Origin of the sequence: Nonomuraea sp. NPDC005692, assembly GCF_040631115.1 — a bacterium.
Taxonomy (GTDB): Bacteria; Actinomycetota; Actinomycetes; order Streptosporangiales; family Streptosporangiaceae; genus Nonomuraea.
Genome location: NZ_JBEXYU010000013.1, coordinates 1 through 57,063 on the forward strand (window position 1 = coordinate 1; position 57,063 = coordinate 57,063).

General features: G+C 73.3%; 47 protein-coding genes and 2 pseudogenes (1 of these 49 only partly in view). 35 read left to right on the forward strand and 14 right to left on the reverse strand.

Translation table 11 applies throughout. The annotated features are described in order from the left end of the window. Positions 1 to 325 (reverse strand): annotated as a pseudogene (locus ABZ459_RS25775) (hypothetical protein); the annotation flags it as partial. Between the two features lie 295 nt (positions 326 to 620). Here ABZ459_RS25775 and ABZ459_RS25780 point away from each other — a divergent pair. Continuing rightward, positions 621 to 3,710 carry a BTAD domain-containing putative transcriptional regulator gene (locus ABZ459_RS25780; RefSeq protein ID WP_357974934.1) on the forward strand — a complete coding sequence of 1,030 codons (3,090 nt, stop codon included), beginning with the start codon at positions 621 to 623 and terminating at the stop codon, positions 3,708 to 3,710. 77 nt (positions 3,711 to 3,787) lie between these two features. Then, positions 3,788 to 4,945 (forward strand): FAD-dependent monooxygenase, encoded by a 1,158-nt coding sequence (locus ABZ459_RS25785; RefSeq protein ID WP_357974938.1) that lies wholly within the window; start codon positions 3,788 to 3,790, stop codon positions 4,943 to 4,945. Here the strand turns inward: ABZ459_RS25785 and ABZ459_RS25790 are convergent. The 3 genes from ABZ459_RS25790 to ABZ459_RS25800 all read right to left on the reverse strand — a co-directional run bounded on the left by ABZ459_RS25790 (position 4,939) and on the right by ABZ459_RS25800 (position 7,702). Continuing rightward, complete coding sequence (locus tag ABZ459_RS25790) at positions 4,939 to 5,757, reverse strand: SAM-dependent methyltransferase (protein WP_357974941.1); 819 nt, start codon at positions 5,755 to 5,757, stop codon at positions 4,939 to 4,941. The two genes, ABZ459_RS25785 and ABZ459_RS25790, sit on opposite strands and share 7 nt — an antisense overlap. A 67-nt stretch (positions 5,758 to 5,824) precedes the next feature. After that, a complete protein-coding gene (locus ABZ459_RS25795; RefSeq protein WP_357974944.1) occupies positions 5,825 to 6,709 on the reverse strand; it encodes a hypothetical protein in 885 nt (294 codons plus the stop codon). A gap of 33 nt (positions 6,710 to 6,742) precedes the next feature. Further along, positions 6,743 to 7,702, reverse strand: a complete 960-nt coding sequence (locus tag ABZ459_RS25800) for a nitronate monooxygenase (protein ID WP_357974947.1) — start codon at positions 7,700 to 7,702, stop codon at positions 6,743 to 6,745. Positions 7,703 to 7,898: 196 nt separating this feature from the next. On the opposite strand from ABZ459_RS25800, the gene ABZ459_RS25805 reads away from it, so the two are divergent. Further along, the gene (locus ABZ459_RS25805; protein ID WP_352320620.1) at positions 7,899 to 8,084 is read left to right on the forward strand and encodes a hypothetical protein; all 186 of its coding nucleotides are present in this window, start codon (positions 7,899 to 7,901) and stop codon (positions 8,082 to 8,084) included. 39 nt (positions 8,085 to 8,123) lie between these two features. Here the strand turns inward: ABZ459_RS25805 and ABZ459_RS25810 are convergent, their stop codons facing one another. Next, a complete protein-coding gene (locus ABZ459_RS25810; RefSeq protein ID WP_357974950.1) occupies positions 8,124 to 9,224 on the reverse strand; it encodes a serine hydrolase domain-containing protein in 1,101 nt (366 codons plus the stop codon). 106 nt (positions 9,225 to 9,330) lie between these two features. Between ABZ459_RS25810 and ABZ459_RS25815 the strand changes: the two genes are divergently transcribed. Next, a complete protein-coding gene (locus tag ABZ459_RS25815; RefSeq protein ID WP_357974953.1) occupies positions 9,331 to 9,954 on the forward strand; it encodes a TetR/AcrR family transcriptional regulator in 624 nt (207 codons plus the stop codon). On the opposite strand, the gene ABZ459_RS25820 is transcribed toward ABZ459_RS25815, so the two are convergent. After that, complete coding sequence (locus ABZ459_RS25820) at positions 9,951 to 10,745, reverse strand: N-acetylmuramoyl-L-alanine amidase (protein WP_357974956.1); 795 nt, start codon at positions 10,743 to 10,745, stop codon at positions 9,951 to 9,953. The two genes, ABZ459_RS25815 and ABZ459_RS25820, sit on opposite strands and share 4 nt — an antisense overlap. 111 nt (positions 10,746 to 10,856) lie before the next feature. Continuing rightward, positions 10,857 to 12,476 (reverse strand): carbamoyltransferase C-terminal domain-containing protein, encoded by a 1,620-nt coding sequence (locus ABZ459_RS25825; RefSeq protein ID WP_357974959.1) that lies wholly within the window; start codon positions 12,474 to 12,476, stop codon positions 10,857 to 10,859. Positions 12,477 to 12,699: 223 nt separating this feature from the next. On the opposite strand from ABZ459_RS25825, the gene ABZ459_RS25830 reads away from it, so the two are divergent. The 4 genes from ABZ459_RS25830 to ABZ459_RS25845 all read left to right on the forward strand — a co-directional run bounded on the left by ABZ459_RS25830 (position 12,700) and on the right by ABZ459_RS25845 (position 16,151). Further along, entirely contained in the window at positions 12,700 to 13,197 is a 498-nt protein-coding gene (locus ABZ459_RS25830; RefSeq protein ID WP_357974962.1) for a hypothetical protein, read from the forward strand. A 176-nt stretch (positions 13,198 to 13,373) separates the two neighbouring features. Continuing rightward, positions 13,374 to 14,006, forward strand: a complete 633-nt coding sequence (locus tag ABZ459_RS25835) for a GPP34 family phosphoprotein (protein WP_357974965.1) — start codon at positions 13,374 to 13,376, stop codon at positions 14,004 to 14,006. Positions 14,007 to 14,061: 55 nt separating this feature from the next. Next, positions 14,062 to 15,546, forward strand: coding sequence for an APC family permease (locus tag ABZ459_RS25840; RefSeq protein WP_357974968.1), 1,485 nt, complete (start codon positions 14,062 to 14,064; stop codon positions 15,544 to 15,546). Beyond that, a complete protein-coding gene (locus ABZ459_RS25845) occupies positions 15,543 to 16,151 on the forward strand; it encodes a GNAT family N-acetyltransferase (protein ID WP_357974971.1) in 609 nt (202 codons plus the stop codon). Before ABZ459_RS25840 ends, ABZ459_RS25845 begins: the two co-directional genes overlap by 4 nt. Here the strand turns inward: ABZ459_RS25845 and ABZ459_RS25850 are convergent. Then, positions 16,141 to 18,111 carry a hypothetical protein gene (locus tag ABZ459_RS25850; RefSeq protein WP_357974974.1) on the reverse strand — a complete coding sequence of 657 codons (1,971 nt, stop codon included), beginning with the start codon at positions 18,109 to 18,111 and terminating at the stop codon, positions 16,141 to 16,143. The two genes, ABZ459_RS25845 and ABZ459_RS25850, sit on opposite strands and share 11 nt — an antisense overlap. 229 nt (positions 18,112 to 18,340) lie before the next feature. Between ABZ459_RS25850 and ABZ459_RS25855 the strand changes: the two genes are divergently transcribed. Then, positions 18,341 to 19,471: an alkaline phosphatase PhoX gene (locus ABZ459_RS25855; protein WP_357975451.1), complete on the forward strand. Its 1,131-nt coding sequence runs from the start codon at positions 18,341 to 18,343 to the stop codon at positions 19,469 to 19,471. A 77-nt stretch (positions 19,472 to 19,548) separates the two neighbouring features. After that, positions 19,549 to 20,403 carry an SGNH/GDSL hydrolase family protein gene (locus tag ABZ459_RS25860; protein WP_357974977.1) on the forward strand — a complete coding sequence of 285 codons (855 nt, stop codon included), beginning with the start codon at positions 19,549 to 19,551 and terminating at the stop codon, positions 20,401 to 20,403. 50 nt (positions 20,404 to 20,453) lie between these two features. Here ABZ459_RS25860 and ABZ459_RS25865 read toward each other — a convergent pair whose 3' ends face one another. Both ABZ459_RS25865 and ABZ459_RS25870 read right to left on the reverse strand, forming a co-directional pair. After that, positions 20,454 to 21,659 (reverse strand): helix-turn-helix domain-containing protein, encoded by a 1,206-nt coding sequence (locus tag ABZ459_RS25865; protein ID WP_357974980.1) that lies wholly within the window; start codon positions 21,657 to 21,659, stop codon positions 20,454 to 20,456. Positions 21,660 to 21,744: 85 nt separating this feature from the next. After that, complete coding sequence (locus tag ABZ459_RS25870) at positions 21,745 to 22,239, reverse strand: hypothetical protein (RefSeq protein WP_357974983.1); 495 nt, start codon at positions 22,237 to 22,239, stop codon at positions 21,745 to 21,747. Positions 22,240 to 22,406: 167 nt separating this feature from the next. Between ABZ459_RS25870 and ABZ459_RS25875 the strand changes: the two genes are divergently transcribed. From ABZ459_RS25875 to ABZ459_RS25920, 10 genes are all read left to right on the forward strand, one after another. After that, the gene (locus ABZ459_RS25875) at positions 22,407 to 26,042 is read left to right on the forward strand and encodes a BTAD domain-containing putative transcriptional regulator (protein WP_357974985.1); all 3,636 of its coding nucleotides are present in this window, start codon (positions 22,407 to 22,409) and stop codon (positions 26,040 to 26,042) included. Positions 26,043 to 26,236: 194 nt separating this feature from the next. Beyond that, positions 26,237 to 28,765, forward strand: a complete 2,529-nt coding sequence (locus tag ABZ459_RS25880; RefSeq protein ID WP_357974988.1) for a glycoside hydrolase family 9 protein — start codon at positions 26,237 to 26,239, stop codon at positions 28,763 to 28,765. 111 nt (positions 28,766 to 28,876) lie between these two features. Next, positions 28,877 to 29,200 (forward strand): PadR family transcriptional regulator, encoded by a 324-nt coding sequence (locus ABZ459_RS25885; RefSeq protein WP_352320643.1) that lies wholly within the window; start codon positions 28,877 to 28,879, stop codon positions 29,198 to 29,200. A gap of 14 nt (positions 29,201 to 29,214) precedes the next feature. Beyond that, positions 29,215 to 30,099: a hypothetical protein gene (locus ABZ459_RS25890; protein WP_357974991.1), complete on the forward strand. Its 885-nt coding sequence runs from the start codon at positions 29,215 to 29,217 to the stop codon at positions 30,097 to 30,099. 33 nt (positions 30,100 to 30,132) lie between these two features. Further along, positions 30,133 to 31,026, forward strand: coding sequence for a hypothetical protein (locus ABZ459_RS25895; RefSeq protein WP_357974994.1), 894 nt, complete (start codon positions 30,133 to 30,135; stop codon positions 31,024 to 31,026). Between the two features lie 7 nt (positions 31,027 to 31,033). Then, on the forward strand, positions 31,034 to 32,794 hold the full coding sequence (locus ABZ459_RS25900; protein ID WP_357974997.1) for a peptidoglycan-binding protein: 1,761 nt from the start codon (positions 31,034 to 31,036) through the stop codon (positions 32,792 to 32,794). Continuing rightward, a complete protein-coding gene (locus tag ABZ459_RS25905; RefSeq protein WP_357975001.1) occupies positions 32,787 to 33,461 on the forward strand; it encodes an ABC transporter ATP-binding protein in 675 nt (224 codons plus the stop codon). Before ABZ459_RS25900 ends, ABZ459_RS25905 begins: the two co-directional genes overlap by 8 nt. Beyond that, positions 33,461 to 34,639 carry an ABC transporter permease gene (locus ABZ459_RS25910; RefSeq protein ID WP_357975005.1) on the forward strand — a complete coding sequence of 393 codons (1,179 nt, stop codon included), beginning with the start codon at positions 33,461 to 33,463 and terminating at the stop codon, positions 34,637 to 34,639. Before ABZ459_RS25905 ends, ABZ459_RS25910 begins: the two co-directional genes overlap by 1 nt. 30 nt (positions 34,640 to 34,669) lie before the next feature. Next, on the forward strand, positions 34,670 to 35,923 hold the full coding sequence (locus ABZ459_RS25915) for a histidine kinase (RefSeq protein ID WP_357975008.1): 1,254 nt from the start codon (positions 34,670 to 34,672) through the stop codon (positions 35,921 to 35,923). After that, on the forward strand, positions 35,920 to 37,965 hold the full coding sequence (locus tag ABZ459_RS25920; protein ID WP_357975011.1) for a sensor histidine kinase: 2,046 nt from the start codon (positions 35,920 to 35,922) through the stop codon (positions 37,963 to 37,965). The genes ABZ459_RS25915 and ABZ459_RS25920 overlap by 4 nt, the downstream gene beginning before the upstream one ends. On the opposite strand, the gene ABZ459_RS25925 is transcribed toward ABZ459_RS25920, so the two are convergent. Beyond that, a complete protein-coding gene (locus tag ABZ459_RS25925; protein WP_357975014.1) occupies positions 37,962 to 38,606 on the reverse strand; it encodes a hypothetical protein in 645 nt (214 codons plus the stop codon). The two genes, ABZ459_RS25920 and ABZ459_RS25925, sit on opposite strands and share 4 nt — an antisense overlap. A gap of 222 nt (positions 38,607 to 38,828) precedes the next feature. On the opposite strand from ABZ459_RS25925, the gene ABZ459_RS25930 reads away from it, so the two are divergent. From ABZ459_RS25930 to ABZ459_RS25955, 6 genes are all read left to right on the forward strand, one after another. After that, complete coding sequence (locus ABZ459_RS25930) at positions 38,829 to 40,835, forward strand: histidine kinase (protein ID WP_357975017.1); 2,007 nt, start codon at positions 38,829 to 38,831, stop codon at positions 40,833 to 40,835. Then, positions 40,828 to 41,484, forward strand: a complete 657-nt coding sequence (locus tag ABZ459_RS25935) for a response regulator transcription factor (protein WP_357975020.1) — start codon at positions 40,828 to 40,830, stop codon at positions 41,482 to 41,484. Before ABZ459_RS25930 ends, ABZ459_RS25935 begins: the two co-directional genes overlap by 8 nt. Positions 41,485 to 41,515: 31 nt before the next feature. Further along, positions 41,516 to 41,935, forward strand: coding sequence for a hypothetical protein (locus ABZ459_RS25940; RefSeq protein WP_357975023.1), 420 nt, complete (start codon positions 41,516 to 41,518; stop codon positions 41,933 to 41,935). A gap of 61 nt (positions 41,936 to 41,996) precedes the next feature. Then, complete coding sequence (locus tag ABZ459_RS25945; protein ID WP_357975026.1) at positions 41,997 to 42,626, forward strand: TetR/AcrR family transcriptional regulator; 630 nt, start codon at positions 41,997 to 41,999, stop codon at positions 42,624 to 42,626. Then, a complete protein-coding gene (locus ABZ459_RS25950) occupies positions 42,623 to 43,993 on the forward strand; it encodes an MFS transporter (protein WP_357975029.1) in 1,371 nt (456 codons plus the stop codon). The genes ABZ459_RS25945 and ABZ459_RS25950 overlap by 4 nt, the downstream gene beginning before the upstream one ends. Beyond that, positions 43,990 to 45,411 carry an aspartate aminotransferase family protein gene (locus ABZ459_RS25955; RefSeq protein ID WP_357975032.1) on the forward strand — a complete coding sequence of 474 codons (1,422 nt, stop codon included), beginning with the start codon at positions 43,990 to 43,992 and terminating at the stop codon, positions 45,409 to 45,411. Before ABZ459_RS25950 ends, ABZ459_RS25955 begins: the two co-directional genes overlap by 4 nt. Before the next feature lie 5 nt (positions 45,412 to 45,416). Here the strand turns inward: ABZ459_RS25955 and ABZ459_RS25960 are convergent, their stop codons facing one another. Both ABZ459_RS25960 and ABZ459_RS25965 read right to left on the reverse strand, forming a co-directional pair. Then, positions 45,417 to 45,551 carry a DUF397 domain-containing protein gene (locus ABZ459_RS25960; protein ID WP_357975034.1) on the reverse strand — a complete coding sequence of 45 codons (135 nt, stop codon included), beginning with the start codon at positions 45,549 to 45,551 and terminating at the stop codon, positions 45,417 to 45,419. Between the two features lie 66 nt (positions 45,552 to 45,617). Then, positions 45,618 to 45,839 (reverse strand): annotated as a pseudogene (locus ABZ459_RS25965) (hypothetical protein); the annotation flags it as partial. Between the two features lie 125 nt (positions 45,840 to 45,964). On the opposite strand from ABZ459_RS25965, the gene ABZ459_RS25970 reads away from it, so the two are divergent. Then, positions 45,965 to 46,570 carry a TetR/AcrR family transcriptional regulator gene (locus ABZ459_RS25970; RefSeq protein WP_357975037.1) on the forward strand — a complete coding sequence of 202 codons (606 nt, stop codon included), beginning with the start codon at positions 45,965 to 45,967 and terminating at the stop codon, positions 46,568 to 46,570. A gap of 5 nt (positions 46,571 to 46,575) precedes the next feature. Further along, positions 46,576 to 47,064, forward strand: a complete 489-nt coding sequence (locus ABZ459_RS25975; RefSeq protein ID WP_357975040.1) for a cupin domain-containing protein — start codon at positions 46,576 to 46,578, stop codon at positions 47,062 to 47,064. A gap of 4 nt (positions 47,065 to 47,068) precedes the next feature. Here the strand turns inward: ABZ459_RS25975 and ABZ459_RS25980 are convergent, their stop codons facing one another. Then, the gene (locus tag ABZ459_RS25980; RefSeq protein ID WP_357975043.1) at positions 47,069 to 49,042 is read right to left on the reverse strand and encodes a family 10 glycosylhydrolase; all 1,974 of its coding nucleotides are present in this window, start codon (positions 49,040 to 49,042) and stop codon (positions 47,069 to 47,071) included. A 227-nt stretch (positions 49,043 to 49,269) separates the two neighbouring features. On the opposite strand from ABZ459_RS25980, the gene ABZ459_RS25985 reads away from it, so the two are divergent. From ABZ459_RS25985 to ABZ459_RS26015, 7 genes are all read left to right on the forward strand, one after another. Continuing rightward, positions 49,270 to 50,790 (forward strand): N-acetylmuramoyl-L-alanine amidase, encoded by a 1,521-nt coding sequence (locus tag ABZ459_RS25985; protein WP_357975046.1) that lies wholly within the window; start codon positions 49,270 to 49,272, stop codon positions 50,788 to 50,790. 186 nt (positions 50,791 to 50,976) lie between these two features. Continuing rightward, positions 50,977 to 51,984 (forward strand): LacI family DNA-binding transcriptional regulator, encoded by a 1,008-nt coding sequence (locus ABZ459_RS25990; RefSeq protein WP_357975049.1) that lies wholly within the window; start codon positions 50,977 to 50,979, stop codon positions 51,982 to 51,984. Continuing rightward, a complete protein-coding gene (locus ABZ459_RS25995) occupies positions 51,981 to 53,483 on the forward strand; it encodes a sugar ABC transporter ATP-binding protein (protein ID WP_352320686.1) in 1,503 nt (500 codons plus the stop codon). The genes ABZ459_RS25990 and ABZ459_RS25995 overlap by 4 nt, the downstream gene beginning before the upstream one ends. Further along, positions 53,473 to 54,450 carry an ABC transporter permease gene (locus ABZ459_RS26000; protein WP_352358766.1) on the forward strand — a complete coding sequence of 326 codons (978 nt, stop codon included), beginning with the start codon at positions 53,473 to 53,475 and terminating at the stop codon, positions 54,448 to 54,450. Before ABZ459_RS25995 ends, ABZ459_RS26000 begins: the two co-directional genes overlap by 11 nt. A gap of 18 nt (positions 54,451 to 54,468) precedes the next feature. Beyond that, positions 54,469 to 55,413 carry a substrate-binding domain-containing protein gene (locus ABZ459_RS26005; protein WP_352358764.1) on the forward strand — a complete coding sequence of 315 codons (945 nt, stop codon included), beginning with the start codon at positions 54,469 to 54,471 and terminating at the stop codon, positions 55,411 to 55,413. After that, positions 55,410 to 55,799: a D-ribose pyranase gene (rbsD, locus tag ABZ459_RS26010; protein ID WP_357975052.1), complete on the forward strand. Its 390-nt coding sequence runs from the start codon at positions 55,410 to 55,412 to the stop codon at positions 55,797 to 55,799. The genes ABZ459_RS26005 and rbsD overlap by 4 nt, the downstream gene beginning before the upstream one ends. Before the next feature lie 68 nt (positions 55,800 to 55,867). After that, positions 55,868 to 57,063: the 5' portion of an MFS transporter gene (locus ABZ459_RS26015; protein ID WP_357975055.1), read on the forward strand. It continues 100 nt past the right edge of the window; only the first 1,196 of its 1,296 coding nucleotides appear in the window; it begins with the start codon at positions 55,868 to 55,870; its stop codon lies beyond the right edge, outside the window.

The following is a 57,063-nucleotide window of genomic DNA, read 5'->3' on the forward strand; positions in this document are numbered from 1 at the left end:
CGACGGCGTCGCCGCCGACCATGGGCAGGCCCTTGTAGGTGCGCTCGTAGGCGACGTAGAACATGTCGCCGGCGCCGGGGGTGACCGCTCGGCGGCTGTAGGCCTCGTCGGGGCCTCTGCTGAGGTTGTCGAGCTGGCTGGACACCGCCTTGTCGGCGACCGCCGCGGCGAGCGAGGCGGGGTCTGCCGCCGCTCGGCTGCTGCTGGAGCCTTGTTGGGCGGGGGTGGCTCCAGGAGGGGCGGCGCTCGCGGGTGACGCGGGGAGCGTCATGGTCGCGGCCGTGGCCAGGCCGGCGACCGCCGCGAGTAAGGCTTTGCGTTTCACGCTGTGGTGCTCCTTTCGGCGGGCTCCCTCCGGCCGTTGCCGTCTTGTGGGCGTGCGCGGGCCGCCGCGCGGTCAGGGGTCTCCTGGGTCGCGGGGCGTGAGGGGGATGTGGGGGGTGATAAAGGGTGACGGATACAGCAAGCGGACCGTTTCGCCTTGTTGCCGCCAGACGCTAAGCGTTGGTTGACTGCTCGAAAATACGTATGTTCATCGGTAGGCATACCGACATTTCTGTTACCGCTGGTCACACCCCTCCACGTGCGGATAACAGCCACGATGCTGGACAATCGGGCACGTGCAGTTCGGCATCCTGGGCCCGTTGGAGGTGCGATCGGCCGGCGGCGACCCGATCGCCGTGGGCGGCCCCCGGCCGCGTGCCCTGCTGGTCCTGCTGCTGCTGGAGGCCGGTCGTACGGTCGGCGTCGACCGGCTCATCGACGCCCAGTACGGCCAGAGCCCGCCGGCGGGCGCGGCCAACGCCGTACAGGCGCAGATCTCCCGGCTGCGGCGCAACCTGCCCGCCGACCTGATCGAGTTCCACGGCGCCGGCTACCGGCTGGCGGTCCCGCCCGAGGACGTCGACGCCCACCGCTTCGAGCGGCTGGCCCGCGACGGCCGGCGGCTGCTCGCGGCCGGCCGGCACACCGCGGCGGCGGCCGTCCTCAGGGAGTGCCTGGACCTGTGGCGCGGCCCGGCGCTGGCGGACGTGCGCGAGGCCGCGTACGCGGCGGGCCAGGCCGACCGGCTGGAGGAGCTGCGCCTCGCGGCCAGGGAGGACCTGTACGAGGCCGACCTCCACCTGCCCGAGGCCGAGCCCGCGGCGGGGCTGCGCGAACTGGTCGCCGCCCACCCGCTGCGGGAACGCCCGCGCGCCCTGCTGATGCGCGCCCTGCACGCGGCCGGACGGCAGGCCGAGGCGCTGGCCGTCTACGACGAGGCACGGCGGCTGCTCGCCGACGAGCTGGGCGCAGACCCCTCGCCCGAGCTGGCGGCGCTGCACCTGGCGATCCTGCGGGGCGAGCAGCGGCGCGCGCACGCCACGCGGTCGGCGCCGCCGCCACAGCTCACCACGTTCGTGGGCCGCGAGGAGGAGCTGGCCCGCCTGGCCGCGCTGCGCGGGGCGCGGCTGGTCACGATCACCGGCCCTGGCGGCACCGGCAAGACCCGCCTGGCCGTCGAGGCCGCCACCCGCGACAAGGAACGGCAGGCGTGCTTCGCCGACCTGTCGCCCGCGGCCGGGGAGGGACAGGTGCCGCTGCTGGTGCTGAACGCGCTCGGGTTGCGCGAGTCGGCGCTCAACCCGGGCGTCACCGGCCTGGCCGATCCCGCCGAGCGCCTGGTCGCCGCGCTCACCGAGCAGGACCTGCTGCTCATCCTGGACAACTGCGAGCACGTCGTCGCCGAGGCCGCCACGCTGGCCCGCCGCCTCCTGGCCGGCTGTCCCGGCGTGCGCGTCCTGGCCACCAGCAGGGAGCCGCTGGGCATCACCGGCGAGCACCTGGTGCCGCTCCCGCCGCTGGGCACCCCGCCCCCGGGCACTCCCGCCGCGGACGCGCTCGCCTACCCGGCGGTCAGGCTGTTCGCCGACCGGGCCGCCGCCGTACGGCCTGGGCTGGAGCTGGACCTCGACGCGACGCTGAGCATCTGCGCGGCGCTGGACGGGCTGCCGCTGGCCATCGAGCTGGCCGCGGCCCGGGTGCGCACGTTCCCCGTGGCGGAGATCGCCGCGCGGCTGGCCGAGCACGGCCGGTTCCGGCTGCTCTCGCGCGGCGACCGCACAGCCGCTGCCCGGCACCGGACGCTGCACGCGGTGGTGGAGTGGAGCTGGGACCTGCTGGACGCCGAGGAGCAGGTGCTGGCCAGGCGGTTCTCGGTGTTCTCCGGCGGGGCCCGGCTGGAGACGGTCGAGCGGGTGTGCGGCGCGGACAGCGCGGTGCTCCTGGCCGACCTGGTGGACAAGTCGCTGGTGGAGACCGCCGGCGATCACTACCGCATGCTCGACACCATCCGGCTGTTCTGCGCCGAGCGGCTGGCCGAGGCAGGCGAGGAGCAGCGGATGCGCGCCGCGCACGCCGCCTGGTACCTGGAGCACGCCCGGCGCGCCGAACCCCACCTCTACCGTGCCGAGCAGCTCGAATGGCTGGCCCGTCTGGGGGCCGACGACGCCGATCTCCAGGCCGCGCTGCGCTGGAGCGTCGAGCACGACCCGCCGGCCGCGCTGCGGCTGATCGCCGCCCTGGCCATGTACTGGTATCTGAGCGGGCGGCGCGGCCAGGCCGTCCAGCCCGCCCGGCGGCTGCTCGACGTGATCGGCCCCGAGCCGCCCGCGGGCCTGACCGACGAGTACCTGCTCGCCGTCCTGCACGCCGCCCCCGGCACCGGGTCGCCGCACTGGAGGCGGGCCGCCGAGATCACGACGGAACCGGACCGGCCGGTACGGCATCCGTTCGCCGCCGCGCTGTGGGGCATGACGGCGGGCCCGCCCGAGCGCGGCGTGGAACGGCCGCGACAGCGCGAGCTCGGCGGCGACCCGTGGAGCCAGGCGCTCGGCCGGCTCGGCGAGGCGCTGCTCATGCTGCTGAACGGCGGGATCGTGGCGGCCGAGCGGGAGCTGGAGATCGTGCTGGCGGAGTTCGGCGCGCTGGGCGAGCGCTGGGGGAAGGCGCAGGGGCTCGACTGGCTGGCGGTGATCGCGGGCTGGCGCGGCGAGTGGGCGCGGGCGACGGAGCTGTGGGCGCAGGCGCTCGAACTGCTCGACGAGCTGGGAGCACTGGACGAGCTGGTGGACGTGTTGTGCCGGCGAGCCGACGCCCGGCTGCGCGCGGGCGACCTGGCCGCGGCCAGGGCCGACTGCCTGCGCGCCCGTGAGCTGGCCCGTGAGCTGGGCCGGCCCGAGCTGACGGCGGCCGTGCACGTCCGGCTGGGCGACCTGGCCAGGATCGAGGGGGATCTCGGCGAGGCCGCCGAACGGCTGCGGGACGCGCTGGCCGCCACCGCTCCGGGCTCTCCGCTGGCCGGCACCACGGATCCGCAGGTGCTCACGGCGCTGGCCCGGCTGGCCCAGGCCAGGGGCGAGGCGGGCGAGGCCGCGGCCCGGCACCGGGAGGCGGTGGCCGTCGCGCTGCGCTCGCCGGTCGACAGCGACCTGGCCGACGCCGTCGAGGGCCTGGCCGGGGCCGCCCTGCTCGACGACCCGCCGGAACGGGCGGCGCTGCTGCTCGGCGTGGGGGTGGCGCTGCGCGGGACGGCGGTGACCGGCGACCACGACGTCGCCGCGACGGCCGCCGCCGCCACGGCCGCGCTCGGCCCGGAGCGCTTCGCCGCCCTGTACGCCCGCGGCGCCGCGATGACCAGGGACGAGGCCCGGTCCACGATCCTCGCCTGACAGTCCGGGACGCCCGCGCCGGTGACTGTCAGCCGGTCGTCGCCGGGCTGTCAGCGCTCCCGGCGAGGCTTGCCGACATGAGAGACAACCTGCACAACACCCGCGTACTCATCTCCGGCGCCAGCATCGGCGGCCCCGCGCTGGCCCACTGCCTGGCCCGCCGCGGCTGCAACGTCACCGTCGTCGAGAAGGCGCCGGCCCTGCGCGAGGGCGGCCAGGCGGTGGACTTCAAGGGCGAGACCCACCACACCGTCCTGACCCGCATGGACATCCTGGACGACGTGCGCCGCCTCCAGACCGGCGGCACCGACCAGCACTTCGTGGACGCGTCCGGCCGCACGCTCGCGGTCATGCCCGGCGAGTTCACCGGCGGCGACGTCGAGATCCGCCGCGGCGACCTGGCCCGCCTGCTGTACGAGCGCACCGCCGCCACCTGCGAGTACGTCTTCGGCGACTCCATCACCTCGCTCACCGAGACCCCGGGCGGCGTGCACGTCACCTTCGAACGCTCGGCCCCCCGCACGTTCGACCTGGTCGTGGGCGCGGACGGCATCCACTCCAACGTCCGCAGGCTGGCCTTCGGCCCCGAGTCCGACTGCGTGGACTTCCTCGGCCACTACTACGCGCTGGTGGAGCTGGACAGCGACTTCGGCCCCCACGGCCAGATGTACAACGAGCCCGGCAGGATGGTCGCGGTCGGCGGGCCGAAGGCGCCGGCGTTCTTCGTCTTCGCCTCCGAGCGGCTCGACTACGACCGTTACGACGTCGAGCAGCAGAAGGAGATCCTGGCGCGGGCCTACGCCGGCATGGGCTGGCGCACCCCGCAGGTCCTCGACGCGGTGCGCGGCGCCAAGGACGTCTACCTCGACTCGATCAGCAGGGTGAACATCGACCGGTACGTCGACGGCCGGGTGGCGCTGCTGGGCGACGCGGCGTACGGCAACACGCTGGGCGGGTTCGGCAGCGGGCTGGCGCTGGTGGGCGCGTACGTGCTGGCCGAGGAGCTGGCCGCGGCGGGCGGCGACCACCGCGTGGCCTTCGCCGAGTACGAACGCCAGATGCGCCGCTACTCCAAGGTGACGAGGAGCGGCAACAACGCGGGCACGTTCCTGGCGCCCGGCAGCCCCGCCGGGATCCGCATGCGGAACTGGACCTTCAAGTTCGGCTTCCTGCTCGGCCTGATGATGAAGGTGACCGACAAGTTCGCCACCAACATCGCGCTGAAGGACTACTGAACGGGCACCCGGCCCACGCCCGCGTCGAGCCGGAGCCGGGGTGTGCCGTCCACCAGCGGGAGACGCTCGTCGTCCGTGAGCCGCCAGTCCTGGACGGGCACCAGGCCGGGCCCGATCAGCTCGAACCCGTCGAACAGCCGCAGCACCTCGCCGTGGCTGCGGAACGCGCCCTGGGCGGGCGAGCCGGCCGTGGCCAGGTCGAGCTGGGCGATGGCCTCGGGAGAGCTCTCGGCCATCGCGTGGGAGAGCACCAGATGGCTGCCGGGCACCATGGGCTTCCTGAAGGCGGCCACGATGCCGGGCGGGTCCTCGGCGTCCGTGACGAAGTGCAGCACGCCGACCATCAGCACGCAGACCGGCTGGTCGAAGTCGATGAGGCCGGTGACGTGCGGGTCGGCGAGTACGTCGGCGGGCCTGCGCAGGTCGCCCTGGATGCCGGCGACGCCGGGCTGGTCGGCGAGCATCACCTGGGCGTGCAGGCGGACCATCGGGTCGTGGTCCACGTAGACCACCCGGCAGGCCGGGCTCACCTCGCGGACGGTCTCGTGGATGCTGGGCGCGGTGGGGATGCCGGTGCCGAGGTCGATGAACTGGCGCACGCCCTGACGGGCGACGTGGCGCACGGCCTCGATCTGGAAGCGGCGGTTGGCCCTGGCGACGGCTCGGGCATCGGGCGCGACGGCCAGCAGCTTCTCGGCGACCGCGCGGTCGACGGCGACGTTGTCCTTGCCGCCGAGCAGGTAGTCGTACACCCGGGCAGAGCTTGGCACATTCGGATCCACTCCGGGCGGAACACGTTCTAGCTCAGACATGGTGGCCCATTTCCTCGCCTACCACTGTTCGGTGGTCATACTAATCGGTAACTTACCGGAACGTGTTCTATTTGGCCGCGTGGCCGCAGGGGCGGGGGTCCTCGAACTCGGGGTCGAGCTCGATCCTGCTCAGCACCGTCGCGTCGATCGGACGGCGGATCGTGCCGGCCGTGGCGCAGTCGTAGAACACGTACGCGCCGGAGTCCTGGCCGAGCACCAGCCAGCGCTGCCCCTTCGACAGGAGCTTGCCGGAGTCGTCGCGCACCTCGGCCCACTGGTTGGAGAACCCGGTGAGCTGGAGCACGAGGTTGGCCTCGCCGCGGTCGTGCACCGCCTCGGCCCCCTGCGTCATCCAGCCGACGAGCACGAACCCCAGGCCCACCCCCACCAGCGCGCCCGTCAGCACCCGCATCGCGGCCCGCCCGGTGGGCCGCGCCCGCAGCAACCGGTACGGCACCAGCAGGCAGAACAGCCCGACCACCACGACCGTGATCAGCACCGGCGTGCCGGTGACGTCGAGGATGCCGAGCAGCCCCCAGTACGCGACGCCCGACAGCGCCGCGCCCACCGCGGCGGCCAGCCACGGCTGTTCCCGCGCCCGGTCGAGGGCGCGTCCGGCGGCGCCGCGGGTGACCCGGTCGAGCAGCCACCAGGCGCCCACGACCAGGCCGAGCAGCGGCAGCAGGGTCAGGAAGAGCAGCACCAGCGTCGCCACCAGGTGGCCGAAGATGCTCGCCTGGGTGAGCCCGGCCTGCTCAGGGGTGATGCCGAAGGTGTCGTAGACGCTCTCGAAGCCCAGGTAGAGCAGGGCGTACACGGCGACGGCGATCGGCACGACGACCGTGCCGATCTTCTCCATCACCTCCAGCACGCTGCCCCTGGCGGGCGCGGTCTCCGGTGCCGGGGCGACGGAGGGCGCGGCGGGCGCTGGGGGCAACGTCTGATTTGTCATGGCACAAGAGGATGCATCAGGCCAGGATCGGCGTCATCCACCGGGCGGGGCGAAGCGGCGCAGCAGCGCGTCCGCCTCGGCGAAACCGGCCACCACGTCGGCGGCCGTGCGCCGTTCGCGCACCATCCCGACGGCCTGGCCCGCGTAGATGCAGGCTGTGTCGAAGTCGCCGTCGCGGCGGGCGGCGGCGATCCGCGCCGCGGCCTCCTCGTCGGCCGCCAGCTCCTCCTCGTGACCGGCCCAGCGGTCGAAGAACGCGTTGCGCAGGGCCCGGCCGCCGTACTCGGCCGGCCAGTCGAGGCGCTGGGCCACGTCGAAGACGCGGCCGTAGGCGGTGTCGGTCTCGGCCGCGGCCAGCACGCGGGCCGCCGCCGCTTCCGACAGGACCGTCTCCGCGCAGCCCATGAACGCCGTGCCGGCCCACGCGCCCTCGGCCCCCGCCGCCAGCACGGCGGCCAGCCCGCGCGCGGTGGCGATGCCGCCCGCCGCCAGCACCGGGACGCGGACGGCCGCCAGCACGCTCTGGAGCAGCGGCAGCGTGCCGACGTCGGCGCGGCCGTGGCCGCCCGCCTCGGCCCCGCGCGCCACGACCGCATCGACGCCGGCCTGCTCGGCGGCGCGGGCCTCGTCGGTGGTGCCCGCCTGCGTGACGACCGTGATGCCGGCCTGCCGCAGCTCCTCCACGTACCGCCGGTACGGCCCGAAGCTCACGGAGACGAGCCGCGGCCGGGCCGCGAGCACGGCGTCGAACTGGGCCGGGTTGCCGGGCAGCGCCCAGGCCATGAGCCCGATCCCGTACGGCCGCCCGCTCTCGGCGGCGACGGCGGCCTCGGCCTCGATCCAGGAGGCCGGGGCGGCGGAGGACACCCCGATCACGCCGAGCGCGCCGGCCGCGGAGACGGCGGCGGCCAGCCGGCCCCCGCCCACTCCGGCCATGGGCGCGCCCACCAGGGGCACCGTCAGCCCGAACCGCTCGGTCAACCACGTCCGCACGCCGGCCTCCTTGCACGTCGCCTGCCATTGCCAGTCTCGCACCACGCCCGCTGCGGGCATGGCGGGAGGGCGACAACGCAGGATCCGTACGAAAGTAGAGCCGGATGACCGATGCGCCGGAGGCGGAGGCTGTGCATCCTGGTGGGGACGGGTCCGGCGCGTGGCCTGTTGTGAACCCGAGAGGAGTCGCCAGGACATGGACAGCGCTGCGAGCCGCCCGACCGTGGTCTTGGACAACGGTGTCGTCGGCCGGATCATGCTGGCCCACCGGTCGAGGAGCGATCTCGTGCTCGTGCTCGGCATGGACGGCACCCTGCTGAGCTGTGACCTCGACGGCATCGCCTGCGTGGTCGGCGGCCGGCCCCTGTGCCGCGACGGCTGAGCCCCGCGGGAGCGCTCGGCGGGGCCCCGCGCCCGGCGGTCAGGACCGGGCGACCAGGGCGGCCAGCTCGCCGACGGCGGCGAAGTCGTTGGTGAGGCGGTTCTTGGTGAGGGCGACGGCGGTGCCGGTCGCGGTGTCGGCCCACGCGTAGCTGCCGCCCGCCCCGCCGATGCCGAACGCCGTCGCGCTCTCCTGCGGCGAGCCGCCGGGAAGCCCGATGGTGAAGCCCAGCCCCCACGTCGAGGGCATGCCGAACACCTCGTCAGGGCCGCTGTAGGCCACCGCGGTCGCCTCGCGCAGCCGCTCCGGCGAGATCAGCCGCACGCCGTCCACCTCGCCCAGCAGGGCGGCGTACATGCGCGCTATCGCCCTGGCCGAGGTCTTGCCGCCGGCCGGGATGTCGGCGGTCAGGTAGTCGGGCCGGCTGCCGAGGGCGGCGTTGGGCATCAGCTCCATCGGCCCGGCCTTGAACATCGGCAGGTCGGCCGGCATGTCGCCGAACGCCGACGGGTCCATCGGCTCGTCCTCCAGCCGGGCCAGGCGGTGCTGCTCCTGCGGCGGCATCCCGAAGTACAGCTCGCGGGCCACGCCCAGCGGGCCGGAGACCTCCTCCAGCAGCACCTGCGAGATGCGCTTGCCGGTGGCCCTGCGGACGATCTCGCCGACGAGGAAGCCGAAGGTGTAGGCGTGGTAGCCCATTTTCGTGCCCGGCTCCCACCACAGCTCGGCGTTCTCCAGGGCGGCGACCATCTTGTCCCAGTCGCAGACGTCCTCGGGCGTCGTGTCGAGCGGCACGCCGGGCACGCCGGCCGTGTGGGTCAGCACGTGGCGGACGGTCACACCGCCCTTGCCGTTCCCGGCGAACTCCGGCCACAGGTCGGCGACCGGGGTGTCGTAGTCGTACAGGCCGCGCTCGGCCAGCATGTGGGCGACCGTCGAGGTCGCGCCCTTGCCGATGGAGAAGTTGTAGAACGGCGTGTCGGAGGTGACCGGCCGGCCGGTCTCCGGATCGGCCACGCCCGTCACCACGTCCACGATCTGCACGCCGTCGCGGTAGACGGCCACCTGCAACCCGCGCTCGGCGCCTGACTCGACCAGCTTGTCGGCGGTCTCCTGCACCTGCTGCTGAAGGTCGCTCATGAGATCGTCACTCCTGTTCGTTTCGGGAACTGGACGGTACAGTACTCAGATGAGTACGGAACTGTCCAGTACTATGCGAACTCATGATCGAAAAGGTGGCGTGACAGTGACCGACGAGGATGGCCGGACGGCCCGCAAGCGCAGGCAGATCCTGGACGCGGCGCGCGCGGTGTTCCTGCGCAACGGCTACGTGGGCGCGAGCATGGACGAGGTCGCCTCGATCGCCGCGGTCTCGAAACAGACCGTCTACAAGCACTTCAGCGACAAGGAACAGCTCTTCACCACGATCATCCTCGACACCACGGCGCAGATCGAGGGCCTGGCCAAGCTGATCACCGAGTCGCTGGCGGGCAACGACGACCTGGAGAAGGGGCTGCGCAAGCTGGCCCACGAGTTCCTGGCCTCGATCATGCAGCCCGACGTGCTGCGGCTGCGGCGGCTGATCATCGCCGAGGCCGACCGGTTCCCCGACCTCGGCCGCACCTGGTACGAGCAGGGCTTCGAACGTTCGCTGGAGAGCATGTCCACGGCCTTCGGCCGCCTGGCCGGGCACGGCCTGCGTCCCATGGACGACCCGCGGCTGGCCGCCGACCACTTCGTCGGCCTGCTGCTGTGGATCCCGGTGAACAAGGTCATGTTCTCCGGCGGCGGCGACCACTACACCGAGGCCGAGCTCGACCGGCTCGCCGACGCCGCGGTCGAGGTCTTCCTGCGCGCCTACGGGGCCTAACCGGTCAGGAACTGCTTGAGCCCGGCGGCCAGCGAGCCGGCCATCTCCCCGCGGAACTCCCCGTCGGACATCTTGGCGGCGTCGCCCGGGTTGGCCATGTTGCCGCACTCGATGAACACCGCCGGGCGGGTGGACAGGTTGAGCCCGCCCAGGTCGGTGCGGGTCTGCAGGCCCTGCTCGCCGGTGTAGGTGGCGTACGGCATGCCGGTGCCGTCGCGGAAGGCGTTCCGTACGGCCACGCCGAGCTTCCTGGACGGCTGGATGATCGCGTCGTTGTGCCCGGCCACCAGGCCCGGCAGGATCACGTGGAAGCCGTGACCGGCCGGCGGCGCGCCGTCGGCGTGGATGGACAGGACGGCGTCCGCCCGCGCCTTGTTGCCGATGGCCGCCCGCTCGTTGATGCAGGGGCCGACCCCGGTGTCGTCCGGCCTGGTCAGCACCACCTTGGCGCCCATGTCTTCGAGCAGCGGCTTCAGGCGGCGGGCGACGTCCCAGGTGAAGGCGTGCTCGGTGTAGCCGGCGGCGGTCTGGGTGCCGGTGGTGTTGCAGGGTTTGCGTCCGGTGATGATGTCGACCGGGCGGCTGATCTCCTTGGGGTGGGAGGCGTTGCCGCCGTTGTGCCCCGGGTCGAGCACGACCACCTTCCCGGCCAGCGCGTTCCGCGTGCTCTGCGACGGCGAGGCGGAGGTCACGACCACCCCCTGGGTGGTGCGCACGGGGCCGCCGCCGCAGGCCGCCGACAGCGTGGCCAGGGCGGTCAGCACCACGGGGACGGCTGGGTGAACGCGCATGCGACCGACGGTAGCCCGGACCGGCCCACCGGCTCCGCCACCCACTCTGACCACCGGGAACAATGACCTGGATTTGGTTTCCACCGGCTCTCCCGACGACGGGCGGCGGGGCTAGTCGCGGTCCCAGCTCAGGCCGGGCACCGGCGGCTCCTCGCGCTTGCGGATCAGGTACGGCGGCATGACCAGGGCGTGCAGGTTCGTCGAGAGCAGGGTGTCGATCGACTGCTCGGGCGTCTCGGTCAGCGGCTCGCCGGAGCCGTTGAGCGAGGCGTTGGCCAGCACCGGGGAGCCCGTGGCCGCGTGCCACCCGGTCAGCAGGGCGTGCAGGAACGGCGTGGCCGGCTCCTCCACGGTCTGGATCCGCGCCGTGCCGTCCACGTGGGTCACGCCCGGCAGGCTCGCGCGGTGCTCGGGGCGCACGTCCACGACGCACTGCAGGAACGGGGCCGGGCGGTCGACGCCGAAGAGGCGCTCGGCGTGCTCGGCCAGCACCAGCGCGGCCAGCGGGCGGAACCACTCGCGGCCCTTGACCTCGAAGTTGACGTAGTCCTGCATGTCCGGCCTGGCCGGGTCGGCGAGCACGCTGCGGTTGCCGAGCGCGCTCGGGCCCGACTCGCTGCGGCCCTGGTGCAGGCCCACGACCCGGCCGCTCTCCAGCAGCGACACCGTCGCGCCGACGAGGTCCGCCGGCTGCTCGGCCACCAGGCCGTCCGGCAGGCTCCGCACCGCGGCGGTGATCTCGGTCTCGTCCGGGTCGGGGCCGAGGAAGTCGTCGGTCCAGCGGAAGCGGCTCTCGACGCCGAGGCATTCGATGAGCCCGTACAGGGCGCAGCCCACGGCGGTGCCGCCGTCGTGCGGGCTCGGCGGGATGAAGACCTCGCGGAACGGCGACTCGCGGACGATCCGGCCGTTGGCCGTGGCGTTGAGCGCGGCGCCGCCGGCGTAGACCAGCCGGTCCAGGCCGGTCTGCCCGTGCAGCCAGGCGACCACCTGGGCGAGGGCGTTCTCGAAGACCCGCTGGCCGGCCGCGGCCAGGTCCGCCGCGCGGGAGAAGCGCTCGCCGCCGGGCTCGTAAACGTAGGCGTCCCGCTGGGCGAACGTCTCGATCCACTCCTCGGGGATGAACACCTCGTGGCCGCGTACGTCGAGGTCGGGCAGGCCGTACACGTACGCGTCGCCGAAGGGGGCCAGGCCCATGACCTTGGCCTCGTTGCCCTCGCCCTCGGGCCACAGCAGCTTGGTCAGCAGGGTGTAGAAGCAGCCGAGGCCGGTCGGCCGGGCCCAGTCGCCGTCCCAGAGCTGTTTGGCCAGGCACTCGATCGGGCCGCCGCGCTCGCAGCGGTAGAACGAGGCGACCTCCAGCATGTCGTCGCGGGTGCCCTTCGGCAGCGGGACGCGCTCGGTGAGGTCCCTGACCCGGCTGCCCTGCGCGCCGATCACCAGGCCCGCCGCCCGGTCGAACGGCGAGGGCGGGAACGCGCTGTAGAGGTGGCTGAGATGATGGGAGACCTGGACGACCCGGGCGTCCTCCTTGAGGCTCAGCGTCTCGCGCAGCTCCTCCTCGTAGGCGTCCTTGTGCTCGATCTCGGTGTCGGCGGCGTATCCCTCGACCACGAGGTCCACGGGCTCCTTGAGCAGCGGCATCTCGGGCAGGTACAGGTCCGGCAGGTCGCCCAGGCGGCCCCAGTGGTGCCTGCGCCGGGTGATGCGCTCCTTCTGCAGGCTGTACATGCCCGACTCGCCCACAGCGACAGCAACAGAACCATCCTGAGTACGATTTATGCCGACAACGATAGGAACATCCGTCATCTCTGGTGCCTCCTGGGCTGTGATCACCGGCACCAGTACCCGGGCCTGGGACAAGACCATCCCTCAACCGCGTAACGGACACGTCAGCCCGGACCTGCCCGCGAACCGGGCGAACTTGTGCGCCGGGCGCGCAGTCAAACCCTGCATGACGACGAAGCACATCATCGCGGCGGCGACCCTCGCGGCGGGCGTCGCGCTGGCCGGGATCGCCTCCCCCGCGCTCGCCGCCCCCGCCTTCGGCCCCAACGGGTACGGCGGGGTCACGCTGGGCATGAGCGCCAAGGCCGCCCAGGCCACCGGGAAGATCGTCCACAAGCCCGGCCTCGACTCCGCCACCTGCTCCGGCTGGGACCTCAAGGCCCAGCGGACCGGCCGCGACGCGGTCGGCCTCTTCATCTCCAAGAAGCGGGGCGTGGCGATCATCTTCGCCCCGAAGGGCGCCAGGACGCCGCAGGGCATCGGCATCGGCTCGACGAACACCCAGCTCAAGCGCGCGTACGCGAACAAGCTGCGGACGGCCGCGAGTGGCTTTCCGTACGTCGCCGTGCCGGGCAACGCCAAGGCGCACTACTACTTCCTGCTGCGCAACGGCAAGATCTACGAGATGGGCCTGGCCCTCGACAAGCAGGACTGCGCGAACTGACGATCCGGGACCCCGGCAGGGCGGCACCGGCTTCTCCATGAAGCCGGTGTTTTTTATTTCCCGATAAATAGGGTCTAGCCCGGAGATGCGGGTTTTTGGTAGAAATTGCCGCTGGCGGCTACACGCTGCTTCCTGAACCGGTCATCCACCAATTCCTATAGTGAGCGGGCCGATTTTTGCTTGCCGATGATTTCTTCTTCGTCTGCTGGGACGCGACGGGCTCGGGCAAGCCTCGGCTGCACGTCCCGGGCGTGGCGCTCGGCCTGGCCGGGGCGCTGCTCGCAGAGCTGGTGCTGGAGCAGCGGATCACCGTCGAGGGGGCCCGGCTGCGGGTGGTCGACCGGCGCCGGGTCCCGGACGAGCTGGCCGGAAAGGTGCTGACCGAAATAGGCAATTCCCCGCAGCACACCGACGTGCGGACCTGGCTGGCCTACCTCGCACAACGCTCGGTCACCGAAGTCACCTCCCGGTTGATGGGTAATGGTCTGCTCGAACGCGAATCCCCGAGGCTGCTCAAGCGTAAACAATTCCGCTATTTCTCCAACGACTTCAACCGGGCCATGTGGCCCTCCGCGCGGCTGCGGCTCGCGCTGGTGAAGTGGCAGCCGCTGACCCCGCACGACATGGCGCTGGCGGCGCTGGCCGAGGCCTGCGACCTGACCGACGTCGTCGTCGAGGACCCGGCCGACCGGCGCGGCGCCCACCAGTACCTGACCACGGTGCTGGCCGCGATGCCCCAGCCGCTCAGCGACCTCGGCCGCCAGGTGGGCGCGGCCGTCGGCGACGCCGTCCTGACCTACCGGACGTGAGCCCCGGACCGCCGCCCAGACCACACCGCACCTGAACCCCCCAGAAAGGAACGCGATGCCTTCCGCGAGATCCGGCGCCGCGCCCGATCCGATCGCCGGCGCCCTGGCCGCCGACCGGCTCGGCGCACCCTCGGTCGTCTACTTCGTCCTGTCGGCCGCCGCGCCGCTCACCGTCGTCGCCGGCGTGATCACCACCGGCTACGCCGTCACCGGCATCACCGGGCTGCCGATCGCGTTCCTGGTCGTGGGCGTGGTGCTGGCGGTGTTCGCGGTCGGGTACGTGGCCATGGCCCGCCACATGGCCAACGCCGGCGCGTTCTACACCTACATCAGCCGGGGCCTCGGCCGTCCGGCGGGCATCGCGGCGGCCTGGGTGGCGCTGATCGCCTACAACGCGCTCCAGGTCGGCCTGTACGGCGCCTTCGGCGCGGCGGCCACCCCGCTGCTCGAACGCTGCTTCGGCGGCGCGCCGCCCTGGTGGGCCATCTCGCTGGTCGCCTGGGCGCTGGTGGGCGTACTCGGGCTGATGCGGGTGGACGTCAACGGGCGGCTGCTGGCCGTCCTGCTCACCGCCGAGGTGGCGGTCATCCTGCTGTTCGACCTGGCGGACCTGGTCAACCCGGCGCCGTCGGGGTTCTCGGCCGAGACGTTGTCGCCCGCGGCGCTGTTCGTGCCGGGGGTGGGGGCGCTGCTGGTCATCGCGACGCTCGGGTTCGTCGGGTTCGAGTCGTCGGTGGTGTTCTCGGAGGAGAGCCGGGATCCGCGGCGTACCGTGCCGCTGGCCACGTACGCGTCGGTGGCGATCATCGCCGGGCTGTACGCGCTGTCGTCGTGGGCGATGACGGTGGCCACGGGGCCGGCGGACATCGTGGCCGCCGCGCGCCGCGACCAGGCCGAGACGATCTTCATCATCGCGAACCAGCACCTCGGCGGCGCGGTCGTGGACATCGCCCGGGTGCTCTTCGTCACCAGCGTGTTCGCCGCCATGATCTCCTTCCACAACACCACCGCCCGGTACTTCTTCGCGCTCGGCCGCGAACGGGTGCTGCCCGCCTTCTTCGGCCGCACCCGGCCGCGCAGCGGCGCGCCCCGGTCGGGCTCGATCGCGCAGACCGTGCTCGGGCTGGTCGTCATCGTGGTCTACGCGGTCCTGGGGCTCGACCCGCTGGTGCAGCTCTTCTTCTACGGCGGCTCCTTCGGCGGGTTCGGGGTGCTGCTGCTGGTGTTCGTGACCTCGATCGCGATCGTCGCCTTCTTCGCCCGGCAGCCGAGCGGCGAGAGCCTCGTGCGGCGCTTCGTGGCCCCCGTGCCCGCCGCGCTGGCGCTGGCGGTGATGGTGTGGCTGGCGCTGGACAACTTCTCGACGCTGCTCGGGGTGCCCGAGGGCGATCCGCTCGCCTGGATCCTGCCGGTCGTGTACGCGCTGGCCGCCCTGCTCGGCGTGGGCTGGGCGCTGGTCCTGCGCGCGGGACAGCCGAGCGTGTACTCGCTGGTGGGCATGGGCGCCAAGGCCGCCGCCACGCCGGAGGTCGTCCGTTGACGCGCGCACAGGACGTTGCGGCGCACGGCGTCCGCCGGGCGGCGGCCGGTGACGCCGGCGCGGTCGCCGAGCTGATCGCGACCGCGTTCGCGCGGCTGCCCGCGGCGTCGTACCTGGTGCCCGAGCCGGCCGGGCGGCACGAGATCATGGTGGCCGACTTCCTGATCCTCGTCTCGCACGCCATCGAGCACGGCGAGGTGGACCTGCTCGACGAGGGCCGCGCGGTCGCGGTGTGGCTGACGCACACCGCCGACGCGCCGCTGCCCGAGCCGCCCGACTACGACCGCCGCCTGGCCGCCGCCACCGGCAGGTGGGCCGACCGCTTCCGGCTGCTGGACGAGCTGTTCGAACGGCACCACCCGGAGCCGCCGTACCACCACCTGGCGTTCCTGGCCGTGCACCCGGACCACCAGGGCCGGGGGCTCGGCTCGGCGCTGCTGCGCCGCCACCACGCCCTGCTGGACGGCGCGCCCGCCTACCTGGAGGCCAGCAGCGCCCGCAGCCGCGACCTGTACGCCAGGCACGGCTACCAGGCCGAGGAGCCGTTCGCGCTGCCCGACGGCACCCTGTTCTGGCCCATGTGGCGGCCCGGCGTCACTGGGTGACGCAGGGCCCCTCGCAGACGTCGGCGACCACGCCGGTCCTGAGGAACACCGACTTCTGGAGCTGGGCGGCCGGGGTCCTGCGCGGTTTCTCGTGCGGGTCCTCGCCCTGCGTGGGCGGGGTGTTGGTGAGCGGCGGCGCGGGGGCGCCGCTGTCCCACATCACCAGGGCCGAGCCGGGATGGGCCCGGCCGCGGATGGCGGGGATGCCCCAGAACGGCACGGCGTCCGGGCTGCGTCCCGGGGCGAGGGCCGGGGTCAGCAGCCGGGCGCCCACGGTGCGGGCCTCGACCTCGGCCGTGACCGTGGCCACCTGGTGGTCGCCGAAGGCCACGTGCATGAGCACCCGGTGCCGCGGCGTCCCCGGGTAGGGGCGGTCGGTCAGGTGGGCGGCGTAGCCGTCGGCCTCGCCGCGGTCCCACAACATCTGCATGAGCGCCAGGATGAGCTGCTGGTCCAGCTTGTCGGGGTAGGCCCGGTCGAAGGCGGCCTGGAAGGGGGCCGCGTCGGCGCTGCGGTTGAACAGGGTGCTGTAGTTCATGCCGGTCACGCCGAGCACGCCGCGCTCGATGTCCTTCGACAGCGCGACCAGCGCGCCGCCCAGGATGCCGCCCTGGCTGTTGCCGTCGTACACCAGGCCGTGCCGCAGGTCGATCAGCGGGCGGCCGCGGTCGGTGCGGAAGGCGGGGTGCGCGGCGAAGCCGTCGGGCTCGGTCATGGCACGGCCCAGGAACATGAAGTCGAGGAACCCCTGCAATGTGCGGTCAGGGATCGTGCCGAACCGGGAGATGTCGGTGAAGACGGAGGCGACGTGCGGGATGTCCTCGTCGGCCATGCCGATCCACTTGGTGGCGCAGAAGAGGAAGCCGTGCTCCTGCGCCATGGTCTTCACGTTCGACGCGCCCACCTCGGAGTGCCTGCCGAGCAGGCCGTGGCCGTACAGGGAGGGGCGGGCGGGGCGGTCGAAGGCGACGCGGGGGATCTCGCAGCGGAAGGGCGCCACCTGCTCGTTGCCGGGCAGGCGGGCCGGCAGGCCGTCGGGGCCGCGGTTGAGCGCCGACCCGGGCGGGCCGCCGGGCCGGTCGAGGTAGCTCGGCACCCGGAAGGTGCCCTCGACCCGGCGAGCGATCTGGGCGTCCTGCTCGGGGGTGAGGTCGGTGACCGAGGTGACCTCGAAGGCGGGCGCGCGGCCGCGCAGCGTGCGCAGGGCGTCGTCGCGCATGGCCAGCGCGGGACCGGCCAGGCCGCGCGCACTGGCGACGGTGAAGTCCCAGGCCAGGTAGAGGCCGCGGGTGCCGACGCCGGCGCGGCGCAGCGCGGACAGCGCGGGCTGCAGGCGGCGCTGACGGTCGTGCAGCTCGTGGTCCGGCGGCAGGGGCGGCCCGGCGACCGCGGCGAAGGCGGGGTTCGGCGGGATCGGGGCGCCGGCGGCGTCGCGGAGGTCGCGCAGGGCGACGGCGTACCGGTGGCCCTCGCTCAGGTTGCGGGCCGGGCGGACGATCAGGGCCTGGCGGCCGGCGGGCGCGTTCGCGTCGAGCTCGGCCCAGTACGGCCACCGCTCCCCCGTCACGGTGTCCAGCAGCACGACGGGCGCGTCCCGGTCCAGCGACCGGCCGATGTCGGTGATCGGCGCGGCGCCCGTCCTGGCCAGGTCGAGCCCCGGCACCCTGGCCAGCACCATCGAGCCCGGCGAGAAGCCGTCGTTCCTGTTCCACTCGGCGGGCGCGATCGGCACGCCGGCGACCGAGACCGGCATGGACGCGGCCGCGAAGGCCACCCGGCGGCCCGTGTCGGTGCGCCGGTCGGCGACGGTGAACCAGTCGTTCGGGAACGGCAGCAGGCAGGCCGCCGGGTCGATCGGATCGCAGCCGGACGGTTCGGGGACCGCCGAAGCCGGTGACGCCGGCTGGGCCGCGAGCGTCGCGCAGGCCAGGGCGAGGGCGGTGAGGAGACGGGGAAGCACGCGCACGGGCACCTCGGGAGCTGATCGAGGCCGGGGGTTCGGGCCATGGTGGATCGCGCCGGGGCCGCCGTCAATCGGCTTCGCGGAATGCCGCCCAGATTTGTGAGGCGTCACAGATTTGACCGTCCGGATTTACTGCCCTGTCCAGTTCACAGAAGGACGAGCAGGGCTCATCGTCATGTCTGCGAATTCAAACGACATCGAACGACGCGAGCCACGTGGAGTGATGATGCGCCGTCGTACCTTTCTCAGGACCGTCTCCGCGGCGGTCGCCTTCTCCGGGGCGATGTGGCACGACGCCGTCGCCTCAGCGGCGGGCGCGGGCGTGAGCCCGTACGGGCCGCTCGGCGCCCCGGACGCCAACGGCATGGCGCTGCCCGCCGGTTTCACCAGCCGGGTGGTGGCCAGGTCGGGCCGGGTCGTCGGCGGCACGCTGTGGCACCCCGCTCCTGACGGCGGCGCGTGCTTCGCCGACGGCTCCGGCTGGATCTACGTGTCCAACTCCGAGGTGCCGCTCGTGGGCGGGACCTCGGCGATCAAGTTCAGGGCCGACGGCTCGATCGACCGGGCGTACCGGATCCTGAGCGGCACGAACCTCAACTGCGCGGGCGGCGCGACCCCGTGGGGCACCTGGCTGTCCTGCGAGGAGATCTTCCGCGGCAAGGTCTACGAGACCGACCCGTACGGCAACCGCTCCGCCCAGCAGCGCCCCGCGATGGGCAAGTTCAAGCACGAGGCCGCGGCCTGCGACCCCGACCACAAGGTCGTCTACCTGACCGAGGACGAGGGCGACGGCTGCTTCTACCGCTTCACCCCCACCACCTGGGGCGACCTGTCCAGCGGCCGGCTCGACGTGCTCTGCGGGCTCGGCGGCGACAACGTCGAGTGGCGGCCCGTGCCCGACGCGACGCCCGGCGTCTTCGACACCCAGACCAGGCACCAGGTCTCCGCGGCCCGCCACTTCGGCGGCGGCGAGGGCTGCCACTACGCCGCCGGGATCTGCTACTTCACCGCCAAGGGCGACCGCAAGGTCTGGGCCTACGACACCGCCAGGCAGACGGTCACCGCGATCTACGAGGGCGGCGGCACCCTCGACGGCGTCGACAACATCACCGGCCGCCCGTCCGGCGACCTGTACGTGGCCGAGGACGGCGGCAACATGGAGATCAACATCATCACCCCCGACCGCGTGGTCGCCCCCGTCATGCGCCTCGACGGCCAGGCCAAGTCGGAGATCACCGGCCCCGCGTTCTCCCCCGACGGCACCCGGCTCTACTTCTCCTCCCAGCGCGGCACCAGCGGCGAGACCGCCGGGACCGGCGGGATCACGTACGAGGTGACCGGGCCCTTCCGCCGCTGACCAGCACGGCTTCACCCCACCGGAGCCGGTGACCGGCACGGCTTCCGCACCCCCCACCCCCGCCGAAGGAGTCCTCCATGGTCCGACGGTTGCTCGTCCTGCTCTCCGCTACCGCCCTGGCGCTCGGCGTCGCGCCGCCCGCACACGCCGCCCAGGGCGAGGTGTACGTGGCGCTCGGCGACTCCGCCGCGTCGGGTCCCCTGGTGCCCAACCAGGTCGTGCCCGACCTCGGGTGCTGGCGTTCCGACCACAACTACGCCCACCTGACCGCCCAGGCCATCGGCGCCGCCACCTTCAGGGACGTCACCTGCTCCGGCGCCAAGACCCGCGACATGTACAACCCCCAGGGCACCGACCTCGGCAGCGTCGCGCCCCAGCTCGACGCCCTCAGCTCGGACACCACCCTGGTCACGGTGCAGATCGGCGCCAACGACGTCGGCCTGACCGGCTTCATCGAGGACTGCCTCAACCTGCTGCCCCCGCCCATCGGCGACGCCTGCAACGACGACTACATCGTCAACGGCCAGGACTCCTGGCGGGTCAAGACCGACGCGCTGCGGCCCAAGCTGACCACGCTGGTGACCGACATCCGCGCCCGCGCCCCGCGCGCCCGGATCTTCATGGTCGGCTACGCCACCTACGCGCCGCCGAACGGCTGCTACCCGACCGTCCCGATCATCAAGGCCGACGCCAACTACATCCGCGCCACCCTCCAGTACTTCAACCAGATGCTGGCCGAGCAGGCCGCCGCCGCGGGCGTGTCGTTCGTCGACCTGCAGACGCCGAGCGTGGGCCACGACCCGTGCAAGGCCCCGAGCGTGCGCTGGATCGAGCCGTACGTGCCGGCCTCGCCCGCCGCCCCGTTCCACCCCAACGGTCTCGGGATGCGGAACTTCGCCACCGTGGTGACCGCCGCGGTGTCCTCGGTCTGAACGCTCTGAATCGTGCGACGGGAGCCGTCCCCGCCGAGGGCGGCTCCCGTTCACTTGCGGTGCTGGCGCCTGGCGGCCAGCGCCGCGCCGATGCGTTGCAGGTGGGCCGGGTCGACGGGGTCGAGGCCGGTCAGGCTGACGGCCCTGCGCAGGCGGTAGTCGACCGTGTTGGGGTGCACGTGCAGCAGCTCGGCCGTACGGCGGCGGTCGAGGCCGGTGTCCAGGTAGACCGTGAGCGTCCTGAGCAGGTCGGGGTTGTCGAGCAGCGGGTCGAGCAGGCCGGCGAGCACGGCGGTGGCCTGGCTCGGCCTGGTGAGCTGGTACTCCAGCAGCACGTCGGCCAGCCGGTAGGCGCCCGGCGGCTGCTCGAAGACCCGCACCACCTCCAGGACCTCCTCGGCCAGCTTGACCGCCTCCGGCACCCCGGTCGGCGGGGCGATCTCGGCCGCGGCCCACACCGGCACGCCGGCCGCCTTGGCCATCGCGGCGGCCGTCTCGCCGACCTCGTACCAGTCGGGGTCCTCGCCGGTGATCGGCACGAACACCAGGCCGCCCGTCGTGTCCAGCACCGACAGCACCGGCTCGGCCGCGCCCCGCTGCAGCGCCGTCCTGATCCGGTGGAGCTTGCGGCGGCCCGCGATCGACCCGCCCGGCTCGTCGCTCTCCTCGTCGGGATGCCGGCCGACGGAGAGCGCCAGCACCAGGTAGCGCGGGGCCAGCCGCACCCCGGCCAGGGCCGCCCGGTCGCCGCCGAGCAGCGCGGACACGGCGGCGTGCAGCGCGTGCTGCTCGTGGCTGAGCATCCCCTCGCGCTCCTCCAGGTACGCCGTGCACACGGCGGCCGTCACCGACTCCGTGTAGAGCAGGATGAGGCGGTTGGCCGCCAGCACGTCCTCGAAGTCGGCGGGCGTGGCCGCGGCGAACAGGTGCTCCCACACCTTGCGCGCGCCCAGGTGGTAGGCGGCCAGCAGGGCCTCCAGCGGCACGCCCTCCTGGGCGCGGCGGGCCGCCGACGAGCGCAGCGGGGCCAGCTCGGCCCTGGTGGGCGGGCGGCGGTCGCGGAACATGCGGGCGATCAGCCGCAGGTTGTGCTCGGTGATGACGGTGATCTCGCCGTCGAGCTCCTCCTTCGGCAGCCGCCGGTAGAGGGGGATCTCCTCGGCGAAGCCGCGTACGAGCTGCCTGGCCAGCTTGGCGGTCTGGCGTTCGAGCAACTCGTGCGCGACGCACCCGGCCAGGGTGAGGGCAGGGACCACGTTCCGAACCCTCCCAGAACATCCGGCGTCAGTGAAGGCCCCGCCGGCGTGCGACGGGGCCTTGCGCAGGTCAGGTCACTTCGCGTCACTGCCTGGTCAGCTTGAGCCGGACGGTGTAGGTGTAGTCCGTCTCGTCGGTGCCCTCGACGATGGTCGTCTCGGTCGTGTCCGCGCCGACGGCCAGTCCCGCGCAGACCGAGCCGTGCGCGGTGGCCTTGCCCAGGCTGTCGCCCTCGCCCACGATCGGCGGGGTGACCTCGCGCAGGTCGAACTTGACGTCCTCGCTGCCCACGAGGAGCGTGGACGGGTGCTCGAAGTCGGCCGGGTCGCCGTCGCCGCCGGTCTTCATCGAGAAGTAGTTCGCGCTGAACTTGGGGAACAGGTTCCCGTCGACCTTGAAGCGGAGCTCGTCCTTGCCGTCGCGTTCGGCCACGTTGTTGGCGTCGATGTCGTACAGGGTGATGACGCAGGAGGCGGTCGTGGCAGTGGTCGTGGCGGCGGCCGGGCCCGCGGTCAGGGCCGCGGGGGCGGCGACGCCGGCGGCCAGGGCGAGCGTGGCGATCAGTCGGTGAGCGTGCATGCTGTCGTGTCCTTCGGTCCGTGCCTCGCGGCTCTCGCGAAGCCGGTCCCAGAGTGCGGACGGCATCGTGAGCACACCGTGAGAGCACAGGTCAGTGGCGCGGAACACGCGCTTTCTGTGGCTTTTGGCGCAGTCTGTCCGGGCGGGCGCGCCTACTGTCGTCCGCCATGGGAGAGTCGCTGACCCTGCTGCTGCTCGGCCCGCCCGACCTGGCCGTCGGGGGCGCGCCCGTGGGCCTGCGTTCGGCCAAGTCCAGGGCGCTGCTGTGCTACCTCGCCACCACGACCGGGCCGCGGTCGCGGTCGGAGCTGGCCGCGCTGCTGTGGGGCGAGCGCCCGGACGCCAACGCGCGCGGCAGCCTGCGGCTGGCGCTGTCGGAGCTGCGCAGGGAGGTGGGCGGCTGGCTCGACATCACCCGCGACCACGTGCGCTTCCTCGGTGACGGCGACGGCTGCTTCGTGGACCACCGGCAGCTCACGGCGGCCTCGACGGTCACGCAGGCGCTGCGCCTGTGGCGCGGGGAGTTCCTGGACGGCGTCTGCATCGGCGACGCCCCCGCCTTCGCGGGCTGGCTGGCGGAGGAGCGCGGCCGGCTGCGGACGGTGCTGCGCGACCTGCTCACACAGGCCGGGGCCGACGGTTCCGCTCAGGTGGTGCGGCTGGCGCGGATCGTGGCGGCGCTGGACCCGTTCGACGAGGAGGCGCACCGGCTGCTGATGGCGTCCCTGGCCGGGGCGGGGAACCGGGCGGCGGCGCTGGCCTGCTACGACGACCTGCGCCACCGCCTGGCCGCCGAACTCGGCGTCGCCCCCGCCCCGGAGACCCGGGCCCTGCGCCGCGACCTGCTCCCCCGCCGCACCGCCGCCGCGACGGCCGGGGCCGGGCGGGCGGCCCTGCCCGTTCCCGGTTCCGAGCTGGTCGGGCGCGCGGACGAGGTCCGGCGGGTGCGCGCGCTGGTGGCGCGGCGGCGGCTGGTGACGCTGGTCGGGCCCGGAGGGGTCGGCAAGACCCGGCTGGCCGTCGCGGCCGCCGCCGTTCGCGACGGCCGGGAGGTGGCGTTCGTCTCGTTCGTAGGGGTACGTCCCGAGGCCGCCGTGACCACGCTGGCCCGCCGCCTCGGCGTGGACCTCTCGCCGCCGCGTCCCGCCCTCGACCTCCTGCTTTCCGCCCTCGCCGGACGCCGGCTCCTCCTCGTCCTGGACAACCTGGAGCACCTTCCCTGCTTCGACGCGGTCGTGGGCGAGATTCTCCGCGCCGCCCCCGGCGTACGGGTCCTGGCGACCAGCCGGCGGCGTCCCGACCTGCCCGGCCAGGTGGCCGTCGAGGTGGCGGGGCTGCCGGGGCCGGCCGCCGAGGAGCTGTTCGCGGCCAGGGCGGTGCGGGCGCAGCCGTCCTTCGACCCCGACGCCGAAGCCGCCATGGTGGCCGCGATCTGCGCCGCCACCTGCGGCTTCCCCCTGGCCATCGAGCTGGCGGCCGGGCTGCTGCGCGCCGTCCCGTGCGCGGAGCTGGCCCGGCGGCTCGGCGTGGACCTGGAGCTCCTTTCGGCCGGAGGTCCCGCCGTGCGCCCGCGGCACGCGTGCATGAGGACGGTCTTCGAGACGTCCTGGAGCCTGCTCGGACCGCCGGAGCGGGCGGCGCTGGCGGCGCTGTCGGTGTTCGGCGGCGGCTGCACGCTGCCGCACGCGCTGGAGGTCACCGGCACGACCCCGCGGGTGCTGGTCCGCCTGGTCGACCAGAGCATGCTGCACCTCACCCCGGCTGGCCGGTACGCGGTCCACCCGCTCGTCCAGCAGTTCGCCGCCGCCCGCCTGGCCGAGGACCCGGCGACCCGGGACGCGGTGCGCGGACGGCACGCCGCCTGCTTCGCCCGCCTGCTCGACCGGCACGCCGCGGCGCTCCAGGACGCGTCGGACACCGAGGCCGTCCGGGTGCTCGGCGCCGACCTGGACAACATCAGGACGGCCTGGGCCGCCTCGGGCGACCCCGCCTTCCTCGACCACTACTGGACGTTGTGCCTGCGGTTACGCCTGTACGAGGAGTCGGCGGCCGTCGTGGGCCGCCGGCTGGAGAGCGGTGTGGACGTGCCGTACCTGCGGGCGCGGTGGTTGCGGATGGCGGGGATCAGCGCGTACCAGCTGGCCCGGGAGGGGGAGGCGGCCCGCCTGGCCAGAGCCGCACTGACCGCCCTCGGCGAACCACTCCCCACCGGACCGACCGGGCCTGACACGGGCCCCCTGAGCGCCACCATTCCCACCGTGCCCGCCGTGTCTGGCGGGTCTGTCGTGGGCGTGCCGGCCGCGGTCCGGCGGGCCGGGCTTGTCGTGGGCGGGCTGGCCGCCGCCGTCCGGCAGGCCGTCCATCGCGTGGTGCCGCCGCGACGGACGGATGCGGCCGGGCCGGAGGCCGCCCAGGCGCTCACGTTGCTGGCCCGGCTCGCCTACCACCAGCAGGATCTGCCGACGATGCTGGTGGCCTCGCTCCGCCAGCTCAACGCCGCCGAACGCGCGCCGGACCCCGCCCTGCGGGCCGAGGCGTACGCGAACTTCGCGACGATCGCCCGGATCGCCGGCCGCCACGGACTCGCCGCCCACTACGGCGGACTCGCCGACCGGGCACTGGACGGCGTCCCGCACCCGACGGAGGCGGCCAGCCGGGCACGGCTGGCGCGCGGGCTGGACCAGCTCCACTCGGGCGCGTTCGGCGCGGCCCGCCGGTCGTTCGCCGAGGGACGGGCCCGGACGCTGGACCCCCGGATGGCGGAGAACTGCGCGGGCATGCTGGCCGAGACCGCCTTGTGGGAGGGCAAGTTCGCCGAGGCGGCGGAGCTGTTCGCCGAGACCGAGGAGCTGTCGGTCACGCGCGTGGGCGGGGACGACATCGGCCGCCACTGGTGCCTCACGGGCCGCGCGGAGGCGCTGCTGCGGCTCGACGGCGTGCCCGCCGAACGGATCGGGGAGGTCCTGGCGGCGGCCCGCGCGTCCACGGAACGGCGGCGCGCCCTTGCCGCCCGGCTCGGCCTCCATGACAGCCCGTCCCTGCACACCATCCAAGCCCTACGCCTCCTGACCGCCACCACCCGCCTGACCACCGCCACCACCCCTCCCCACCAACCGACGCCCACCCGCACTGCCGCCACACCTGCCCTCCGAACGACACCCGTCCCCACCACCGCCACCTCTGTAGACCGGCTGGCGCCCACCCCGGCTGGCGCGCCTCTCAACCGGCCGGCAACCACTTGTGCCATCCCGGCCACGCTTACAGTCCAGGCCACCCCCACCCTCTCCGCGTTCCCGGCCGCATCGGGCGCGGCGGGCGCGGCGGGTCTGGAGGTCCGGGTGGCCCTGGGGGGTCCGACAAGCGCGGCTGGTCCGGGGGGTGCGGCGGGTCCGGCGAACCCGGCGGGTCCGGCGGTCCCGGTGATGGTTGACGTTGCCGAGGTGCGGAGGGTGCTGGTTCGGGCGCTCGCGCTGGCGGACGGGTTGCCGTCGGCGCAGCCCGGCATGCTGGAGTGCTGGTCGGGGCTGGCGGAGCTGCTGTGGCACGTACGCGACCACGTGGACCGCGCGACCGCCCGGCGCCTCCACACCCACCTGACCCGTTACCTGGCCCGCAACCCCGGCGCGGCGGCCAGGATCGGGTGGGCACGCGCCCTGGTGCTGGCCGCCGCGGGCAGGAGAAGGGCCGCCGTCCGGGCCGCCGAACAGGCGCTGGCCGCCGCCGACCGCCTGGCCGTCGCCTACGACCGCCGCAGAGCCGCGGACCTCATCCGACACCTGACACCCGATCCCCCCACCACGTGAGGGCGTCAGGGCCCTCGCGCTCCCCCTGGCATGTGAGAGGCACGGCCGTCGCGCTGCGGCGCTGGAGCGGCGTCGGGTGTGAAAGTTTCAGGGTCTTCGGGGCTCGATCGGGCGCACCCGTTGACGGGGCAGCGGTGGGCAAGGAGGATCGGGATCGCGCCATTGGGAGCGCTCCCATCCCCCGAAGGACCTCCATGACCCGATGCCGGGCCGCGCTGCTGGCCCTCCTCACCATGGTCGCCCTGTCCCCCGCCGCGTCAGCCCGCGCCGCCGACGAGGGACCCGAGCAGATCGTGAACGGCACCTTCGACGCCGGCACCGCCCCCTGGTGGAGCACCGGCAACACCACCCTGACCGTCGACGGCGGCAGGCTGTGCGCCGACGTCCCCGGCGGCACCGCCAACCCCTGGGACGTCATCATCGGCCAGGACGGCGTCCCGCTGGTCGCCGGCGACACCTACGCCTACAGGTTCTCGGCCTCCGCCACCCCCGCCAAGGTCGGCAAGGCCCTGATCCAGCTCCCCGTGGACCCGTGGACGCAGTACCTGTCGGCCGCCCCGGAGCTGAGCGTCTCGGGCAACGACTACTCCTACACCTTCACCGCCCCGGTCTCGCTGCCGAACGCCCAGGTGGCGTTCCAGCTGGGCGGCAGCGCCGAGCCCTGGAGGTTCTGCATGGACGACGTGTCGCTGAAGGGCGGCGCCGAACCCGAGGTCTACGAGCCGGACACCGGCCCGCGCGTCCGGGTGAACATGGTCGGCCACCTGCCCTCGGGCCCGAAGAAGGCCACCCTGGTCACCGAGGCCGCCACGCCCCTGGACTGGGAGCTGCGCGACGCGGCCCAGAAGCGGGTGGCGAACGGCCGTACCAGCCCCAAGGGCATGGACGCGAGCTCCGGCCAGAACGTGCACACCATCGACTTCGGCGCCTACGCCAAGCCCGGCGAGGGCTACACGCTGACCGCCGACGGCGAGACCAGCAGGCCGTTCGACATCGGCGCGGACGTGTACGACTCCCTCCCCACGGACGCGCTGAAGTTCTACTACACCCAGCGCAGCGGCATCGAGATCCTCGACAGCCTGCGCCCCGGCTACGGACGCCCGGCCGGCCACGCGGGCACGTCCCCCAACCAGGGCGACACGGACGTGCCCTGCCGGCCGGGCGGCTGCGACTACACCCTGAACGTCAAGGGCGGCTGGTACGACGCCGGCGACCACGGCAAGTACGTGGTCAACGGCGGCATCGCGGTCCACCAGCTGATGACGGCCTACGAACGCGACCGGGTCGCCTTCACCGACGGCCAGCTCAAGATCCCCGAGAGCGGCAACGGCGTCCCGGACGTGCTGGACGAGGCCCGCTGGGAGCAGGAGTTCATCCTGAGCATGCAGGTGCCGGACGGCAAGCCGTACGCGGGGATGGCCCACCACAAGGTGCACGACCAGAACTGGACCGGCCTGCCGCTGCTGCCGCACCTCGACCCGCAGAAGCGCGAGCTCCACCCGCCGTCCACGGCCGCGACGCTCAACCTGGCCGCGACGGCGGCGCAGGCGGCCCGGCTGTTCGCGCCCTACGACGCGGCGTTCGCGACGAGGAACCTCACGGCGGCGCGCAGGGCGTGGGCGGCGGCGAAGGCGAACCCGGCCCGGTACGCCGACCCCGCCGACGGCGTGGGCGGCGGCGCCTACGACGACGCCGACGTGACCGACGAGTTCTACTGGGCGGCGGCCGAGCTCTACCTCACGACGGGCGAGAAGGAGTTCGCGGACTTCGTGCTGGCCTCGCCGCACCACACCGGCGACATCTGGCGCGAGCGCGGCTTCGACTGGGGCAACACCGCCCAGCTCGGCCGGCTCGGCCTGGCGACCGTGCCCAACGCGCTGCCTGGCCGGGACAAGGTGCGGCAGTCGGTCGTCGAGGGGGCGGACAAGTACCTGGCGGTCCAGCGGGCGCACCCGTACGGGCTGCCGTACGCGCCGGCGGACTTCGACTGGGGCTCCAACAACCTGGTCCTCAACAACCTGGTCGTCCTGGCCACCGCCTACGACCTGACCGGCCAGGAGAAGTACCGGGCCGCCGTACGGGAGGGCATGGACTACCTGCTCGGCCGCAACGCGCTCAACATCTCCTACGTCACCGGCTACGGCGAGGTCTCCGCCCAGAACCAGCACAGCCGCTGGTACGCCCACCAGCTCGACCACGCGCTGCCCCACCCGCCGCGCGGCTCGCTGGCCGGCGGCCCCAACTCCGCGATCCAGGACCCGGTCGCCCAGCGGCTGCTGCGCGGCTGCAAGCCGCAGTTCTGCTACGTCGACGACATCGAGTCCTGGTCCACCAACGAGCTGACCATCAACTGGAACTCGCCGCTGGCGTGGGTGTCGGCGTTCCTGGCGGACAAGGGCGAGCAGTCGGCCTGCCGGGTGCGCTACTCGGCGCACGGCTCGTGGCCCGGCGGCTTCACCAGCCAGATCGTGATCGAGAACACCGGCAGGGAGAGCGTGAACGGCTGGACCCTGAGCTGGTCGTTCCCCGGCGGCCAGCGGATCAAGGAGGGTTGGGGGGCCGAGTTCACCCAGTCCGGCGCGGTGGTGACGGCGGAGAGCCTCGGCTACAACGGCCGGATCAGGCCCGGTGGATCCGTGACGTTCGGCTTCGTCGGCACGCACGCCTCGGGGCCCAACCCCGACCCGGAGGTCTTCCGTCTCAACGGCGACCGCTGCCGGTGACGCGCGACGCGGGCGGCCTTCACGTCCGATGAGGCGCGACGCGGGCGGTCGTTCCGGTCCGGTGGCCGTCCGCGTTGCCCACACTCCGTTGAACGGAATACTGTCTCCCCCATGCCCAGGGGAACCTCAGAAGTCAGCGAGCCGATGTACTTCGTGCTCGCCGCGCTGCGTGCCGGCCCGCTGCACGGCCACGCGATCAGCAAGTCGGTCAAGGAGCTGTCCGGCGGCCGGGTCCAGCCCTCCGTCGGCACGCTCTACGGCATCCTGGAACGCCTGAACGAGCGCGGCGTCATCACCGTCGACCGTGAGGAGACGGTCAACGGGCGCAACCGGCGCTACTTCCGCATCACCGACGAGGGCCGGGCGCTGGTGGAGGCCGAGGCGAGACGCATGCAGGCGGCCGCCTCACTCGTCCTGCGGCCGTCGGCCGGATGACGGCCGTCGGGTCCGTGCGAGCCGCGTCCGCGCTCGAACGGCGTTACCGCAAGCTCCTGCTCGCCTATCCCAGGACCTACCGAGCGGCCCATGGTGACGAGTTGCTCGACGTGCTGCTCGAATCGGCCGCGCCGGGGCGGCGCGTCCCGGTGCCGCGCGAGGCGTGGGGGCTGCTCAGGGGCGGGGTGCGCAGCCGGATCGTCCACCTGGCGACCGGCAGCCCCTGGGCGGACGGCGTGCACCTCGCCGTCACCGCCGTCGCGGCGGCGAACCTGGCCGCCCTGCTGCCCTACGCCGGCACCCTGCCGCTCTGGACGCTGCTGTCGGCGCTCACTCTGCTGGCGACCGTGCGGGGACGGCTGCGCACGGCGGCGGTGCTGACACTGCTCACCGGGACCAAGGCGGTGGCACTGGCCGGCGGGTGGCAGCTGTTCGACGCGACGCTGTTACCGGTCTATCCGACGTTCCTCCAGGTCCGGCCGTTGTTCATGGACAGCGACCCCTACCTGGTGGCGGGCACCTACACGGTGGCGCTGGCCGGCCTGCTCGTCCTGCGGCGGGCGCCGCGCACGAGGTCGTGGTGGTGGTGGGCGGCGGTCGTCGCGGCGAGCTGGGCGGGCCCCGAATGGATGGAGGACTCCTCGGCGCTCCCGATCAGCCTGAGCAGGCTGGTCGTGGAGGTGGTGGCGTTCGGGCTGGCGGCGGGGAGCGCCTACCTGGCCCGCGACCACCGGTGGACGCTGGCGGCGGCGATCTACCTGGCGACGACGTCGGGCGAGCTGGTGCTGCACTCCAGCGACCTGACCCGGCAGCACCTGGCCTACTGGGGGGTGCTCGCGCTGCTGATCGTGGGGGCCGCCTTCGCGCCCTTCCGCCAGCGGCGGCATTGCCTGGATTGACCATGCTCCGTTGAACGGAGTATGGTCTCCGCCATGCTCAAGAGATCCCGCCTGGCCATCGCCATGTCGCTCTCGGCGGCCGTGCTCTGCGGCTGCGGGGGCGCCGCCGGCACGACCGGCGCCGCCGAGACCGCCCGGCCGTCGCAGGCCGCCGCCAAGGACAGGAAGCATCAGTTCGAGGCGGCCAAGGCCGACTGCATGAAGCAGAAGGGCTTCACGTACGTGCCGTACGTGAAGCCCGAGGACAAGAGCGAGGACGAGCGCAAGCGCGCCTCCGGTGACTACCAGGCGATGAAGAAATACCGCGCAAAATACGGATTCGGCGTGTTCGCCCTGCAGGCCTACCCCGGGGAACTGGACGGTCCGGGCGGCAAGGCCGACCCGGATCCCAACATGAAGATCCAGGCAGACCTCTCCACCGCCCAGCTCACCGCCTACCACAAGGCCAAGGACGCCTGCGTCGTCACGGCCGGCAACCAGGTCCTCGGCCTCACCCTGAAGTCGAACATCGACTACTTCTCCCAGTTGGCCACCGCCCACAAGCGGGCGAAGGCCACCGAGCTGGACGGCGACCCCCAACTGGTCGAGCTGGCCGGTCCCATGGCCACCTGCCTCAAGGCCAAGGGCTACTCGGTGGCCGACACCAAGCCGTCGGCGCTCAACCAGCGCGGCGAGCGGGAGTTCATGCGCCGGCAGGACAAGCTGGGCCGCCGGCAGCAGAAGAACCTCCCCGAGACCCCGAAGATGACGAAGGACACCGAGCAGTTCCACATGCCGGAGCTCACCCCCGACGCCGCCAAGCCGTACCTCGTCCAGGAGGTCAAGGCGGCGCTGGACGACCTGGAGTGCGGCAAGGACTTCTACGCGGCCTACACGCCGAAGGAGACCGCGGTCCAGCGGAAGATCAACGAGCAGTTCGCGTTCTGACGTCCTCATGAGATCTCCACGCAGGCTTCTGGCCGTCGTGCTCGCCGGGGTCGTGCTCGTCGCCTTGGCCGGGTGGGCGGTGAGCACCCGGCTGCGCTCGCCGGCCGACGAGGCGAGCAGGCGGGCCGCGCCCGCACCGTCCCTGGTCACCGCAGCTGTCGAGCGCCGCAGGCTGGTCAGCACCGTGGTGGTCAACGGCACCCTCGAATACGGCTCGCCGTTGCCGGTCGGCCTGGCCGGGGCCGTCGGCGGCGCGTCCGAGCTGCAGCGGGCCACCAGGGCGCCGCGTCCCGGCCGGATCGCCGAGGGCGGGGTGCTGATGGAGGTCAACGGCCGGCCGGTGTTCGTCCTGCGCGGCTCGGTGCCGATGCACCGCACGATCACGCCGGGCAGCGAGGGCGACGACGTCACCCAGTTGCAGCGGGCGCTGCGCAGGCTGGGCCACCGCGCGCCGTCCACCGGCGTCTTCGACCGGGCCACGGTCGCCGCGCTCACCCGGCTCTACGCGGCCAAGGGCTACCAGGCCCAGCGGCCCACCCTCGCCGACCGGCAGACCTACGAGACCCTGCGCAAGGCCGTACGGACCGCCAAGGAGACCCTGGCGGCCGAGAAGCAGACCCTCGACCGGGGACGTGACGTGCTGCCGCTCAAGCTCAGGCTGAAGAACGCCAGGACCGGGCTCACGGCGGCCCGCCGCGCCCTGACCGAGGCCCAGGCCCAGGAGCTGCTGCCGGCCGACGAGGCCCGGCTGTCGGCCGCCGACTCGGCGGTGCGGGCGGCCGAGGAGCGGCTGCTGGAGGCCGAGCAGGCCCTCGCCGCCGCCCGGACCCGGCCCACGAGCGCGCCCACGACAGCCGCCACCGCAGCCCCCACCGGCACGCCGGCGCCCACCATCACGGCTGCTCCCCAGCCCACGACCTCACCCGCCGACACGCGGCTGCTGGAGCTGCGGGTGGCCAACGCCCGCGCCGACCTGTCGGCCGCCCAGGAGTCCCGCGACCTGATCCTCAAGGAGGCCGAGCAGACCCGCGCGGCCCGGACCGAGCAGCTGCGCGCGGCCGTGCGCACCGCCCAGGAGACGCTGGCGACCGCCGAGCAGGCGCTGCGCCAGGCCAGGCAGCTCTCCCCCGCCCGGCTCAAGGTGACCGGCGCCCGCGCGGACGTGGCGGCGGCCGAGGAGATGCTGGCCGAGTACTCCCGCACGTACGGGGTCTCGATCCCGCCCGGCGAGGTGGTGTTCCTGCCGAAGCTGCCGGCCCGCGTGCGCAAGGTGTCGGTGAAGGCGGGGCAACGCGTCGAGGGCGAGGTCGCCACCGTGACGAGCTCGTCGTTCGCGGTCACGGCGTCGGTCGAGGCGGCGGAGTCCGAGCTGCTGCGTGCGGGCATGCCCGCGACCGTCGAGCTGGACACCGGCCGGTCGTACCCGGCCCGGCTGACCGCCGTGGGCGACAAGGCGAAGGTCCCGGGCTCCGCGGCGGTCGAGGCCGGGGCGCAGCCCGTCCTGATCACGCCGGGGTCGGCGAAGGGGCTCAAGGCCGGCACCGCGGTGACGACACGGATCACCGTGGGGGCGACGAAGGACCCGGTCCTGGTGGTGCCCGTGGCGGCCGTGATCACCTCGGCCGACGGCCGGGCCCGGGTGCGGGTGGAGTACGCCGCCGACCGCACCAGGGACGTCGAGGTCCGCACGGGCCTGTCCGCCGACGGGAACGTCGAGGTCACCGGCGCCCTCAAGGAGGGTGAAAGGGTGGTGGTCGGCGATGCCTGAGCCGGTCATCGAGCTGGTCGAGGTGGGGCGACGCTATCCAGCGCAGCCGCCCGTCCGGGCGCTCGACGCCGTCTCGCTGCGGGTGCTCGGCGGCGACTACGTGGCCGTCATGGGCCCGTCCGGGTCCGGGAAGTCCACCTTGCTCAACGTGCTCGGCCTGCTCGACCGGCCGGACGCGGGCAGCTACCGCCTCGACGGCACCGAGACCACCACGCTCCCCGACCGCGCCAGGACCAGGTTGCGCGGCGAGCGGATCGGCTTCGTCTTCCAGTCCTTCCACCTGCTCGCCCACCGAAGTGTGGTGGAGAACGTGATGCTCGCCGAGCTCTACACCCGGCAGCCACGCAAGGGCAGGCGGGAGCGGGCCCTGGCGGCGCTCGACCGCGTCGGCCTCGGACACCGTACGGCGTTCGCGCCCGGCCGGCTGTCCGGGGGCGAACGTCAGCGCACGGCCATCGCCAGGGCCCTCATGGGCTCCCCGTCCCTGCTGCTGTGCGACGAGCCCACCGGCAACCTCGACAGCCGCAACACCGAGGCGGTGCTCGACCTGTTCGACGAGCTGCGGCGGCAGGGCCTGACCATCATGGTCATCACGCACGAGCAGGAGGTCGGCGCACGCGCCGAGCGGCGGGTGCGGATCACCGACGGCGTCCTGGTGGAGGAGTGATGGACCTGCGTGACCTGGCCGGCGAGGCCGTCGCCGGCCTGCTGGCCCGGCCGCTGCGCACGGCGCTCACCACGCTCGGCACCGTGCTCGGCATCACCACCCTCGTCGTGACGCTCGGCGTGGCCGCCACCGCGGGCAACCAGGTCGTGGGCCACTTCGACGCGCTGGTGGCCACGGCCATCACCGTCGAGGTGCCCGCCTCGCCGGGCGCGCCCCTGGTGACCTGGGACGCGGTGGACCGGCTGACCAGGCTGCGCGGCGTGGAGTCGGCCGCCGCGCTGTCGGAGAACGACGACGCCGCCAACCTGTCCGTACGCTCCAACGACATCGTCGATCCGGCGCGCATCACCACGCAGTCGCTGCCCGTGGTCGCCGCGACCACCGGCCTTCCCGGGGCCCTGCGCGGCACGATGCTGCACGGCAGGTTCTACGACGCCGGGCACGTCCGGCGCGGCGACCGGGTGGCCGTGCTCGGCGACCAGGCCGCCAGGCTGCTCGGGATCACCCGGCTCGACGGGGCGCCCGCGGTCTTCATCGGGAGACACGCGTACACGGTGATCGGCGTGCTCGGCGGGCTGCGCCGGGAGCGCGACCTGGGCGCGGCGGTGTTCGTGCCGCCGACCGCCGGGGCCCGGTTCGGGCTGCGGACGGTCACCAGGGTGCTGGTCAACACCGGCCTGGGCGCCACCGCGCTGGTCGCGGGCCAGACGCCGGTCGCGCTCAGCCCCGGCAACGAGGACCTGCTCCAGGTGGTCGCGCCGCCCGGCCCCACGCGGGCCCGCGACGCCGCCCAGGACGACGTCAACGCGCTGTTCCTGATCCTCGGCCTGGTCTCGCTCGTGGTGGGCGCGGTCGGCATCGCCAACGTCACGCTCGTCACCGTGATGGAACGGGTGCCCGAGATCGGGCTGCGCCGGGCGCTCGGCGCGGCGCGGCGGCACGTCGCCGCCCAGTTCCTGCTGGAGTCGACGATGGTCGGGCTGGCCGGCGGCGTGATCGGCGCGAGCCTCGGCGTGCTCGCCGTCGTCGCCGTCTCGGCGGCCAAGCAGTGGACGCCGCTCCTCGACGCGCGGCTCGCGCTGGCCGCGCCGGTGGCCGGGGCGGTGGTGGGGTTGCTGGCCGGGCTCTATCCGGCGCTGCGGGCGGCGAAGATGCAGCCGGTGGACTCTCTGCGATAGCGGTTCCGCCACTTATGATGTGCCCGACATATGGCGAAAAACGTCCGGCGGGTGCTGCTCAGAGCGGTCAGACCGCTGCTCGTCAAGGCAGCGGTCCTGTCCGGGCTGCGCGGACGCGAGCGGACCCTCCTCCTGCTCAACCGCGCCCTGGTCTACCTCGCGCTGACCGCCGTGGTCGGCACCGTCTACTTCGGGGTCGGCGCGCTCGACGGCCTGCTCGGCACGTGGTCCGACCTGATCGCCGCCCTGGCCGCGGGCGCGCTGTTCCAGCCCGTACGGCTGCGCCTGCAGAGCGCGGCGGACCGGCTGTTCAGGTGGGAGCGCGACCCGTACCGGCTGGCCGACCGGGTGAGCCGGAGCGTGCAGGAGGCCAGGGGGCCGGCCGAGGCCCTGGCGTCGGCGGCCCACGCCGTCCGGCTGGCCCTCGGGGCGCCCGGCGTCGCGGTCGAGGTCGTCCTGCCCGGCGGACGGGTGCGCAGCGTCATCGCGGGCGAGATGGACCCGGCCCCCTCGGTCGAACGCCTGGTCTGGCACGGCAAGTCGATGGGCTGGCTGTCGGTCAGCGGCGAGCCGCGCGACCGGGCGCTGCTGGACATGCTGGCCAGGCAGCTCGCCGAGGTGGCCCACGCCGTACGGCTCAGCGCCGACCTGCAACGCTCGCGCGAGCGCATGATGGTCACCCGCGAGGAGGAACGCCGCGAACTCCGCCGCAACCTGCACGACGGCCTCGGACCGGCGCTGACGAACCTGGCGATGAGCGTCGACCAGGCCCGGCTCAGCCTGGCCAGCGACCCCGGCTCGGTCGAACCCCTGCTCAGCACGGCACGCAGGCAGATGACCGAGGCCATCGTGGACGTCCGCGACCTGGTGTACGGCCTGCGTCCGCCCGCGCTCGACGGCGCCGGGCTGGACGAGCTCGGCCTGGAGGGCGCCCTGCGGCTGCTCGCCGACGCGCCCGGCCCGAGGGTGGACGTGGTGGTCTCGGGCTCGCTGGCCGACCTGCCGGCCGCGGTGGAGGTGGCGGCGTACAAGATCGCACATGAGGCGGTGGCGAACGTGCGCAGGCACGCCCGCGCCACCACCGCCCTGATCAGGGTGGAGCGGCGCGACGGGCTCCGGCTGACGGTGTCCGACGACGGGATCGGGCTGCCCGAGCAGCGCCGCCAGGGGGCCGCCCTGATGCGCGGGCGGGCCGAGGAGGTGGGCGGCGTCTGCGAGCTGGACGTCCGCCCCGGCGGCGGCACCGAGGTCGTCGCGGAACTGCCGGTCAAGGAGCCACGATGACCCCTGCCGACCACGACGATCCCGGTCCCGGCGCGGACGGGCCCGGCCGCACGCGGGTGTGGCGGCGGCTCGTGCTGGCGGGGGTGTGGGCGGCGGCCGGGGCCTCGCTCGCGGCCGTGGTGACGGCGGCGGTGCTGGCGGCGCAGCTCGGCGGGCTGGCCGAGACGCAGGGGCTCGACCCGATCGGGCTGATGTTCCCGCTCGCCGGCGCGTTCCTGATCAGCCGGCGGCCCCGGCTGCCGGTCCCCTGGCTCATGTGGGCGACGGGCGTCGTCTGGTCGGCGTACTCGCTGCTGTTCGCGCTGACCGGCTGGATGTACTTCCACGCGCCCGGCCCGCTCCTGCCCTACGTCGCCTGGCCGGCCATCTGGCTGTGGCTGCTGCCGGTGCCCACGTTCACGGGGATCATGCCGCTGCTCTTCCCGGACGGGCGGCTGCCGTCGAGGCGCTGGCGGCCGGTGCTCTACGGCAACCTGGTGCTCATGGCCGGGCACTCGCTGCTGCTCGGCCTGTCCCCCGACCCGTCGTTCGAGCTCGGGGTGCCGGTGGGCAACCCGTTCGGGGTGGCGGCGCTGGGCAGGGTCCCCGAGGTCGTGGAGTCGTGGATCGGCCCCCCGATGATCCTGCTGTGCCTGCTCGGCGTGGTCTCGCTGGGCTTCAGGTACCGGGCGGCGACGCCCGAGGTGCGCCGCCAGATCACCTGGTACTTCCACGCCATGGTGATCTTCGTCGTCTACTGGATCGCCAGCGCGGGCACCCAGGACACCTTCATCATCGCCGTACGGGTCTTCCTGGCCGCGGGCATCCCCATCTCGATCATCGCCGCCGTGCTGCGCCACCAGCTCTACGGCATCCGGCTCATCCTCAACCGCACGCTGGTGTACGGCACGCTCGCGGTCGGGGCCGGCCTCACGTACTCGGCGCTCATCTGGACGTCCAACAGCCTGGCGGACGGCTACGGCGCGGCGGCGGGGCTCGCCTCCGCGATGGTCACCGGCGCGGCCTTCCATCCCGTACGCCTGCGCCTCCAGCGCTCGGTGGACCGGCTGTTCAACGTGGAACGCGACCCGTACCGGGCGGCCGACCTGCTCAGCCGTACCGTGCAGCGGGCCGGGGACCCGGCGGGGGCGCTGGCCGAGGCGATCTCCGTCGTGCGCACGTCGCTGGTCGCCCGCGGGGTGGGCGTGGAGGTGCCGGGCGAGCCCGCGCTGTCGTTCGTGGACGGCGAGCTGGGCGCCCGGTCCCGGTCCGTCGAGCTGACCTGGCACGGCGAGCCGGTCGGGCGGCTGCGGATCGCCGGGGCGCGGCCGGGCCGCGAGCCGCTGGACGTCATGGCCAAGCACCTGGCCGAGCTGGCGCACGCCGTACGGCTGAGCACCGACCTGCGGGACTCCCACGAGCGGATCACCGCCACCCGCGACGAGGAGCGGCGCCGGCTGGGCAGGGAGCTGCACGACGGGCTCGGCCCCACGCTGACCAGCGTGACGATGACCCTGGACGAGGCTCGGCGGCGGCTGGAGCGCGACCCCGAGTCGGTGGAGGAGCTGCTGGTCCGGGTGCGCGAGGAGATGACCAGCACGCTTATGTCGGTGCGCGAGCTGGTGGACGGCCTGCGCCCGCCGGTGCTGGACGAGCTGGGCCTCGCCGGCGCCCTGCGCGCCTTCGGCCGGGCCCCGGGCCCCCGGGTCGAGGTCACCGTGACCGCGAGCCCCGACCTGCCCGACCGGCCCGAGGGCGCGCTCGGCGGGTTGCCGGCGGCGGTCGAGACGGCCGCGTACCGGATCGCGCAGGAGGCGCTGACGAACGTGCGCCGCCACGCCCAGGCCACGTCGGTGCTGGTCACGTTACGGCGGGAGGCCGCGGCGCTGCGGGTGTCGGTCGCCGACGACGGCACCGGCCTGCCCGACGAGCCGTCGCCGGGCGTGGGCCTGACGTCGATGCGCGAGCGCGCGGCCGAGATCGGCGGCACCTGCGCGATCGGCCCCCGGCCGGGCGGCGGCACCGAGGTGACCGCCGTTCTGCCGCTCACGCCACCGGCCTAGGAGGTCAGCCGCGGGCGCAGGGCGAGCAGCGCGCCGAGGGTGGCGTACCCGACGACCAGGTGGATGCCGCCGATCCAGTTCGAGATCGACTCGCCGAACAGCACGTACGCCGGCACCGTCACCACGGCCCAGCTCTCGGCGACGAGCGGCCACCACCGCAGCGCGCCGCGCCAGCGCCCGGCGAAGGCGATCTTGATGCCGATGGCCATCATGCCCAGCATGGACACCGGCCAGAACACGTCGAGCGCCTGCATCACGGGCCCGTCCTGGAGGTCGTCGGGCAGGACGCCGTGCAGCAGGGACCAGACGCTGGCCAGCCCGAGCAGCACCAGCTCGACCTTGAGCATCATCCTGGCGAAGCCGGACGTGCCCGTCGCGCGGGTCGGGATCTGCACGGCGAGCAGGGCGAAGAGGCCGAGCTGGAAGAGCAGCCCGGTCAGGTCGCCGACCCGCCCGCCGAACCCCTGGGCCTGCGTGCCGTAGACGAAGATGCTGGCCGTCCAGGCGAGCGTGCCGGCGCTCAGCGCGAGGCCGAGCCTGCGGACGGCGGCCGGGGCGATGGCGGGGCCTGCGGATGGGGGCGGGGCGGCGGGCACGTCGGTGCGGGCCCGCGCGGGGGTGGTGGTGATCTTGCCGTCCACGGGAGGTCCTTTCTCCTCGAGGGGATGTCGTGCCTCCAGGTTTCCGGCGGGCCGCCCCGGGCCGGCAGAGCCGCCGGTCCCGCCATCGACGGGACCCCTGTCCCGGGACATGAGGACACGGCGTCGGGTGTAATACGTTCCGTGCCAGAAAACGGACCTTCCGCCCCTCTAGCGGCAGCGACGTCCCCTGCCGCCGCAGCACGCGGGTGGTGGGCCGTCGGCGTGGCGGTCGCCGGGGTCGCGATCGCGCTCGCCACGGTGGCGCTGGACGTGGCCGCCCGGGACGTGCGGTTGCCCGCGGCGTCGGAGCTGGAGCCCGGCTGGCCGGCCGCGCTGACCGGGCTCGCCCAGCTCGTCCCCGGCGCGCTGCTGCTGCGCCGGCTGCCGCGGCATCCGGTGGCCCGGGTCCTGGTGGTGTTCGGGCTGCTGTGGCTGCTGGACGGGCTCGCGGGAAGCTGGGCGACGTACGCCGCCTACGTCTCGCCCGGCCTGCCGGGGGCCGCGGCGGCGTACTGGTCCTACTCGCGGTTCGGGGCGTCGCTGCTGCTCGGGCTGCCGCTGCTGATCCTGCTGTTCCCGGACGGCCGGCTCCCGCCGGGGCGGGTGTGGCGGGCGCTGTCGGTGACGAGCCTGGTGCTGACCGGCCTGCTCACGGCCCTGCTGGTGACCGCGCCGACGGCGGTGATGGAGCGTTACCACGACCAGGCGATGCCGCCGGAGATCGCGCGGCTCGGCCTCGACTTCCTGTCCGTGGACCTGCCGTACGCGTTCTGGGAGCCGGCGCTGGCGCTGGCGTACGCGTCCGTCCTGGTGAGCCTGGTGGTGCCGTTCGCGTCGATGGTGCGCAGGTACGTGGTCGCCGACGCCGAGCGGCGGGCCCAGATCCGCTGGTTGATGTGGGCCGCGCTGGTCGACATGATCGTGCTCCTGCTGCCGCTGTCGTTGTCCCCGCAGATCCCGGCGGTGCTGCTGACGCTGGCCATCGCGTTCACCGCGGCGGCCGTGGTGGTGGCGGTGACCAAGTACCGCCTGTACGACATCGACCGGCTGCTGTCGGCCACCGTGGCCTACGGCCTGCTCGCCGCGCTCGTGGTGGTCATGGACGTGGTGGTGTTCACGCTGGTGGGCAGCGTCCTCGGGGAACGGGACTCGGCGCTGGCCGCCATCGCGATCGTCGCCGTCCTGTACGCCCCGCTGCGCACCTGGCTCTGGCGGGCGGTGCGCAGGCTGGTGCGCGGCTCCAGGGACGACCCGTACGCCGCGGTCTCGACGCTGGCCGAGCGGCTGGAGCTGGCCACGGACCCGGACGAGCAGCTGCTCGCGGTGGCCACGACGCTGGCGGAGGCGTTCCGGCTGGCCTACGTGCGGGTGGAGATCGAGCGGCCGGGCGGGGAACGTTCCGTGGTGGAGCACGGGTCGCCGCGCGGGCCGTCGGTGTCGCTGCCCGTGGCCTACCGGGGCGAGACCGTGGGGCGTCTGGTGCTGTGCCGTACCGATCTGACCGAGCGGGACCAGCGGCTGCTCGGCGACCTCGTACGCCAGGCCGCCGCCGCGGCGCGGGCCGTCGAGCTCAGCACCGACCTGCAGCGCATCCGCGCCCGGCTGGTGCTGGCCCGCGAGGAGGAGCGCCGCAGGCTCCGGCGCGACCTGCACGACGGGCTCGGCCCGAGCCTGGGCGCGGTGGCGCTGCGCATCGAGGCGGCCCGCAACCTGGCCGGCAGCGCGCCCGAGCAGGCCGACCGCATCCTGGAGCAGACGGCCGCCGAGGTCGGCGGGGTGCTGGCGGACGTGCGCAGGCTCGTCCACGACCTGCGCCCGCCCGCGCTCGACGAGCTGGGCCTGCTGCGCGCGATCGAGCAGCAGGCCGGCCGGTTCCGCACGGCCGCCCTGGACGTCCGCGTCACCGGCGACGGCCCGCTGGGCGCGCTGCCCGCGGCGGTCGAGGTGGCGGCCTACCGTATCGTGTCCGAAGCGCTGGCCAACGCGGCCAGGCACGCGGGCGCGGCACGCTGCGACATCACGCTCACCGCGCGGGAGGGGACTCTTGAGGTGGCGGTACGCGACGACGGCGCGGGCATCGGCCCCGACGTGGCGGCGGGCGTGGGCATGCTCTCGCTGCGCGAGCGCGCGGCCGAGCTGGGCGGCGACTGCCAGGTGAGCTGCCCGCCCGGCGGCGGCACCCTGGTCCTGGCCCGGCTGCCGATGCGGGTGGAGGTCGCCGATGTCTGACCAGGAGCCGATCAGGGTCCTGCTGGCCGACGACCACCCGGTCTACCGCGACGGGCTCGCGCTGCTGCTCGGCTCGATCCCGGGCATCGAGGTGGCCGGCACCGCCGCCGACGGCCCCGAGGCGGTCGAGCGCGCCGCCGACCTCCAGCCGGACGTCGTGGTGATGGACGTCCGCATGCCGGGGCTCGACGGCATCGAGGCCACCAGGCGCATCGTGGCCGACAGCCCGCACGTCGCCGTCGTCGTGCTGACCATGTCGGAGGAGGACGCCACGCTGTTCGCCGCGATGCGCGCGGGGGCCCGCGGCTACCTGCTCAAGGGGGCGGGCCAGGGCGAGATCGTCCGGGCGATCACCGCGGTCGCGCACGGCGAGGCGATCTTCGGCCCGGCGGTGGCGCTGCGCGTCGCCGAGTTCTTCCAGGGGGCCGCCGCGGCCCCCGGCGACCCGGTCTTCCCGCAGCTCACGCCGCGCGAGCGGGAGATCCTGTCGCTGGTCGCGGCCGGCCGTTCGAACGCGCAGATCGCCTCGGCCCTGTTCCTGTCGCCGAAGACCGTGCGCAACAACGTCTCCAACATCTTCGCCAAGCTCCACGTCGCCGACCGCGCCGAGGCCATCGTCCGCGCCCGCGACGCGGGCCTCGGGAAGTGAGCCGTTCGGGGCTCCCGTACGTCATAGAGGTATGAAGATCTGGCGAATCGTGCTTCTGCCGGCGCTCGCGCTGGCCGTCACGGCCTCCGCGCTGCCCGCCGAGGCGGTGACCACGCAGCGGAAGGTGCTGGTCGACCTGCGCGAGGAGGGCGGCTTCGCGGGGCTGCAGAACCGCGTGACGGTCTACACCGACGGCTGTGTGCGGCTCAGCCGCCGTACCGGGCCCGTGGTGGCCAAGTGCCTCACGGCCAAGGAGGAGCGCCAACTGCGCGGCTACCTCAAGAAACTGAAGATCGGCCGCTCCGAACGCCCGCCGCAGGGCGCGGACTTCCTCAGCTACACGCTGGCGTACAAGGGCCATCGCGTCACCCGCTACACGCTGCCCCCCACCTGGAAGCCGGTCGTGGCGCACCTGGACAAGGCCCTCGTCAAGTACTGGGCTCCGGACTGACCGTAAACCCTCTCCATCAAGCGATTGACCAAGGGGGCGGGACGGAACTACGGTCGGTCGTATGAGACCTGCCGACAGCGGACAGCCGGCCGTGATCCTCAAGGCGGCCACCCAGCTCTTCGCCGCGCTCGGCTACGACGGCACCTCGACGCGCCAGATCGCCGACGCGGCGGGGATGAACATCGCCACCGTCAACTACCACGTGGGCGGCAAGCGCGAGCTGTACCTGGCCGTCATGGAACGTGCGCACCGGGCGGAGAAGGCGGCGCTGGACAAGGCGCTCGCCCATCTGCCCGGTGACGACCCGGCCGCCTCCATCCACCGCCTGGTGGACGACTACCTCGACTTCTGCGCGGACAACCCGGAGATCCCCGCGCTGTGGATGCACCGCTGGCTCTCCGACGCGAGCGACATCACCGAGCTGGAACGCCAGTACGTCCAGCCCCTGGTCTCCGCCGTCACCGGCGCGCTGCGCCCGGCGGTCGAGGCCGGCGTGATCGACGGCACGGTCGACCTGGAGTACGCCATGTGGACCGTCATCTGGTCGATCCACGGCTTCGCCAAGGGCGGCGTGCTCGACGCCGAGGGCCGCCGCAGGGGCGCGGGCGACCGGGCCGCGCTCCGCCGCTTCCGCGCCCACCTCCACCTCACCCTCCACCGCACCCTCGCCCTTCCCGGCGACCCCCGATGACCGATGCCCGGCTCTCCGTGCCGGTGCCGACGGGCGCCGGACGGCTGAGCCGCGGACGGCTGCTCGGTTACGGCGTCGGCTCGGTCGGCACCGGCGTGTTCTCCGCCGTGCCCGGCCTGCTGCTGCTCTACTACCTGACCGACATGCTCGGCGTGCCCGCCGCCGTCGCGGGCGCCGTCCTGGTCGCGCCGAAGATCTGGGACGTGCTGCTCAACCCGCTCGTCGGCGCCGCCAGCGACCGCGAGGCCGTGCGCACCGGCCGCCGGACGCGGCTGCTGGCGGTCGGCGCGGCCACGCTGCCGGTGGCGTTCGCGCTGATGTTCGCCGTGCCCGGCGGCGTCCCGGGCGCCGTGTGGTCCGGGGTGGCGTTCCTGCTGGCCGCGACCGCCTTCGCGAGCTTCCAGGTGCCGTACGTGGCGCTGCCGGCCGAGATGTCGGCGAGCCCGGCCGAGCGGACCAGGATCATGTCGTGGCGGGTGGTCTGCCTGACCGTCGGCATCCTGGTCGCGGGCGGCCTGGCCCCCGCCGTGGTGGACCTGGCGGGCGGCGGCCGGCCGGGGTACGCGGTCATGGGCGTCGCGATCGGCCTGGTCATGGCCGCCGCCCTGGTGGCCGCCACGCTGGGCACGCGGTGGGTGTCGTCGCGTCCAGGGCCCCGGCAGCTCGGCCCGGCGGCGGCCTTCCGGCTGGCCCGGGGCAACCGGCCGTTCTTCGCGCTGCTGGCGGCGTTCGTCACGCAGGCGCTCGGAGTGGCGGTGATGCTGGCGGGCGCCCCGTACGTGGCCTCGTACCGGCTGGGCGACTACGGGCTGACCTCGGTGATGTTCGTCTGCCTGGTGGGCCCGAGCATGCTCGCCGTGCCGGCCTGGGCCCGGCTGGCCCGCGTGTACGGGACCGTGCGCTGCTACCTGGCCGCCTCGGCCGGGTTCGCCGTCGTGGCGCTCGCCCTGGTCCCCGCCATCGCGGCGGGCAGCCTGGCCGCCACGCTCGTGCTGACCGCGCTGGCCGGGGTCTGCTACGCCGCGCTGCAACTGCTGCCGCTGTCGCTGCTGCCCGACACCGTGCACGCCGACGCCGCCCGTACCGGCCACGCCCAGGCCGGCGCGTTCACCGGCCTGTGGACGGCCGGCGAGACCGCCGGGCTCGCGCTCGGCCCCGGCCTGTTCGCGCTGGTCCTGGCGCTGTCGGGGTTCGTCTCCGCGCCCGTGGAGTCGCCCGTCGCCCAGCCGGCCGGCGCGCTGACCGGGCTGCTGCTCGGCTTCACCGCGCTGCCCGCCCTGCTCATGCTGATCAGCCTGCCGTTCGTCGTCCGCTACGGCAGGCTCGCCCTCGCCCCCGCCTTCGCCCCCGCCAAGGAGACCGTGTGACCCTCCCCCTGTCCGGAAGAACCGCCGAGGACCTGCTGTCCGAGGTGGCCAGGATGAAACAGCACGACCTGCCGGTGCGGGGCGGGCAGGTGACCGCGTACGTCTACGACACCGGCCGGCCCGAGGTGCACGAGGCGGCGGCCCGCGCGTACGCCGAGATGCTGGAGGTCAACTGCCTGGACCCGACGGCGTTCCCGAGCATCGTGGAGATGGAGAAGCAGGTCGTGGGCGCGGTCGCCGACCTGCTCGGCGGCGGCCACGGCATCTTCACCAGCGGCGGCACCGAGTCGATCATGCTGGCGGTCAAGGCGGCGCGGGACGCGGCCGGGCGGCCCGCCGCCAACCTCGTGCTGCCGGTGACCGCCCATCCGGCCTTCCACAAGGCGGCCCACTACCTGGGCCTGCGGGTCAAGGCCGTGCCGGTGGACCTGGAGACGTACAAGGTGCGGGTGGAGGACGTCGCGGCGGCGATCGACGAGGACACGGTCCTGGTGGTGGTCTCGGCGCCGTCGTACCCGCAGGGCGTGATCGACCCGGTCGCGGAGGTCGCCGCCGTGGCGGCCGAGGCGGGCGTGGCCTGTCACGTGGACGCGTGCGTGGGCGGCTGGCTGCTGCCCTGGCTGCGGGAGGCGGGGGCCGACGTGCCGCCGTTCGACCTGTCGGTGCCGGGGGTCACCTCCCTCTCCTGCGACCTGCACAAGTTCGGCTACGCGCCGAAGGGCGCCTCGGTGGTGCTGTTCGCCGACCCGGCGACGCGGCGCCGGGCGTACTTCGCCTCGGCCGCCTGGCCCGGCTACACGATCATCAACGCCACCGTGCAGAGCTCCAGGTCGGCCGGTCCGCTCGGCGGCGCGTGGGCCACGCTCCAGGCGCTCGGCCGGGAGGGGTACGTGGAGCTCGGCCGCGCCACGCTCAAGGCGGCGGCCCGGCTCAGGGAGGGCATCGCCGCGATCCCCGGCCTGCGGGTCCTGGGCGCGCCCGAGTCCTCGCTGGTGGCCTTCGCCGGGGACGACGTCGACGTGTTCGTGCTGGCCGACGCGGCCCGCGAGCGCGGCTGGTTCCTGCAACCGCAGCTCTCCTACGCCGGGATCCCCGCGAACCTGCACGTCACGGTCACCGGCGTGACGCTGAACGGCGTGGAGGCGATGCTGCGGGTGATCGCCGACGCGGCGGAGGCGGCCCGGCGGCGCGGCCCGGCCGTCGTCCCGGACGGCCTGGTCGAACTGATCGCCGGCCTGGACCTGGACGCCCTGGACGACGCGACCTTCGCCGAACTGGCCGCCTCGGTGGGCGTGGACCTGCGTCCGGGCGCGGGCCAGCCGGGGATGGCGACGGTCAACGCGGTCCTGGACGCCCTCCCGGCCGAGACCAGGGAAGCCCTCCTCCTCCGCTTCCTGTCGGTGATGTACGCCTCCTGACGGGCTCAGGTCAGGTCGAACTCCCCCTTGGCGGCCCCGTCGAGGAAGGCGAGCCATTCGTCCCGGGTGAAGGCCAGAACCGGGCCTTCACCCCGGTCCTTGGTGTCCCTGACGAGAACGCCGTCATCCGGTTGCCGCATCAACTCCCGCCGTGTCCCCCCGACGCCGTCGCCTTGCCCCATACGCCCGTCCGGAGACCGCTCGCGTCACTCATGGCTCTCCATCACCTCGCCGATGATCTCGCGGCTCCTGTCCACGGGAAACGCCATCCCGGACAGGGCCTCCCATCGCACGACAAGCGCTTGCTCGGCGCTCTTCAGGTAGGCGTGATCGGGTCCTCCGTCCAGGAGCGTCGTCACCTCGAAGGCTCCGAGGCACCCCACGGCGAGCCCCGCCTTCAACGGGACGATCCGTAGCGTGACATTAGGGAGGGTTGACCACGTCGAGCAGCTTGGCGAGTTGTTCCCTCATCACCTCCGGAGTTTCGATACTTGGGTTGCGAAATGCCGCCCTCCGGGATTACGCTACTCAGGTAGCGAAAAGGAGGCAGGGCATGGTGGGACGGCCGCGCAGGAGTGACGTCGACGAGAGTGTGCTCAGGGCGGCCACCGAGGTGCTGCTCGCACGCGGCTACGCCGGCCTGTCCCCCGACGAGGTCGCCGAGCGGGCCGGCATCGCCAAGACCACGCTCTACCGCCGCTGGCCGACCAAGGACCACCTGGCCCTGGCCGTCGTCAACCGGCTCCAGGACCACGACGAGATCACCGACACCGGCGACATCCGCCGCGACCTGCCGGCGTACCTGGAGAAGATCGCGGCCGGGCTCAACCGGATGCGCGCGGCGGGCCGCGCGCCCGGCGACGACGACGCGTCGGCGGGCACGGTGGCCGAGCTCGTGGCCGCCGCCGCCCGCCACGCCGACGTCGGCGAGCTGGAGCGGCAGATGTACGCCCGCCGCAACACCCTGGCCCGCGCCCTGCTCGAACGGGCCAGGGACCGCGGCCAGCTACGCGCCGACCTCGACGTGGAGGCCCTGTTCGACCAGCTCGCCGGGGCCCTGTACTACCGCGTCCTGATCACCGGCTCCCCCGTCGACCGCGCCTACGCCGAACGCCTCGTGGAGACAGCACTCCGCGGCGCCCTCTCCGAGAACGGATAAACACCATGTCGCTCATCGACCCCCGCAGCACCGCCGTCATCCGCTCCGTCGACGCCGAGGTCATCGGCGGCCCGCCCAGCACGGGCCGCATGCTCCTCGACTCCAGCGCCACCGGCGGCGCCCTGAGCACCATGCGCATCACGCTCGGCGCGGGCGCCGACGGCGCCGTGCCGCACACCCACACCACCGCCTCCGAGATGTTCTACGTCCTCGACGGCCGGGCGCAGGTGCTGGCCGGCGACGAGGTGATCACTCTGGAGCAGGGCGACGTCGCCGTCGTGCCGCCCCACGTGGCCCACGCCTTCGCCGCGGCCCCCGGCGCCGAGGCCGACCTGCTGATCGTCATCACGCCGGGCGTCGAGCGGTTCGAGTACTTCCGTCTGCTGGCCCGGCTCAAGGCCGGCGAGGCCACGCTCGAAGAGCTGCTGGCCTCGCAGGACCGCTTCGACAACCACTTCATCGACAGCCCCGCCTGGGCGAAGGCCCGCTCCTGAAGGGTCAGACCTTGGTGATGCGGACGGCGTCGGCGATCACGTAGCCGGTCGCCGAGGTCCACCGGCTCACCCCGACCACGTTGTACGTCCCGGCCGCCAGCGTGTACGTCCCCAGCACCCGCCAGGCCCCGCCGCCGGTGCGCTGGTCGACGTTGACCGTCTGGTTGCCGCCCGAGGCCGCCACGATGTGCGGCGCGGAGCCGTTGTACCCCGCGTTGGCGGGATACCAGACCTCCACCCGGTAGCTGCCCGCGCTCGGGATCGCCGCCCGGAACCAGGCAGGGTCGCTGGCCGCGACCGGATCGGCGAAGCGGTAGTCGGCGCCGTTGGCCTGGGTGGAGTAGCTGGAGGTGCCCCAGGAGGGGGAGGCCGTGAAACCGGCGTCGGCGTTGTCGATCACGACGCTGAAGCCGCCCGTGCCGCCCACCGCCCGGCCCGCGCTCGGCGCGCTCTCCTGGTGGGTCCTGCTCAGCGCGGTCACGTAGTAGGTGGACGCGCCGCCGCCGGGGTCGGTGTAGGACTTCTGCCTGGTCGTGCCGATCAGGTTGCGGGCGTCGGCGAAGAAGCACGGATCGGCCGAGGGCGGAGACCCGGCCACGCGGTAGACCGCGTACGCCGTGCCGGAGCCGGTCCAGGTGAGCTGGACGCCGTTCGAGCCCGCGGTGGCCGCGGTGATCGTGGGCGCGGCGGGCGCGGCCCCCGAGCCCCGGGCGGGCAGCAGGGCGGGCTTGGCGTAGTGGTCGGTGACCAGCTTGGTGATCGCTCCGATCCGGTCGGCCTTGACGTCCTTGGCGCTGAAGTACACGTCACCGGCGATCTCGGGATGTTTCCTGTTGTCGTACAGGTGGTCGCTCAGCTCGGCCGGGTCCTGCCAGGCGGCCTCCTGGCCCGAGGCGCCGGCCCGGTACGCGGCCTGTCCCACGACGAGTTGCACGCCGGTGCCGCGCACGACGTCCGACCACCACGCGGTCAGCACCTCGTAGGCGGCCGTGGAGAACCCGATGTGCCAGTAGATCTGCGGCGCCAGGTAGTCGATCCAGCCCTGCTTGACCCACTGCCGGCTGTCGGCGTAGATCGCGTCGTAGGACTGGAGGCCGGAGGTGCGCGAGCCGAGCGGGTCGGTCGAGGAGTTGCGCCAGATCCCGAAGGGGCTGATCCCGAACGACACCCACGACTTGGCGGTGTGGATGCGCTGGCCGAGCTCGCGGACGAGCAGGTTGACGTTGTCGCGCCGCCAGTCGGCGATGTTGGGGAACGCGCCGCCGTACTGGGCGTAGGCGGCCGAGTCCGGGATGGCCTGGCCGCTGACCGGATAGGGGTAGAAGTAGTCGTCGAGGTGCACGCCGTCCACGTCGTAGCGGGTGACGGCGTCCATGATCGCGTCCTCGATGAAGTCGCGGACCGCCGGGATGCCCGGGTTGTAGTAGAGCTTCCCGCCGTAGGCGAAGCGCCAGTCGGGGTGCTGCCGCGCTGGGTGCGTGGAGATCAGCTTGGTCGGGTCGTCGTTGTTGGCGACCCGGTACGGGTTGAACCAGGCGTGGAACTCCAGGTTCCGCGCATGGGCCTCGCCGACCATGAACGCCAGCGGGTCGTAGCCGGGGTTCGTCCCCTGGGTGCCGGTCAGCCATTGCGACCACGGCTCGTACGGGGACGGCCAGAACGCGTCCGCCGTCGGCCTGACCTGCACGATCACGGCGTTCATGCGCTTGGCGACGGCCAGGTCGAGCCAGGCGCGGAACTCGGCCTGCTGGGCGGAGACGCTGAGCCCGGTACGGCTCGGCCAGTCGATGTTGGCGACCGAGGAGATCCACATGGCCCGGAGCTGCCGCTTGGGCGTCGCGGGGTCGGTCGCGCAGGCGGCTGCGGAGGCGACTGCGGAGTCGGAGGTGGGGGCTGCGGAGGCGGGGGCGGGAGCCACGGCGGCGACGACGGCGGCGGCGGTGAGCGCCGCCAGGACGGTACGCAGGAGCGCGGTCACGAAAGGAAGTTTCAGTCCCTCGACCGCAGAGCGCAATAGTTTTCAGGGGCCCAACTTTCCCGCCACCCTCCGGTCGGCGGGCGGAAAGTTTCACCTAACACGTCTGTAATGTCAATTATCGACATTGTGTCAGAGGTGACATACGTTGGGCCGCATTCGGCGGCCAAACGCGGGCCGCGGACACGCGCCCGCGTTCCACCCGTCACCCCCCAACGAGGAGCATCCCCATGATTCTCGCCCGCACGCGATTAGCTGCCCTCGCCACCTCCGCCCTGACCGTCGCCCTGATCACCGCGGGCCAGCCCGCCGCCCAGGCCGCCCGGGAGCCCGCGCTGCCGTCGGCGTTCGCCAAGGCCGCCTCGGCCAGCGACGTCCCCCGCGATCTGCTGGTCGCGCTCGCCTACGCCGAGACCCACCTCGACGACCACCAGGGCAAGCCCAGCGCCAGCGGCGGTTACGGCCTGATGCACCTGGTCAGCAACCCCACGACCCACGCGCTGGAGAAGGCCGCCGAGCTCACCAGCCTGCCGGTCGAGAAGCTGCGCTCCGACAACGAGTCCAACATCCTCGGCGGCGCCGCCCTGCTCCGCTCCTACGCCGACGAGCTCGGCCTCGACGACGCCGGCCGCAAGGACGCCGGCCGCTGGTACCAGGCCGTCGCCAAGTACGGCAACGCCTCCTCGCCGGAGATCGCCCGGCTGTACGCCGACTCGGTCTACGAGCAGCTCGGCCTCGGCATCACGGCCCGGGGCGTGACGGTCAAGCCCCAGGAGGTCACCGCCGACCGCGGCGACTACGCCAAGGCCCCCGACCTGAGCGCGCGCTCCGACGTCGGCGTGCTCAGCACCGACTACGGCCCGGCCGCCTGGGTCCCGGCCAGCTCCAGCAACTACACCGCCTCCAGCCGGCCGTCGAGCTACGCGATCGACCGCGTGGTCATCCACGTGACGCAGGGCTCGTACGCCGGGACGATCTCCTGGTTCCAGAACTCGGCCGCGCAGGTCTCGGCGCACTACGTCGTGAAGTCGTCCAGCGGCGCCATCACCCAGATGGTGCGCGAGAAGGACGTCGCCTGGCACGCCGGCAACTGGACGTACAACACCAGGTCGATCGGCATCGAGCACGAGGGCTACGTCAGCGAGTCCTCGTGGTTCACCGACGCCATGTACCGCGCGTCGGCGGCCCTGACCAAGGCCATCTGCGACAAGTACGGCATCCCGAAGGACCGCGCCCACATCATCGGGCACAACGAGGTTCCCGGGGCCGACCACACCGATCCGGGGCCGTACTGGAACTGGACCACGTACATGAACTACGTGACCGGCGGCGGCACGCCCTCGTGGTCCACCACGGTGGACAACGCCACCTCCGGCAAGTTCACCGCCAGCGCCAACTGGGGCACCTCCGCCTACTCCAGCCAGCGTTACGGCGCCGACTACCGCTTCGCCGACCCGGTCGCCTCCAGCGACCCCGCCTGGTACCAGGCCGCGATCCCCAGCGCGGGCACGTACAAGGTGGAGGTCTGGTACCCGTCCGATCCGGGCTACAACAGCTCGGCGCCGTACATCGTGGCGGCCTCGGGCGGCAACCAGACCGTCTACGTGGACCAGCGCTCCGGCGGCGGAGGCTGGCGCAGCATCGGCACCTTCTCGCTGAACGCCGGCACCTACAACGCCGTCGGCATCAGCCGGTGGACGGCCGGCACGGGCCTCGTCATCGCCGACGCGGTCCGCATCAGCAAGGTCTGACGGACCCGGGCCCGGACCCGGACCCGGCGGTCCGGGCGCGGTCCGGGCAGGTCCGGGCAGGTCCGGAAGGCCCGAGCCATCGAAAGCCGGCTCACACCCTCTCCCCCGGGGGTGTGAGCCATTTCACTTTGCCAACCATGTAATCGATTTCATAAGCTGCCGTGTAATCGATTACACGGAGGAACGATGGCAAGGATCAAGGACGTCGCCGCGCAAGCCGGTGTCTCCGTCGCCACGGTCTCCCGCGTGCTCAACGACAACCCCTCGGTCAACGAGGAGACCCGGCGCCGAGTTTACGACGCGATGAGCGCGCTCAACTACGTGCCGAACGCCGTCGCCCGCTCCCTGCGCACCACCGCGACCAGGACAATCGGCCTGATCATCGGCGACGTCCTGAACCCGTTCTTCACCGAGCTGGCCAGGAGCGTCGAGGACGAGGCCAGGCGCGAGGGCTTCACGGTCGTCATGGGCAACGCCGACGAGCGCGCCGACCAGCAGGACCACTACGTGCGCACGCTGCTGGAGCAGCGCGTCGACGGGCTGCTGATCTGCCCGACCGCCGAGGTCACGCCGCTGGTGCAGCAGCTCGCCGAGGCCGGCCGGCCGGTGGTCTTCCTCGACCGCACGATCTCCGGACTCGACGTGCCCTCCGTGCGTTCCGACGGCGCCACCGCCATCGCCGAGCTGGTCCGCCACCTGCGCGAGCAGGGCCACCGCCGGATCGCGCTGGCCTCCGGCCCGGCCACCCTGTCCACCGGCCGCGAGCGCACGGCCGCCTTCGCCGCCGCCATGGCGGCCGAGGGCCTGGAGGTGCGCCCCGAGTACGTGCGCCCCGGCGACTTCCGCGAGGGCAGCGGCCGGCGCATCACCGCCGAGCTGCTCGACCTGCCCGAGCCGCCCGAGGCGATCTTCTTCGGCGACAACCTGATGACGCTGGGCGGGCTGGAGGAGATCCAGGCCAGGGGCCTGCGCATCCCCGCCGACGTGGCCGTCGCCTCCTTCGACGACGTGACCTGGTTCAAGCACACCGCCCCGCCGATCACCGCCATCGCCCAGCCGACGGCCGAGATGGGGCGCCTGGCCGTGCGGCTCGTGATCGGCCGGATCCAGAGCGGGCAGGCGGCCGACTCGCACGTCCTGCCGGCGCGCCTGGTGATTCGCCGATCTTGCGAGCGGAAAGGGATCATGGAGTGAGCGCGGAGATACTCAAGGCCGAGGGCCTGCGCAAGGTCTTCCCCGGCGTCGTGGCACTCGACGGCGTCGATCTGAGCCTGCGCGCCGGCGAGGTGCACGTCCTGCTCGGCGAGAACGGCGCGGGCAAGAGCACGCTGATCAAGATCCTGTCGGGCGCGTACCGGCCGGACGGCGGGCACGTCACCGTCGACGGGCAGCCGGTGGACATCCGGTCGGCGGGCGACGCCCAGCGGCTCGGCATCGCCACCATCTACCAGGAGTTCAACCTGGTCCCCCAGCTCACCGTCGCCGAGAACCTGGCGCTCGGCCGCCCGCCGCGCCGGTTCGGGCTGGTGGACAAGAAGCGCATGGAACGGCAGGCCAAGGCGCTGCTCGATCGCGTCGGCGTGGACGTCGACCCGACGACGCCGATCTCCCGGCTCGGCATCGCCCGCATGCAGATGGTGGAGATCGCCAAGGCGCTCGCGCTCGACGCCCGCGTGCTCATCATGGACGAGCCCACCGCCGTGCTCACCTCCGGCGAGGTCGCCAAGCTGTTCACGATCGTCCGCCAGCTCCGCGACGAAGGCGTCTCGATCGTGTTCATCACCCACCACCTGGAGGAGATCGCCGAGATCGGCGACCGGGTGACCGTGCTGCGCGACGGCAGGTCCGTCACCGAGATCCCCGCCGACACCGCCCAGGACGAGCTGGTCAGGCTCATGGTGGGCCGCCCGATCGACCAGCAGTTCCCGCGGCAGGCCGCCGAACGCGGCGAGGCCCTGCTCAAGGTCTCCGGCCTCGGCCGCAGGGGCGTCTTCGACGACGTCTCGTTCGAGGTGCGCGCGGGCGAGGTGGTCGGGGTCGCCGGGCTGGTCGGCGCCGGCCGCACCGAGGTCGCGCGGGCCGTCTTCGGCGCCGACCGCTACGACACCGGCGAGGTGGTCGTGCGCGGCACGCGCCTGGCGCCCGGCGACGTGCACGCCGCCATGGAGGCCGGGCTCGGCCTGGTCCCCGAGGACCGCAAGGGCCAGGGCCTGGTGCTCGGCGCGGATGTGGCCGAGAACCTGGGCCTGGTCACCATGCGCGCCGCCACCCGCGCCGGCTTCGTCGACCGCGCCGGCCAGCGCAGGGCCGCCGGGAAGGTGGCCGAGCAGCTCGGCATCCGGATGACCGGCCTTGACCAGGAGGTCCGCACGCTGTCGGGCGGCAACCAGCAAAAAGTCGTCATCGGCAAGTGGCTGGTCGCCGACGCGGGCGTGCTCATCCTCGACGAGCCGACCCGCGGCATCGACGTCGGGGCCAAGGTCGAGATCTACCAGCTCATCAACGCGCTCACCGCCTCCGGGCACGCCGTGCTCATGATCTCCAGTGATCTGCCGGAGGTGCTCGGCATGAGCGACCGCATTCTGGTCATGGCCCGCGGCAGGCTCGTCGGCGAGCTGCCCGCGGCCGGGGCCACGCAAGACGACGTCATGGCCCTCGCGGTCACGGATGTGGAGGGTCCCCGTGCCAAGTAGCACCGTTCCGAACAAGCTCACCGGCCGCCGGTCGCCCGCCGCGGCCTGGTTCGCCGAGAACGGCGCGCTCGCCGCGCTCGTCGTGCTGGTCGTGGCGCTGTCGTTGTTGTCCTCCGACTTCCTCAGCGTGACGAACCTGCTCAACGTCGGCGTCCAGGCGGCCGTCACCGCGATCCTGGCCTTCGGGGCCACGTTCGTGATCGTCACCGGCGGCATCGACCTGTCCGTCGGCTCGGTCGCCGCGCTGTCGGCGATCGTGCTGGCCTGGACGGCCACCAGCGCCGGGCTGCCGTGGCCGGTCGCCGTCGTGGTCTCGCTGGCCGTCGGCGTCGTGTGCGGCCTGGTCAACGCCGCCCTGATCGCGTACGGCAAGCTGCCGCCGTTCATCGCCACGCTGGCCATGCTCGGCATCGCCCGCGGTCTGGCGCTGGTCATCTCTCAGGGCAGCCCGATCGCGATGCCCGACTCGGTCTCGCACCTGGGCGACACGCTCGGCGACTACCTGCCGATCCCGGTGCTGGTGATGCTGGTCATGGGCGTGATCGCGGCCGTGGTGCTCAACCGCACGTACCCGGGCCGGGCCATGTACGCCATCGGCGGCAACGAGGAGGCCGCCCGGCTGTCCGGCATCAAGGTCAACCGGCAGAAGCTCATCACGTACGCGCTGTCCGGCGTCTTCGCGGCGGTGGCCGGGATCGTCCTGGCCAGCCGGCTGGCCTCGGCGCAGCCGCAGGCCGCGGCGGGCTACGAACTGGACGCGATCGCGGCCGTCGTCATCGGCGGCGCGAGCCTGTCCGGCGGCAAGGGCAGGGCGCTCGGCACCTTCGTCGGCGCGCTCATCCTCGCCGTGCTGCGCAACGGGCTGAACCTGCTGTCCGTCTCGGCGTTCTGGCAGCAGGTCGTGATCGGCGTGGTGATCGCGCTCGCGGTCCTCGTCGACACCCTGCGGCGCAGGGGAACGAACTAGGAAAAGGAAGTAAAGATCATGCGGATTCCCGCGATTGTCATGGCCGGCGCCGCACTCACGCTCGGCCTGGCCGCCTGCGGCTCCTCCGGCGACGGGGGCTCCGGAGGCTCGTCCTCGGGGGGCGGGGACATCAAGATCGGCATGTCGGTGTCGACCCTGAACAACCCCTACTTCGTGCAGCTGCGCAGCGGCGCGGAGGCGGAGGCCAAGAAGGAGGGCGTCACGCTGACCGTCACCGACGCCCAGAACGACGCCTCCCAGCAGGTGAACCAGGTCCAGAACTTCACCAGCCAGAACATGAAGGCGATCATCGTCAACCCGGTCGACTCCGACGCGGCGGCCCCGGCGGTCAAGGCGGCGGACCGGGTCAAGATCCCGGTGATCGCGGCCGACCGCGGCGTCAACGGCGCGGAGGTGGCCCAGACCGTGGCCTCCGACAACGTGGCCGGCGGCAAGCTGGCCGCCCAGGAGCTGGCCAAGCAGCTCGGTGAGAAGGGCAGCGTGGTCGTGCTGCAGGGCACGGCGGGCACGTCCGCCTCGCGCGACCGGGGCCAGGGCTTCGCCGAGGGCATCGCGGCGTACCCGAACATCAAGGTCGTGGCCAAGCAGCCGGCCGACTTCGACCGCACCAAGGGCCTGGACGTCATGACCAACATGCTCCAGTCCAACCCCGGCATCACCGGCGTCTTCGCCGAGAACGACGAGATGGCGCTGGGCGCGATCAAGGCCCTGGGCGCCAAGGCGGGCCAGCAGGTCAAGGTCGTCGGCTTCGACGGCACCCCCGACGGCCTGAAGGCGGTGCAGGCGGGCACGCTGGCCGCCAGCGTCGCCCAGCAGCCGTCGCTGCTCGGCCAGCAGGCGGTGCAGGCCGCGGTCAAGGCCGCCAAGGGCGAGACCATCGACAAGACGGTGGCCGTGCCCGTCAAGGTGGCGACCAAGGAGAACGTCGCGGACTTCCAGTGAAACGCGCGGGGATTCTGAACGCCGAGCTGGCGGGGGCCATGGCCCGGCTCGGCCACACCGACCAGGTGCTGGTCTGTGACAGCGGGATGCCCGTGCCGCCCGGCGTGCGGGTCGTCGACCTGGCCTTCCTGCCGGGCATCCCGGCCTTCGCCGACGTGCTCGACGGGCTGCTCGCCGAGCTCGTCGTCGAGGGGGCCACGGCGGCCGAGGAGGTGCGCGCGGGCAACCCCGGCTGCGCCGGGCTGCTCGCGGCCCGGCTGCCGGGGCTGGCGTACGTGCCGCACGAGGAGCTGAAGCGGCTGTCGGCGGGCGTGCGGCTGGCCGTCCGCACGGGGGAGGCCACGCCGTACGCGAACGTGATCCTGCGGTGCGGGGTGGCGTTCTAGGGGACGCCTGCCCAGGGCCACTGGGAAGCGGGCGGAGGAAGATCTACTCTGGCGTCGAGGGAGGCGCCATGAGCCACGAGGCAGCAGAGCCGGATCCCGCCCAACTCCGTCGCGTCGCCATGGCGAGCGCGGTCGGCACCACGATCGAGTGGTACGACTACTTCATCTACTCCACGGCCGCCGCGCTGGTCTTCGGCTCCCAGTTCTTCTCCCCGCTCTCGCCCGCGTCGGGCACCCTGGCCGCGTTCGCCACGCTCGGCGTCGGGTTTCTGGCCCGGCCCGTGGGCGGCCTGGTGTGGGGGCACTTCGGCGACCGGCTCGGGCGCAAGGCGATGCTGGTCGCGTCCCTGCTGCTGATGGGCGCGGCCACGGTCGGCGTCGGGCTGCTGCCCACCTACGACCAGATCGGGGTGGCGGCCCCGATCCTGCTGCTGGTCCTGCGGTTGCTGCAGGGGCTCAGCGCCGGGGGCGAGTGGGGCGGCGCGGCGCTGCTCGCCGTCGAGCACGCCCCGCCCGGCAAGCGCGGCCGCTACGGGCTGTACTCCCAGGTGGGCGTGCCCGCCGGGCTGATCCTGGCGCAACTGGTGTACGTCGCGGTGACGGCCGGGCTGTCGGAGGCGCAGTTCGCGAGCTGGGGCTGGCGGCTGCCGTTCCTGTTCAGCGTCGTGCTGGTCGCGGTCGGGCTGTTCATCAGGCTGCGGGTGGCCGAGACGCCGGTGTTCCGGGCGCTCTCCGCCGAGCGGGCCCGCAGCAGGCGGCCCGTCCTCGACGTCTTCCGCGAACGGCCGCGGGCGCTGCTGCTCGCCTCGGCCAGCTTCGTCGCCAACACCGCGATCGGCTACGTGTTCCTCGCCTACCTCCTGTCCTACGGCACCCAGGTGCTGAAGGTGAGCAGGAACCTCATGCTCGTCGTGGTGATCATCGGCAGCCTGACCTGGCTGGCCGGGATCGTGGCCACGGCGATCTGGTCCGACCGGATCGGCCGTAAGCCGGTCTACCTGGCCGGCTCGGTGCTCCTCGTGGTCTGGGCCGTGCCGTTCTTCCTGCTGGTGGACACCGAGGTGGCGGCGCTGATGGTGGTCGCCGTGGTGGTGCTCAACGTGGGGCTCGCCGCGACGTACGGGCCGCAGTCGGCGCTGTTCGCCGAGATGTTCGAGCCCCGCTACCGCTACAGCGGGGTCTCCTTCTCGTACGCGGTCGGCGCGCTGCTCGGCGGCGGGTTCGCCCCGCTGGTCGCGGCGGCCCTGCAGAAGTCGACCGGCAC

Coding starts and splice junctions, on each gene's coding strand:
- ABZ459_RS25785 (WP_357974938.1), top strand. CDS start 3,788: ATGAGAGACAACCTGCACAACACCCGCGTACTCATCTCCGGCGCCAGC.
- ABZ459_RS25790 (WP_357974941.1), bottom strand. CDS start 5,757: ATGTCTGAGCTAGAACGTGTTCCGCCCGGAGTGGATCCGAATGTGCCA.
- ABZ459_RS25795 (WP_357974944.1), bottom strand. CDS start 6,709: ATGACAAATCAGACGTTGCCCCCAGCGCCCGCCGCGCCCTCCGTCGCC.
- ABZ459_RS25805 (WP_352320620.1), top strand. CDS start 7,899: ATGGACAGCGCTGCGAGCCGCCCGACCGTGGTCTTGGACAACGGTGTC.
- ABZ459_RS25810 (WP_357974950.1), bottom strand. CDS start 9,224: ATGAGCGACCTTCAGCAGCAGGTGCAGGAGACCGCCGACAAGCTGGTC.
- ABZ459_RS25820 (WP_357974956.1), bottom strand. CDS start 10,745: ATGCGCGTTCACCCAGCCGTCCCCGTGGTGCTGACCGCCCTGGCCACG.
- ABZ459_RS25825 (WP_357974959.1), bottom strand. CDS start 12,476: ATGTACAGCCTGCAGAAGGAGCGCATCACCCGGCGCAGGCACCACTGG.
- ABZ459_RS25830 (WP_357974962.1), top strand. CDS start 12,700: ATGACGACGAAGCACATCATCGCGGCGGCGACCCTCGCGGCGGGCGTC.
- ABZ459_RS25840 (WP_357974968.1), top strand. CDS start 14,062: ATGCCTTCCGCGAGATCCGGCGCCGCGCCCGATCCGATCGCCGGCGCC.
- ABZ459_RS25855 (WP_357975451.1), top strand. CDS start 18,341: ATGCGCCGTCGTACCTTTCTCAGGACCGTCTCCGCGGCGGTCGCCTTC.
- ABZ459_RS25860 (WP_357974977.1), top strand. CDS start 19,549: ATGGTCCGACGGTTGCTCGTCCTGCTCTCCGCTACCGCCCTGGCGCTC.
- ABZ459_RS25870 (WP_357974983.1), bottom strand. CDS start 22,239: ATGCACGCTCACCGACTGATCGCCACGCTCGCCCTGGCCGCCGGCGTC.
- ABZ459_RS25875 (WP_357974985.1), top strand. CDS start 22,407: ATGGGAGAGTCGCTGACCCTGCTGCTGCTCGGCCCGCCCGACCTGGCC.
- ABZ459_RS25880 (WP_357974988.1), top strand. CDS start 26,237: ATGACCCGATGCCGGGCCGCGCTGCTGGCCCTCCTCACCATGGTCGCC.
- ABZ459_RS25885 (WP_352320643.1), top strand. CDS start 28,877: ATGCCCAGGGGAACCTCAGAAGTCAGCGAGCCGATGTACTTCGTGCTC.
- ABZ459_RS25895 (WP_357974994.1), top strand. CDS start 30,133: ATGCTCAAGAGATCCCGCCTGGCCATCGCCATGTCGCTCTCGGCGGCC.
- ABZ459_RS25900 (WP_357974997.1), top strand. CDS start 31,034: ATGAGATCTCCACGCAGGCTTCTGGCCGTCGTGCTCGCCGGGGTCGTG.
- ABZ459_RS25905 (WP_357975001.1), top strand. CDS start 32,787: ATGCCTGAGCCGGTCATCGAGCTGGTCGAGGTGGGGCGACGCTATCCA.
- ABZ459_RS25910 (WP_357975005.1), top strand. CDS start 33,461: ATGGACCTGCGTGACCTGGCCGGCGAGGCCGTCGCCGGCCTGCTGGCC.
- ABZ459_RS25915 (WP_357975008.1), top strand. CDS start 34,670: ATGGCGAAAAACGTCCGGCGGGTGCTGCTCAGAGCGGTCAGACCGCTG.
- ABZ459_RS25920 (WP_357975011.1), top strand. CDS start 35,920: ATGACCCCTGCCGACCACGACGATCCCGGTCCCGGCGCGGACGGGCCC.
- ABZ459_RS25935 (WP_357975020.1), top strand. CDS start 40,828: ATGTCTGACCAGGAGCCGATCAGGGTCCTGCTGGCCGACGACCACCCG.
- ABZ459_RS25940 (WP_357975023.1), top strand. CDS start 41,516: ATGAAGATCTGGCGAATCGTGCTTCTGCCGGCGCTCGCGCTGGCCGTC.
- ABZ459_RS25945 (WP_357975026.1), top strand. CDS start 41,997: ATGAGACCTGCCGACAGCGGACAGCCGGCCGTGATCCTCAAGGCGGCC.
- ABZ459_RS25950 (WP_357975029.1), top strand. CDS start 42,623: ATGACCGATGCCCGGCTCTCCGTGCCGGTGCCGACGGGCGCCGGACGG.
- ABZ459_RS25960 (WP_357975034.1), bottom strand. CDS start 45,551: ATGCGGCAACCGGATGACGGCGTTCTCGTCAGGGACACCAAGGACCGG.
- ABZ459_RS25970 (WP_357975037.1), top strand. CDS start 45,965: ATGGTGGGACGGCCGCGCAGGAGTGACGTCGACGAGAGTGTGCTCAGG.
- ABZ459_RS25975 (WP_357975040.1), top strand. CDS start 46,576: ATGTCGCTCATCGACCCCCGCAGCACCGCCGTCATCCGCTCCGTCGAC.
- ABZ459_RS25985 (WP_357975046.1), top strand. CDS start 49,270: ATGATTCTCGCCCGCACGCGATTAGCTGCCCTCGCCACCTCCGCCCTG.
- ABZ459_RS25990 (WP_357975049.1), top strand. CDS start 50,977: ATGGCAAGGATCAAGGACGTCGCCGCGCAAGCCGGTGTCTCCGTCGCC.
- ABZ459_RS26005 (WP_352358764.1), top strand. CDS start 54,469: ATGCGGATTCCCGCGATTGTCATGGCCGGCGCCGCACTCACGCTCGGC.